This window comes from Pseudonocardia xishanensis (assembly GCF_039541715.1).
Classification (GTDB): Bacteria; Actinomycetota; Actinomycetes; order Mycobacteriales; family Pseudonocardiaceae; genus Pseudonocardia; species Pseudonocardia xishanensis.
The window spans coordinates 1-55131 of record NZ_BAABGT010000117.1; the positions used below are offsets into that span (position 1 = coordinate 1).

A 55131-nucleotide genomic window follows, 5' to 3' on the forward strand; every position below is an offset into this window, starting at 1 on the left:
GCACGACGAACCAGGCCGCGAAGCCCGCCCCGCCGAACGCGCCCGCGGCCTTGCCGGTCCTGCCGGCCTCCTGCTTGAGCTCGGCCTTCGCCAGCGCGAGCTCCTGGCGCATGAGGATCGAGAGGTCGCGGGTGACGTTGCCGACCAGGTCGCCGACCGACTCGGACTCGGTCGTGACCCTGTTCCCCGTCGTGGTGGCCGCGGCGTGCCGGGCCTCGTCGACGGGACGATGGCGCGGGGCGGTCATCGCGGGTCGCCGGGGTGCTGCGGTCCGCGGCGCTCCAGCTCGTCCACGTACTCGCCCACGGTGGTCGCACCGGGGCGCGGGGCGTGGGTCGGGACCCGGGGCTCGATCCACTCCGTGCCGGGCTCGACCGGCGCGGAGCCGTACGGCGTCGCGGTCGGCTCGGTGTACGGCACCGGGGTGACCGGCGGCTGCACGGGGGCGGCCTGCACCGGCGGGTACGGGTGGGGCGTGGGGGTGGCATCGGCGGGACCGCCGGGACCGGGGCCGGGGGCGCCGGTGTCGCGGTTCGCGTCGATCGCGCCACGGGTGAGCCGTCCGACCAGCAGGCCCGCCGCGGCCGCGCCGAGCAGCAAGGCACCGGGGCGGCGGCGGGCGAACCCGCGGAACTCGTCGACCAGGTCGCCGGGCTCGCGCTCGATGAGCCAGTGCGAGGCGCCCTCGAGTCGCTCGGCCGCCTGCGCCGCGAGGTCGGAGGCGACCCCGGAACGCTCGCCCGCGCCCGCCATCCCGCGCAGCTCGGAGGCGAGGGCCCGGAGGCTCTCGCCCGCCTTCCGCTGTCCGGTGCGGGCCTGCTCGGTGGCCTGGTCGCGGGCCTGCGCGAACAGGTCCTTCGCCTGGCGGCGGGCCTCGTGACCCACCTCGGCGGCCTGGTCGACGGCGGTACCGGCGACCTGCCTGCCCGCGTCCGCGGCCGAGCGGCCGACGGTGCCCGCCTCGTCCTGCGCGACCCGGGGGAGGGAGGGCTCGGTGGGGAGGACCGGCCGGGACCCACCCGTGGGCTGGGTCATCGGCGGCGCTCCGTGGAGGGTGTCGGAATGGTTGTCATGCACAGTGAAGCGATACCCGTGTCCGCGGTGCCGAACCATTTCGCGACTTCTCCCCGGAATTGCGTCCGAATGGCCGAAGATCGCGAGAAAATGTGTCGAGAAAGGTGCGGGCGACAGGTGTGAGCCCCGGCCGGTCGGTGAACCCCAGGTCAGCGGGCCGGCGTCATCCCGGATGGCGGCGGTGGCTGCGCTCTTCGATCTCGACCGAGTACGCGACGGGATGGTTCTGCCCGCGTTCGGTGAAATAGTCGTTGATGGCCTGGGCCACCACGTCGTGCTCGTGCCCGGACAATGACAGCTCCCCGCGTAGCGCGGCCTCGAGCTCGGCCTGCGACAGCGTGCCGCCGAGTGTCAGGGAGGCGATCCACAGCTGCGCGAGGTCGAGCTCGCTCAACGCGAAGCCGGCCCGCAGCGAGATGCCCGGGGGAGTGGGACCGGACTCGGTGGGGGGATCCGACTCGTCGCTCACGCCGGGACATAGCCCGTCCGGCGGCATCGAAACCCGAAGGCGACCGACGACACGGCCGCGGGCGGGACGGGCGGGCTCAGCGCGGGCCCCCGTCCTCGTCGAGCTCGGCGGTGACGACCTCGATGAGCGAGGGGCCGTCCGAGGCCAGCGCGGCCTTGAGCGCCACCACGAAGTCGGCCCCCGCGGCGACCGAGCGGGCAGGCACCCCGTAGCCCCGGGCGAGCGCGGTGAAGTCGATGCCCGGCACGTCCATGCCCGGCGTCTCCCCGGTGCCGAGCAGCGCGCCGAACCGGCGCAGCGCGCCGTAGGTGCCGTTCTTCAGCACGATGACCACGACCGGGACGCGGTGGCGCGCCGCGGTCCACAGCGCGGCGATGCCGTAGTTCGCCGAGCCGTCCCCGATCAGCCCGATGACCTGACGGTCGGGGCGGCCGAGCTGGGCGCCGACCGCGGCCGGCAGCCCGAAGCCGAGCCCGCCCGAGGCGGGCAACAGGTAGCTGGTGGGTTCGCGCAGGTCCATCTGCGCCCAGAAGGACGCCGCGGTCGAGGTGGACTCGACGACGTAGAGCGCATCGTCCGGGGCGTGCTCGCGGAGCAGGGCGAACAGCTCGTCCGGGTGCACCGCGCCGGGCAGGGTCCGCGGCTCGGGGAAGGGCGGCAGCGGCGGCGGCTCCGGGCGGTCGGCGACCGCGATGGCGTGGGCGAGGTGGGCCAGGGTGGAGGCGACGTCGGCGACGACCGCGTCGCCGACGGGGGCCCGGGCCGCCTCCTTCGGGTCCTCGGTGATCTGGACGAGCCGGGTGCCCTCGGGCAGGAACCGGCCGGGGACGTACTCGTGGTAGCGGAACACCGGCGCCCCGACGACCAGCACCAGATCGTGACCCTCGACGGCCTCGGCGATCTCCCGGACGGCGGCGGGCAGCACCCCGCGGAAGGCGGGGTGTCGGGTGGGGAACGGCAGCCGCGAGGCGGACGGCGCGATCCACACCGGCGCCCGCAGCGCCTCGGCCAGCCGCACGGCGTCGTGGCCTGCCCCGGCCGCGTCGACCTGGGGGCCGAGTACCAGCAGCGGGGCGTGCGCCTCGTCGAGCAGGGCGACGAGCTCGTCTCGCTGTCCCTCGGTCAGTGCGCCGCCCGACGTCACCGTCCGGCCCGCGAGGTGCGCGGACTCCGGATCGGCCTCGGCGGCCCAGTCGTCGTAGGGCACCGAGACGTACACCGGGCCACGAGCGGGCAGCAGCGCGGTGTGGATCGCCTGGTCGATCGTGCGCGGCACGTCCGTGGCGCAGGCGGGCTCGGCGCTCCACTTGACCAGCGGCCGGGGCAGCGTCGCGGCGTCGACGTTGGCCAGCATGACCTCCTGGCCGATCGTCGAGCGGACCTGCTGGCCCGCGGTGAGCACCAGCGGGCTGTGCGAGTAGACGGCGTTGGTGAGCCCGCCCATCGCGTTGCCGGTGCCGGACGCGGCGTGCAGGTTGACGAGCGCGGGACCGCCGGTGGCCAACGCGTACCCGTCCGCCATCGACACCACCGCGCCCTCGTGCAGGCCCAGGACGTAGGTGAAGTCCTCCGGCAGGTGCGCCAGGAAGGGGAGCTCGTTCGAGCCGGGGTTGCCGAAGACGGTGGTCAACCCCCTGGCCCGCAGGATCCGGAACGTCGTCTCCGCGACCGTGGCCATGGTGCCCGCCCTCCCGTCACCGCCGTGGTGACGGGCCCACGGTACGAACCCGGGGCCCGACCCACCACCGCTCAGCCGTCGGCGAGGGTGTCCGCGGCCTCGGCGCCGCGCTCGCCCATCGGCTGCTCCGTGCCGCGGGTGGTGTCGCGGGCGGTCTGGCGCTCGCTCTCGGCGTTGATCTCGGCGCCGAGCAGGACGATGTAGCTGGTCAGGTACAGCCACAGCATCAGCACGATGACCCCGGCCAACGCGCCGTAGGTCTTGTTGTAGCTGCCGAAGTTGGTGACGTAGAAGCTGAACGCGACGCTGCCGAGCACCCACAGCACGGTGGCGACGATCGCGCCGGTGCCCGCCCAGCGGAACCGCGGCGCGTCCCGGTCCGGGGCGACCCGGTAGACCACGGCCAGCGCGACGACGACCAGCGCCACCAGCAGTGCCCACCGCACGACCTGCGCGACCACCAGGCCGATGCCGCCGAGCCCCAGGGCGTCGAACAGCACGGGGACGACGGCCACCAGCGCCACGGCGAGCAGCAGGAACACGACCGCGCCGAGGGTGAGGGCGAGCGCGGTGCCGCGCAGCTTCACGAAGCCGCGGGACTCCTTCTCGTCGTAGGCGAGGTTGGTCGCCTTGATCAGGTTCATCGTGCCGCCGGAGGCGCTCCACAGGGCGGCGAGCACGGAGACGACCAGGCCGACGCCCAGCGCGCGGTCGCTGCTCGAGGTCACCGCGGCGAGCTGGTCGGTGATGATCGGGCGGGCGGTCTCGGGCAGCGCCGCGGTGAGACCGGCCACCTGCGCCGCGACCTGGGCGGGGTCGGCGACCAGGCCGTACAGCGTCAGGGCGGCGATCATCGCCGGGAACAGGGCGAGGAACGCGGCGAACGCCACGCCCCCCGCCAGGATCGGGACGTTGTCGTCCCTGGCCTCGGCCCAGGCGCGCTTGACGACCTGCGACCAGCCCCTGGCGGGGATCGCGGTGGGGGTGCCTGCGTCCCGGCCGGGTGGCCGCTCGGCCTGGGACGGGGTCTCACGGAGGTCGGTCATCCCGTCGGATGCCCGCCCACGGGCCGGGGAACCCTGTCCGGGCCCCCGGATCCCGGTGGGCTCAGCGACGGACCGCCCGGACCACCAACACGGTGACCAGCGCGCCGATCACCGCCCCGACGGCGAACAGGGGGCGGCGGTCCTCCCCGGATCGCGCCCTCGCCACGACCCCGGCCGCGGTGTCCCGGACCGTGACGACGGCGTTCTGCGCGGCGTGCTTCGCCCGGTCCGCGGTGTCCTGCGCGGCGTGCTTGGCCCGCCCCGTCACGTCGGCCCGCTCGGCCAGCGCCGCGGCGGTCTCGCCGAGGGCCGCGCGCTCCTCGGCGATCGCGGTGCGGATCTCCTCCGGGGTGCGGTCGCTCATCGCTTCATCTCCGCCCGGACGGTGTCGACGTCCCGCTTCGTGCTCGCGATGGCCTCGTTGGGCATCGGCGGAGCGCCCGCGGTGATCTGCTTCCTGCCCGCCAGCGCCAGGACGGCGCCGACGACGACCAGCACGCCCCCGACGATCAGCGCCGCCGCCCACACCGGCAGCACCAGCGCGAGCGCGGCGATCGCGGCGGCGATGAACGCCAGCCCGCCGCCCAGCAGCACGATCGTGCCCGCCCCGGCGAGACCGGCGCCGACGCCGAGGGCCTTGCCCTTCGCCGTCATCTCCACCTTGGCCAGCTCGACCTCGTCCGTGACGAGGGTCCGCACCTGCTCGGTCAGCTGGCGCACGAGCTGGGCGGTGGAGGCCTCCCGGGCGGGGGGTCCCGATCCGTTCGTCATCGACATCGCGGGCCTCTCAGGAGTCGTCGTGCAGGGGGCCGTCGGCGTGCAGCGCCTCGCGGACGCGGTCGGCGCGCTCCTCGAGCTCCTCGTCGTCGAGGGGGTGCGGGGTCTTGGCGTGCTCGCGGTGGTCCGGGTGGGCGAGCTCGCCGGGGTCGAGGACGTCGTCGAGGTTCGGCTCGTGCTTCGGTTCGGTCATGGGCGGGGCGTACCCGACTTCCGGCCGTCCACTCCCCGTCCGGGGAGTCGGCGGCGCCAGGATGGGTATGCCCGCGGTGTGGCCCTCACCCGCCGAGTTCCGAAACGATCCGCCGCCCACCGTCCCGATCCCGTGGTCACCCTGCTCGACGAGCTGGCCGACCGCGGCATCAACTACGACGAGGCCGACGCCCCGCCGCACGCGACGGAGGGCTGGCACCAGGACCGGCAGACCGTCCACCTCGGCGACGAGCCGCCGGGGGAGCCCCTGGCCGGTGGGCTGATGGAGAAGGCGGGCGCGCTCGTCAACAGCTACGAGTTCAGCGACCCGCGGATCCTGCGGGCGGCCTACCGCGCCCCCGGCGACCTGCTCGGCCGGGACATGGTGCTGGAGGGGCGGTTCCTCGTCCTGCGGTTCCTGATGGGGGTGCGCATCACCCACCGGCACGACGAGCTCGGCGAGGGCGCGCACGGCCCGGAACGCCGGATCGGGTGGGCCTACCAGACCCTGCTGGGCCACATCGAGCAGGGACGGCTGACCTACGAGGTGGCGAAGGAGCTGGAGACCGGGCGCGTCGAGTTCCGGATCATCGCCCACTCGCGGCGGGCACCCATCGCGAACCCGATCCTGCACGCGGGGTTCCGGGTCTTCGCGCGGCGCACCCAGCTGCGCTTCTACTGCAACGCCCTGCACAAGCTGCAGCGGATCGTGCAGGACCCGCCCCCGCCGCCGCAGCCGGGCCCGGACGGCGTCGTCCACGCCCCGACCGGCGCTCCGGCCGGGCGGTTCGAGGCGTGGACCCTGCGGATCGTCGACGCGGGGGCGGGTGCGCCCACTCGTTAGACGGGTTCGGCCAGGCCGTCCAGGAGGTCTCGGGCGGCTTGGGTCGTGGAGTGCCGCGGGACCCAGCCCAGCAGGTCGTGGGCCCGGGCGCCGTCCGCGACGGGCTTGCCCATCATCATCGCGAACCAGCCGGGGGTCATCCTCGACAGTCTCGCGGCGTGCAGCAGCCGCACCAGCGCCCCGACCACCCGCGCGGGCAGCGGCACCGCCCGCGCCCCGACGACGGCGGCGATGCCCCGTACGTCGAGCGCGTCCGCCGTGACGTTGTAGGCCCCCGGGGCCCGCCGCTGCACGGCCCGCCAGGTCGCGTCGGCGATGTCGTCGGAGTGCACGAGCTGGACGAACAGCCCGCGGGGCAGCGGGACAAGCGGCACCGCGCCGCGGCGCAGCGCCCGCACGACCGGACCGGGCAGCCTCCCCAGGAACTCCGCGGTGATCGCCTGCGCCGCCTCGCGCTGCACGATCAGCCCGGCGCGCAGCCGGGTGACCACGGTGTCGGGGTGCGCGGCCTCGAACTCGTCGAGCAGGACCTCGGCCCGCACCTTCTGTGCGCTGTACTCGGAGCCGTCGATGCCCGGGCGGGCACCGTCCTCGGCCACCGGGACCCCGCCGGGGGACTCGGCGTAGACCGCGACCGACGACATGAACACGACGTGCGGGACGCCGGTGGCCGCCACGGCGTCGAGCACCGCCCGCGTGCCGTCGAGGTTGACCCGGGCCGAGCCCTCGGCGTCGTCCTCGGGCTGGATCAGCCACGCGAGGTGCACGACGGCGTCGGCGCCTGCGAAGGTCGCGCGCAGCCGCTCCGGTGCCTCCGGGGCGGCCAGGTCGACGGAGGTCCAGTCGGCGGAGTCGAAGGGCGGCACGGGATCCGGGAGATGGCGGCAGACCCCGACGACGTCGTGGGTCCCCGCCTCGGCGATGCGGCGCAGCAGGGCCACACCGACGTTGCCGGTCGCCCCGGTGACCACCACGCGGGGTCGGGTGGTCGGCATCAGCGGAGCTTCGGCAGGATCTGCTCGCCCCAGGCGCGGAAGAAGCCCTCGTGGTCCGCGCCGACCTGCTGGACGTCCACCTCGTCCACACCGGCGTCGAGGTAGCTGCGCACCCGCTCGAGGTGGGCCTCGGGATCGTCGCCGCCGCCGTTCTCCCGGAAGGTGCGGACGAGCTCGGCGTCCGGCTGGACGGTGCAGCAGCCGTCGCCGATCCGTCCGGCCAACGCGGTGGCCTGCGGGCCGAAGCCGGAGACGTGGATCGGGACGGGTCGCTCCGGAAGCGTGGAGATGCGCGCCTCCTGGACCTCGTAGAACTCGCCGTGGTGGCTGATCTGCTCGCCGCGGTGGAGCAGCCGGATCAGGTCCACCGCCTCCTCCAGCATCGCGAGCCGCTGCCCGACCGAGGGCCAGGCGTCGCCCAGCACGTGCTCGTTGAGCGCTTCGCCGCTGCCCACCCCGAGCACGAACCGAACGGATGGAAGTGGTCGGAGATCCAGAGCCGGTCGAACCCCGCGCGCTCCGCCGCCTTCGCCTGGGCGACGAGCTCGCGGGGTCCGTACTGCTCGCAGGACGGGAAGTACCCGATGTCGGCCATATCGGGGCGCTACCCGCGGGGCCGCGCCCGAACCCCCGGACGCGGTTGTTGTCACATGCCCGGGGGCCCACACGCTCAGGACAGGTGGTGCGGCTCCGGGAAGGACTTCGCGTCCGCCCCGACGGCGTCCTGGTCGCCGCCGGTGTCGCCCTGCGGCGAGCCGAGCGGGAGCAGCCGCACGATCACGGACTTCGACGCGGGCTGGTTGCTGCCCACCGCGGTCGAGTCGAGGGGGACCAGCGGGTTCGTCTCCGGGTAGTAGGCCGCCGCGGTGCCGCGCGGGGTGTCGTAGGCGACGATCCGGAAGTCGCGGGCGCAGCGGACGTGCTCGTCGTCCTCCCAGCGGGTCACGATGTCGACGTGGTCGCCGTCGTCGTAGCCGAGGGCGGCGATGTCCTCGCGGTGCACGAACACGACCCGGCGGCCGCCCTCGACGCCCCGGTAGCGGTCCGACAGACCGTAGATCGTGGTGTTGAACTGGTCGTGGCTGCGGAGGGTCTGCAGCAGCAGGTGACCCTCGGGGACGTGCAGCACCTCGATGGGGGAGACCACCATCTCGGCGCGCCCGGACTCGGTCTCGAAGGTCCGCGAGTCCCGCGGCGCGTGCGGCAGCACGAAGCCACCCGGGCGCCGGGCGTTGACCTCGTAGCTCTCGCAGCCCGGCACGACCCGGGAGATGTGGTCGCGGATGCGTCGGTAGTCCGCGCGCATGGCGGCCCAGTCGATGCCGTGTCGGCCGCCGAGGGTGGCCTCCGCGATCGACGTGATGATCGAGACCTCGGAGCGCAGGTGCGGGCTCGCGGGCGGCAGCGGGCCGCGGGAGGCGTGCACCGAGCACGTGGAGTCCTCGACGGTGATGAACTGCGGCCCGGACTCCTGCACGTCGGACTCGGTGCGCCCGAGCGTCGGCAGGATGAGCCGGGTCTCGCCCCCGATGAGGTGCGAGCGGTTCAGCTTCGTCGAGATGTGCACGGTCAGCCGGGTCCTGCGCATCGCCTCGGTGGTGATGTCGGTGTCCGGCGCGGCCTGCAGGAAGTTCCCGCCGAGCCCCACGAACACCTTGACCTTGCCGTCCCGCATCGCCCGGATGCTGTCGACCGTGTCGAGGCCGTTCTCCCGCGGCGGGTCGAAGCCGAACTCCTTCTGCAGCGAGTCGAGGAAGCTCTGCGGCGCGCGCTCCCAGATGCCCATGGTGCGGTCGCCCTGGACGTTCGAGTGGCCGCGGACCGGGAAGAGCCCGGCACCCGGCCTGCCGATGTTGCCCTGGGCGAGCGCGACGTTGACGACCTCCTTGATCGTCGCGACGCCGTTGCGGTGCTGGGTCAGCCCCATCGCCCAGCAGAACACCGTCGCCGCGGAGTCCCGCAGCATCGCCGCGGCCTCGGTGATCAGCGCGCGGGACAGCCCGGTGGACTCCTCGACCGTCGCCCAGTCGATCTTCTCGACGTGCGTGCGCCAGGCCTCGAAGCCGGTCGTGTACCGCTCCAGGAAGGCGTGGTCGAGCGCGTCCCACTCGACGAGCAGCGACCCGATGGCCTGGAACAGCGCCAGGTCGCCGTTGATCTTGATCGGCAGGTGCAGGTCGGAGAGGTCGGTCCCGTGCCCGATCACGCCCTTCGGCGTCTGCGGGTTCTTGAACCGGGTCAGCCCGGCCTCGCGCAGCGGGTTGATCGTGAGGATCCTCGCGCCCGCCTTCTTGGCGTGCTCGAGCTGGGTGAGCATCCGGGGATGGTTCGTCCCCGGGTTCTGCCCGGCGATCACGATCAGCTTCGCGCCCAGGAGGTCCGGCAGCGTGACGCTGGCCTTCCCGATCCCGATCGACTCCTGCAGTGCGATGGACGTCGACTCGTGGCACATGTTCGAGCAGTCCGGCAGGTTGTTCGTGCCGAACGCGCGGGCGAAGAGCTGGTAGGCGAACGCGACCTCGTTCGACGCGCGGCCCGACGTGTAGAACGTGGCCTCGTCCGGGGAGTCCAGGCCCCGCAGCTCGGTGGCGATGGTGCGGAAGGCGTCGTCCCAGTCGATCGGCTCGTAGTGGGAGGAGCCGGGGCGCAGCACCATCGGATGGGTGATCCGGCCCTGTTGGCCCAGCCAGTACTCGGAGTGCCCGTCGAGCTCGGCGACGCTGTGCCGGGCGAAGAAGTCGGGGCCCGCCCGGTCCTTCGTCGCCTCCTCGGCCACGGCCTTGGCGCCGTTCTCGCAGAACTCCGCGACCGAGCGGTGCCCCGGATCGGGGTCCGGCCAGGCGCAGCTCATGCAGTCGAAGCCCTCGGCCTTGTTGAGCTGGAGCAACGTGCGGGCGGTGCGCTCGGGGCCCATCCGCTCGAGGGCACGCTTCATCGAGACCGCGACGGCCGTGGTGCCCGCCGCGTGGTCCTCCTGCGGGCGGACCTCGAGATCGGCCTCGGAGAAGTCCGTGCGCTGCCGCTTGTTCATGCGGTGCGGGTGCCCGGAAGGGCCGGGATCAATCCTCCAGTCGCCGGGTGTGCACGGACAGCCCGCCCCTGCGTCGCCCGTCGGAGAGGTCGACGGCCCGCAGGCAGGCGTGGGTCCACATCACCAGCTGGATCTCCTTGGCCAGCAGCAGCCGGTTGTAGAGCACGTGGGAGAACCGGTCGCCGGGGCGGGCCCAGGACTCGATGACGAACAGCATGTCGTCGCCGTCGGTCTCGGCGCGGAACTCGATCTGGCCCGCCTCGAGGTGTCCGCGCAGGGTCGCCAGCCGGAAGCCCCGCGGGCCGGTGGCGATCACCCGCACCGGTCCGTTCCACGGGCCGGGCAGCCGGATCAGGAACTCGTCACCCAGGCTCATCGAGCCCCCGTCGCCGCGGGTGCGGCGGAACACCGCCATGCCCGACGGGGCCCAGCGGTTCGGGTCCACGGCCAGCCGCGTCATCAGCTCCTCGGGGGAGCAGCCACCCGCGATGCGCACGGAGTAGCGGCGGTGCAGCAGCGGGCCGTAGCCGTCCGCGGCCTCCTGGACCCGGTCGTCGAGCTGGTCCGGCGGGGTGGGGTCGGGCAGGTCGGAGGGGTCGCCCGCCTCCTCGTGGCGGTAGACGGCGGTGGTCCGCCAGAGGTACTGCCAGGACACCACCGCGATGCCGACCGGCCAGCGGACGACCGCGGTGACGTCACGGTTCTCGCTCGACGGGAGGGGCGGGAGAAGGTGCACGGGCATGGATACCCGCCGGACCGGGAACCTACCGGGGTGACCATCGGAACTCTCCTCCACCGCGTCGGCCTGCGCGCGATCCACCTGCAGGCCACCTCCATGGGGTGCATCGGGCTCTGCATGACGCTCTGGGTGCGGGCGAAGACGGTGAGCCAGGAGGAACGGGGCAACGCCGAGCGGCGGGCGCTGTTCGTCGGGCTGTGGCCGTCGTCGATCTGGCTGATCGGCGAGTCGGTGCGGCAGGCCGAGAAGCGCCGCCGGTTCGGGTGAGCCGGTTCGGTCGGGCGGCTGCGGGGTACCGCCCCGCCATGACGTTCCTCTCCGGACTCGCCCGCGGCACCGCCGCGGGTGCCGCGGGCACCACCGCGCTCAACCTGGTCAGCGGGGCCGACGCCGCGATCCGCGCGCGGCGGTCCAGCGCCGTCCCGCAGCGGCTGGTCGGCGAGCTGGCCGACCGCGCGCACGTCCGGATCCCCGGCAACCCGATCGCCCGCTCCCGCAGGCTCGACGCGCTGGGCCCGCTGGCGGGCTCGCTCACCGGGCTCGCCGTCGGGGCGGTCGCGGGCGGGCTGCGCGCGGCCGGGGTCCGGCTGCCCGGCGTGGTCGGCGGTCCGTTGCTCGGCGCGGCAGCGATGCTCGCGACGGACGGCCCCGCGGCCTTCGCGGGGATCACCGACCCGCGCACCTGGTCCACCCGGGACTGGGTCGCGGACGCCGTGCCGCACCTCGCCTACGGGATCACCACCCACCAGACCCTCGCCGCGCTCGACCGCGGTGAGGGCGCGCCGCCCCCGCCCGCGTCCGTGCTGGCGCGCGCGGTGGCGCTCGGCGCCGCGACCGGGGACCGCAGCACCGTCGGGATGACCGCGCTGGCCCTGCGCACGCCGCGGTCGCAGGGCGGCCCGCCGTCCTCCGCGGCCGCGTCGGTCGCGGCGGTGACGGCGAGCGCGGGCGAGGTGGTCGTGGACAAGCTCCCCGTCGTGCCGAGCCGGACCGGGGCCCCCGGGCTGGCGCCCCGGCTGGGCCTGGGCGCCCTGGTGGGGGCCACGGTGGCGCGCCGCGCGGACGCCGACCCGACGCTGCCCGCTCTAGTCGGGGTGCTGGCCGCCCTCGGATCCGCGCTGGTCGGGGTGCGGTGGCGTTCCTGGGCCGCGGAGCGCGCGGGCTCCGACCTGCCCGGCGCCCTCGCCGAGGACGCCGTCGCCCTGGGTCTGGCCTGGTGGGGCTCCCGGCCGACGCGCCCGTAGGCTCCGGCGGCCGGAATCGGTCAGCGACGAGGAGATCCTGTGGTGGCGGAGCGGCGGAGTGTCGGGGTCGAGGAGGAGTTCCTGCTCGTCGACCCGGGCGACGGGGCGGCGCGGGCGATCGCGGCCACGGTCCTGCGACTGGACGGGGCGTCCGCGCGCACGGAACCGCAGGACGGGTCCGGGCTGGAGGCGGAGCTGCACGCCGAGCAGCTCGAGACCGGGACCGAGCCCTGCGTGGACCTCGACGAGCTCGCCGCCGAGCTCGGCCGCACGCGCGCGCACGCGGCCGAGGCCGCGGACGCGGTGGGCGCGGCCGTGGCGGCCCTCGGCACCTACCCGCTCGCCATCGACGCGACCGCCTTCCCGAAGGACCGGAACCTGCGCGTGCTGGAGCGGTTCGCCCTCACCGGCCGGGAACAGCTGACCTGCGGCTGCCACGTCCACGTCGGGGTGGCGGACGACGAGGAGGCCGTCGCGGCGCTGGACCGGATCCGGCCGTGGCTGCCCCCGCTGCTCGCGTTGTCGGTGAACTCGCCGTTCTGGGCGGGGGAGGACTCGGGCTACGCGAGCTTCCGCAGCCAGGTGTGGTCGCGCTGGCCCTCGGCGGGCCCGTACGGGCTCTTCGGTTCCGCCGCGGGGTACCGCAGGGTGACCGCGGCGATGCTCGCCACCGAGACCCTGGTGGACGACGGCATGCTCTACTTCGACGCCCGCGTCTCGCAGCGCCACCCGACCCTGGAGTTCCGGATCGCGGACGTCTGCCACGACCGTGCGGACGCGGTGCTCGTCGCGGCACTGGCCCGCGGGCTGGTGGACACCGCGGTGCGCGAGTGGCGGGCGGGTCGGGGGCCGGACCCGGTGCGGGTCGAGGAGCTGCGGCTGCACACCTGGCGGGCCGCGCGCTCCGGGTCGTCGGGCGAGCTGGTCGACCCGACCACCGGTCGTCCGGCGCCCGCCGCGGCGGTGGTGGAGCGGCTCGTCGAGCACGTGGGGGCGGCGCTGGAGGAGTCCGGCGACCTGGCCCGGGTGCGGGAGCTGCTGGGGGCGGTGTCCGCCCGGGGGACCGGGGCGGACCGCCAGCGGTCGGTGTTCGCGGAGACGGGGGACCTCCGCGCGGTGATCAAGGACGCGACCGTCGGACGGTGAGCGGGGCCGGTCGACGCACCGGCCCCGCACCTGGTTAGAACCAGACTTTCCGGCCCCCGACGGGACGGCCGACCCGGCCGAGCACGAGGAGCACGAGACCGACGATGAGCAGGATCCCACCGATGTAGTACAGCAGCGAGATGCCTGCCAGGTAGCCGATCAGCAGCAGGATCAGACCAAGGATGATCATGGAGAGCGAAGTCCTTCCGTTGGGTGGTGAGCGGACCGTAGGAGCTGCGGGGCCGGGGCGCTCGCTGGAGCGGGGAGATCGTCCGTCCCGACGCCGCCGAATGCCGCCGACCGTCTCAGCGGGGCGGCGTCCGGAGCAGCGTGAAGCCCCCGCCGGCGGACCGGAGGGACTTCCCGCGGAGCGGGTCAGCGGAGCTGCGCGGCGTCCTTCGCGACGACCTCGGCGCGCTCGCGGACGGCGTTCAGCACGCCGGCGCGGTTGCGGTGGCGCTGCTCGTAGGCCTCGACCGCACGCAGGTCGGAGGGTTCGGTGAGCCTGCGGACCGCGGTGGTGGCGTCGGCCACCGAGAGGCCGTCGTAGTCGCGGACGGGCAGCTCGGTGGAGCTGAGCGAGCCGGTCTCACGGCGCACGGTGCGCGTCGCGGTCGCGGTGTCGGTCGCGCCCTCGCTGCGGGAGACGGCCTCGGCGCGGCGGGTGGCCGCGTCGAACCCGGAGGTGACGCCGGTGGCGACCACGTCGCGGCTCTCGGAGGCGACCCGGCCGAGCCGGTCGCCGGTGCGGCCGACGCGCTGCTGCACGCCACGACCCGCGCGGGAGACCTCGTGGGCCACCCGGTTGACGCCGTCGACGGTGAGCTTGACCGGCAGCTGCGCGGCCTTGGTGACGCCGGCCGCGACGGTCTGCAGCGGGGTGGGCTTGAGCGCGGTCGGACCGCCCACGGCCTCCTCGGCGAGCACGGTCTCGAGCCACTCGATGGTCTCGGTGTGCGCGGCGACCAGGCGCTCGGCCAGGCGGTGCACCGAGGTCGGGCCGGAGCGGGTCAGCGCGAGCAGGTAGCGGGCGCGGTCGGCCATCTGGTGCTCCAGGGCCAGGTCGCCGAGGAGGGCCTCGTCGATCGGCTGCGCCTGCTCGGCCTTGCTCTTGGCCAGCGTGATCGCCCAGCCGACGACCGGCGCGACGACGTCCGGCACGGCGTCGAGGTCGCGCAGCGCCTGTGCGATGGCCTCGGAACGGGTCTCGGCCTTGCGGGCGTTGCCCTCCAGCTCGGCGCGCACGGTGGCGGTGCGGGCCTGGGCGGTGCGGGTGCGGGCCAGCGCGATCTCGCTGCGGGTCAGGTGCTCCAGGGCGCGGAGCTGGGCGACGGCGGCGGTGGTGGTGCTCATACAGGGGTCCTCCCGGACGAAGACGTGATCGGCGTCGGGACCTCGGTCTCGGGTCTCCCGACCGCCACTGTCCGGAGGGTGCCCGGTGACGACGCGGCTACACGCCGGTGTGAGCGCACGCACCTCTCACCCCAGCAGGCTGCTCTCCCCACGCTCCCAGCTGCCCAGCAGGTGGTCGGCGAGGCGTTCCCCCAGGTGGAGGCTCGCCCGGATGCCGAACACGACGTCCGCGGCCAGCTCCGGCTCGGCGGCCAGCAGCGGGGCGAGCACCCCGCGCCGGACGACCTGCTCGTGCACCGCGTCGGCCTCGATGTGCTCGTCGTAGAACCGGATCGCCGCCTCGCCGCAGCCCATCCGCCGCATGCCGCGGACCAGCCGCTCCGAGCCCGGGGAGGAGGTCAGCTCGACCATCGCGAACTGCCCGACCGACGCCCCGCGCAGCTCGCGGTGCAGCCCGCACAGCGACATCAGGTTCACCTCGGCCAGGGTCTGCCCGGGAACCCGGTCGAGGTGGGCGCCGTAGGTGTCGTCGAGGTCCAGCTCGCGCATCATCTCGGCGAACAGGGTCGCGTGCATGTGCTCGGGGCGGCCGCCGCCGTACTCGTCGTGCTCGACGGTGACCAGCCCGGCCTTGGCCGCCCCGCTCAGCCGCGGGATCACCCAGGCCTGCGGGTCCGCCTCCTTGAGGTGGTAGATCGAGCGGTGCGTGACGTACTCGCGCAGCTGCCACAGCTCACCGGCCCGCTTGAGGTGGTGGGAGACCCCGCGGACCTGCGGGCCGACCGGCTCGACGAGCAGGGCCGCGACCTCGGCGTCGACGTCGTCGCCCGCGGGGACGTCGGCCCGCAGCCCGGCGAGGAAGGTGCGCTCGAGCTCGCGGCGCAGCGTGAGCAGCGCCGGGTCCCACTCCAGGTCGGGAGCGACGCCGTCGAAGCCGCGGTAGTGCAGCTCGTAGCAGCAGTGCAGGGCGAGGTGGAGGTCGTCGCCGTAGGGATCGGCGGGCTCGACGGTCCGGACCGGGCCGCCGCGCAACGCGTCGACGACGGCCTCGGACAGCGGGCCGCGCGGGGCGGGCAGGGCGGGGGCGCGGGTGGCGGTCATCATCGGTCGTCCTCCTCTGCGGGTTCGCGGACCCTGGTGCGGTGGCTGGTGTCGCAGATCGGCCACCGCCTGCTCCGCCTGCACAGGCACAGGGCGGTGACGGGCCGGTCGGAGCGGACCCGGCCGCCGTCGGGCAGCTCGATCTCGACGGGGCCGCTCACCAGGGCGGGGCCCTCGTCGGTCAGGACCACGTGGGTCGGGTCGGACAGGCGGTGGTCAGACACGGCGGGCCTCCACGACGACGAGCTCCTCCAGCCGATCGCCGGGCTCGATGAGACCGCGGCGCTCCAGCAGGGTGGCACGCGACCGCATGACGGGGCCGAACGGGATGTGTGCCCGCTCCACGACCTCCGCGGCCAGCCCCGCCGCGGCGAACCGGTCGACGGTCTCCTCCGGCCCGCACACCGCGGAGTGCACGAGCAGGACCCGGCCGTCCGGGGTGAGGTGGTCGGCGGCGTCCGCGCAGATCCGGTCGAGCACGGCGCGGCCGTCCGGCCCGGCGTCCCAGCAGCGGCCCGCGGTGTGGCGGGGGAGCACGCTGGTCTCGGACGGGACGTACGGCGGGTTGGCCACGATGAGCCCGAACCGCCTGCCCCGGACCGGGCCGAACAGGTCGCCGCGGTGGATCCGCACCTCGGCGCCGTGCAGCCGGCAGTTCAGCCGGGTGGCCAGCACCGAGCGGCGGGACAGGTCCACGCCGGTGACCGAGGCCGCCCCGGCCCGCCACGCGGCGAGCGTCAGGGCGCCGGAGCCGGTGCCGAGGTCGAGCACGGCGCGGTCGGCGGCGCGCCTGCCGACCTGGTCGGCGAGGACGGCGGTGTCGGACTGGGCCCGGTACACCCCGGGCGGGCAGAAGAGGATCACGTCTGAGCTCCGGTGGTCAGGTGGTCATGGGTGGGGTCGAACTCGACGGCGCCCGCCGCGGCGAGCTCCTGCAGCCAGCCGGTCATCGGCCAGGTGCCCCAGCGCCGGTGGAACAGCCGCGCGTTGGCGACGATCTCCGCGACCCGGGCGGGATCGTGGCGGGTGGGCGGATGGTGCTGGTGGAAGGCGTGCGCGCCGCCGACCCAGGCCATGGCGAGCCCGCGGTCGCGGGCGGTCAGGGCGAAGTCGGTGTCCTCCGCGCCGTAGCCGCGGTACTCCTCGCAGAACCCGCCCGAGCGGTGCCAGGCCTCGCCGGTGACCGCGAAGGACAGCGACCAGAACAGCTCCCGGCGGTCCTCGGGCACGAGCGCGCCGTCGGGCGGGTCGGGTCGGGCCGGGTGCGGGTCCGGGACCAGGTCGGTGGAGCCCGGCGGCAGGTACGTGACGGGTCCACAGAGGAGCGTCGGGCCGCAGCGCGCGGCGGCGTCGGCGTACCGCTCGACCAGGGTCGGGCCGGGGATGCAGTCGACGTCGAGGAAGACCAGCAGCTCCGCGCCCTCGGCCAGGGCGATGTCGGCGCCGGCGTTGCGGGCCCTGGCCAGCGGCAGGGCGCCGTCGGCCTGCAGCGTCACGGTGGAGCCCGGCTGCGGCCCCATCCCGACGACGACGTGGGTCACCGCGGTCCCCCGGGCGAGGGCCTGCTGCTGCCGGGCGAGGTGCTCCTCGCGTCCGGCCACGATGGTCACGACGGCGGTCCTCATCGGCTCGCCCCGCCGTGTCCCGCGAGTGCGGGCGACCCGTGGCCCGGGCCGACGAGCAGGTCGGGCTCGGGCTGGGCGAGGGCGTCCAGCTCGGCGGCCGCGCGCCGGGCGCCGTCGCCTGCGGACCAGCCCGCCCAGCCCGCGCCGCCGAGCCGCTCGGCGCGCGCCAGCAGGGCGGGCCACTCCGCGCCCTCCGGCCAGGTCGGGGCGACGGCCGCGAGCCCGGCCCGGTCCAGCACCTGCGCGGTGGCGCGCTGCTCGTGGTGCGGGCGGTCCTGCGGCACCACCACGGCGGGCCTGCGCGCGGCGGCGACCTCGGCGAGCGCGTTCTGCCCGGCGTGGGTGACGACGACCGCGGCCCGCTCCAGGGCGGGCCAGACGTCCTCCACCCAGCCGAGGCGGTGCAGGTTCGGCGGGTCCGCGGGGTCGGGCGCTGAGCCCGCGAGCTCCCAGACCCGGTCCGGGGTGGCGGCCGCGGCGGCGCGGACCCGGGCGTCGGTCACGTCCAGCCCACCCCCACCCCACAGCACCAGGACCCGGCGCGGATCGGGCTCGGCCGGGGTGCGGCCGTCGAACCGGGACAGCGCGCCGAGCTGCACGGTCTTGGCGAGCCAGTGCGCGGGCCAGCCGACCCGCTCGTCCGGCCAGGGCGCGAGCAGCCGGGCGGCGAGGTCGTAGGCGAGCCGGTGCGGGCGGTCGGTGCGGTCGCCGGGCTGGGCCAGGATCGCGACCGGCACGCCGTGCAGCCGGGCGAGCAGACAGACCTCGACGGACACGTCGGCGACGAGGAGCCGCACGTCGTCGCGGGCGAGCACGGCGCCGATCGCGGCCGTCCGGTCGCGCAGGCCGGTGTCGTGCAGCGGGGCCCAGTGCAGGGTCCCGCCCGCGGTGGCGTCGACGGGCTCGGTGCCCGCGTCGTCGCGCGGGAGCACGACCCACTCGCCGGGCCAGCCCGCGGGCATCGGTCTGCTGGACAGGCCGATCACCGGGGTGTCCAGCGCGCGGGCGATCGCCGCGGCGCGGTGGACGTGGCCGCTGCCCTGGTGGTGGACGTAGTAGGCGATCACGCGCACATCCGCTCGTAGAGGGCCTCGTAGCCGTCCGTCATCGCCTCGATCGAGCAGTGCGTCTCGGCGCGGCGGCGGGCGGCGGCGCGGTCGAGGGCGGCGGCACGCGGGATGGCGTCGGCGAGCGCGGCGATGTCGCCCGGCGCGACGAGCACCCCGCACTCCGGGGTGAGGATCTCCGGCAGTGCGCCGCGGGCGAAGCCGGCGACGGGGGTCCCGCAGGCCAGGGCCTCGGCGACGACCAGCCCGTACGGCTCGTCCCAGCAGGGCGAGACGACGGCGACCGAGGCGGTGCCGAGCACGGCCGCGAGGCAGCGGTGGTCGAGGTGGCCCTCGTAGGTGACGTCGCCGCCGAGCAGCGGGGCGACCTCGTCGGCGAAGAAGCGGCGGTCCGGGGTCGGCCCGACCAGGCGCAGGCCGGTGCCCGCCACCCGCGCCGCGCGGATGGCCTCGACCGGGCCCTTCTCGCGCACGATCCGTCCGGACCAGACGGGCCTGCCGCCGCCCGGTCCCGCGGTCCAGGCCGTGACGTCGACGCCGTTGGGCACCACGGTCGCATCCGCCCCGAGCGGTCGCCACTGATCGGCCGTGAACCCGCTGACCGCCGCGAACCGCAGTCGGGAGGGGTCGCCGGTGCGCACCGCGGACTCGAGCCACGGGGTCGGCGGGGTGTGCAGGGTGGTCAGCACCGGCGCGGGCAGGCTGGGTGCCATCGCCAGCGGCAGATAGTGCAGCGAGTTGTTGTGCACCAGGTCGAAGCCCTGGTCACGACCCCCGTTCCGGCTCAGGTCCAGCAACAGCGTCAGGTACGCGTGGTGCTCGGCGAGGAACCAGTCCGCGGGCATGCCGACGTCGCTGCGGGCCGCCGCGGAGATCGGCGGCAGCGCGGGCATCGGCCGGACGCCGAGCGACTCGTCCGAACCGGGCGCGCCGAACACGACCACGTCGTGGCCGCGCCCGCGCAGGCGGTGGGCCAGCTGGAACGTGTGGGCCTCGAGACCGCCGGGAAACGGCTCGCGGATCGGGTAGCGCGCGGACGCCACGAGGGCGATGCGGCGGGATCTCGGCCGGTTCGCGGTCCTGGTTGTGGTGTCCCCCGTCACGGTCGCACGGAGAGGTCGTGCCTGGTCATGGATGCGGGTCTCCTTCGGCGGTGGGGCAGACCGAGGAGACGCGGGGTGTCGGGTCGGCTGCCGGGCGGGTGATCGACCGAGCTGCTGCTGAACCCGACGCGCCAATCATCTTCCGTGCTACCCGGTCTCCGCGACTCGAATCCTGCACGCCGAGGATGCGGAGGGCGTCGCCGTGGCGGGTGAGCCCTGCCGCGAGCCATTCCGGGTGGTCGGCGTACCACCGCAGGTGCGCGGCGCGCAGCGTCCGGTGGGAGACGGGCTCGCCGTGCACCTCCCAGTCCGGGCGGGGCTCCGCGTCGAGCCCCCACGCGGCGACGACGGCGGCGTCGAGCGGGGCCCGGATCCCGCCCAGCAGCTCCCGGCCGGGATCGGCGGCGTCGGCCGGGGCGCCGACCGCGGCCTGCAGCCTCCGGGCCAGCGCGACCAGCACCGGGTTGCCGGGGTGGTTGAGGGTGTGCGCGGCCACGGCGCCGAGCCCGGTGAGCAGATCGGAGACGCCGACGTCCGCGTCCCGGGCCTCGCGCCGGGCGAGCTCGGCGATCCCGCGCTCACCCACCTCGCGCAGCGCCGCGGGCCCGGGCTCGTGGTCGACGGCCAGCCCCGCGGCCTCCGCCAGGACCCGCAGGTCGTGGTACGGCACCACGGGCGGGACGACGGCCGGGTCCCGCGGGTGCCGCACGATCGCCGACCAGGGGTGCAGCGCCGGGTGCCGGATCACCGGCCACCGCACGACCCGCGCCCGCGGCGCCCGCGTGGCCAGCTCGCCGGTGCCCAGCGGCAGTCCCCGGTAGTCGTCCCGGACGGGCTGGGAGAACAGGAACGCCGTCCGCGTCAGCAGGGTGTCCAGGTGGGGGAGATCACTGCGTTCCAGCTCGTGGACGGGCGGGATCCGCACCGGACGGGCGGGGAACGTCGCCGATCCGCCCAGCAGCACGCGCAGCGACTCGGCCTGGCAGTTGCCGTGGACCAGGGCGAGCGGGCCGGGCGGCAGGGGCAGGAGTCCGTAGAACTCCCCGAAGTGGAGCCTGCGGGCGCGGTCGGGCGTGTCGGGCATGACGCCATCGTGCGGGCTGGGCGGGCGGCCCGCCTGCGAGGGGACCCGTGTTTCGGGCCGGTGGGGGGTGGGCATCTGCTGCGGTGCGCGTCGCCTCCGTCCCCGCCGGTCATCCGTACGTCCAGGGGATCGCCCGCCCGGAGGGGCCCGATCCCGTCGTCCGGCTGCCCGATCCGCCCGTCCCCGGGGCGCGGCCCGAGCAGTGGTGGCCGCCGCCGATGCTCGAGCCCGCGTGGGTCCGCGCCCACGCCGCCGAGTTCGACGTGTTCCACCTCCACTTCGGCTTCGACGACCGCAGCCCCGCCGAGCTCCGCGCCCTGGTCGCCGCGCTCGCCGGGGTCGGGCGCCCACTCGTGCTGACCCTGCACGACCTGCGCAACCCGCACCACGTCGATCCGGCGCCGCACACCGCGGCCCTGGACGTCCTGGTCCCGGCCGCCGCCGAGCTGATCACCCTGACCTCCGGCGCCGCCGACGAGGTCTCGCGACGCTGGGGTCGGCGGCCCGTGGTGATCGCGCATCCCGCGGTGGTGCCGCCGTGGCGCGCCCGGGTCGCCCGGCCGGAGCGGGTGGGCTTCACCGTGGGGGTGCACGCCAAGAGCGTGCGGACCAACAGCGACCCGGTCGGGGTCGCGCGAGCCCTCGTCGAGGCGGTCCGCGGGCTGCCCGGAGCCCGGGTCCGCGTCGACGTGCACGACGACGGGCGCGGCCGGGCCGCGGCCGCCGCGCTGGGGCCCGAGGTGGACCTGCGGAGTCACCCGCCCTTCTCCGACGAGGAGCTCTGGGACTACCTGCAGGAGCTCGACCTGTCGGTGCTGCCCTACCGCTGGGGGACGCATTCGGGCTGGTTGGAGACCTGCCACGACCTTGGGACGGCGGTGCTGGCGCCTGCGGTCGGGCACTACGCCGACCAGGCCCCCTGCCTGACCCACCGGCTCGCCGCCGAGGGCCCCGACCCGGTCTCGCTGACCGCCGCGGTGCGGTGGGCGTACCGGGAGCGGCCCCGCTGGAGGGCCGACCCGGAGGACCGGGAGCGGCAGCGCTGGGCGATCGCCGCGGCGCACGAGGAGGTCTATGCCCGGGTGGCGGGGGACGCCGCGGCCGGCGCACACCGTGCCGTGCCCGCCGTCGCGCGGCGGGAGGCGGCCGGATGAGGGTGCACATCGAGGCTCCCGGCCCCGCCGGGCACGGGGTGCGGAGGCACTCGGAGCGGGTCGGGGAGTTGGTCGCGGAGGTGGCCGAGGCCGCCCGAGCGGGGGTCGACGTCGGGGCCGCGGGATGGCGTGGTGTCGCCGCCGGCGGCGTCGGGTCGCGGGCTGCCCCCGGAGGGGGGTCCGCGGTCGTGGATCTCACCCACGCCCAGTTCACCGACGCCCTGTGGGGGCCGGATGTGGCGAGTGCCGCGGAGGCGTTCGTCCGGCGGGCCGCGGAGCTGCCGCGGCCGCTGGTCGTGACCCTGCACGACGTCCCCGGCGCGGACCCGGACCCGGCGCGGGACGCCCGGCGGACGGCCGGGTACCGGCGGGTCGTCGAGGCCGCCGACCTGGTCGTCGTCTCGGCGCGACACGAGGCGGCCAAGGCCCGGGCGTTCGGCGCGGACCCGCTGGTCATCCCGCTGCCACCGCCCGCCGTCGGGGAGCCCGGCCCGCCGCCCGCGTGGGCGGGGGGACCGAGTGTGGTGGTGCTCGGGTTCGTCTATCCCGGCAAGGGGCACGCCGAGGCGATCGCCGCCGCGGCGGGACATCCCGCGCGACCGCGGGTGGTCGCCGCCGGGGCCGTCAGCCCGGGGCACGAGCCACTGTGGACGGAGCTGTGCGCCCGGGCCGCCGCCGCGGGCGTCGAGCTGGTGTCCACCGGCCCGCTCGGCGACGCCGACCTGGTCGCCGCCGCCCGCGCGGCGACGGTGCCGCTCGCCGCGAACCGCGGGGTCAGCGCGAGCGGGTCGCTGCTGTTCTGGCTCGCCTGCGGCCGGGTGCCGCTCGCGGCGCGGGGGGAGTACGCGGCGGAGGTCGCCACCGACCACCCGGGGCACATCCGGCTGTACGAGCCCACCGCTCTCGGCGCCGAGCTCGCCGCGGCCCTCGCCGACCCGTCGCGCACCCACGCGACACCCCCGACCTGGCCGGACGTCGGCGCCCTCCACCGTCGGGCCTACGCCCTGGCCATGGCGCCGCCCGGAGACGCCACGCCGCAGGCCCCGGATGCGGTGTGCGTCCCCCCGCGACCCGTCGCGAGCCGCCGGTGCTGACCGACCATCCGGTCCCGGGCAACCGCTGGGACCTCCTCGCGGGAGTGCCCGTACCGGAGCCCCGGGTCAGCGTGGTGGTCTGCCACTACGAGCAGCCCGCACAGCTCGCCCGGACCCTCGCCGCACTCGGCCGCCAGACCCTGCGCCCGAACGAGATCGTGGTCGCGGACGACGGCTCCCGCCACCCACCGGAACCGGGCCCGGGTGTGCGGGTCGTCACGCAGCCCGACCACGGGTTCCGCGCCGCCGCCGCGCGGAACCTCGGCGCCCGGCACACCACCGGCGAGGTGCTGGTGTTCCTCGACGCGGACACCGTCCCCGAGCCCGGGTTCCTCGCCGCGCTGACCCGCACCGTCGCGCGCTGTCCGGACGCCCTCGCCGTCGGGCGACGGCGGCACGCCGACCTCGGGGGCCTCCCGCTCGACGCCGACCCGGCCACCGCGCCCCGCCTGCCCGAACCGGCCTGGCTGACCGAGGGCTACCGCGCCTCCCGCGACCTCCTCGACGCCGACGGTCGCTCCTTCCGCTACGTGATCAGCGCGCTGACGGCCCTGCGCCGCAGCCTGTTCGACGAGCTCGGCGGCTTCGACGAGCGCTTCGTCGGCTACGGCGGCGAGGACTGGGACCTGGGCTACCGCGCCTGGAACGCCGGCGCCGTCCTGGTCCACGAACGCGACGCCGTCGGCTGGCACGACGGCCCGGACTGGGCGGGCCGCGCGGAGGACCGGGCTCGCAAGGACCAGGAGTCGATGCGGCTCGCCGCGCTGGTCCCGGAGCCGTCGACCCGCGGCGCGGCCCTCCCGGCCCTGGTCCCGGACGTCCTGGTCGACCTCCCCGCGGGCCTCGGCGTCGAAGCCACCGTCCGCCTCGTGCACTCCCTGCTCGCCCAGACCCACCGCGACCTGCGGGTCCGGCTCCCCGCCGACTCGAGCGGGACGGACGACCTCCGCGAGCTCTACGCCGGGACCGTCCGGTGCGAGCCGTGGGGTGCCGATCAGCTGCGTCGGGCCCGCGCCCGGCTGACCGTGTGCCTGCCACTCCCACCCGACGCCGTCGCCCGCCTGCTCCACCTCGCGACCACCCACGACCTCGGAGCCGTCGAGGCCGTGGCCCCGGACGGCGAGGTGATGGCCGTGCTCACCACGACGCGGGCCCTCGGCCGGGGCCGCAGACGTGGACTGGACGAGGACCCCGCGTTCGGCCGCGCCGCCCTCCGCCTCGACCCGCTCGCCCCGCGCGCGGACCTCGCGGGGTTCTTCGCCGCCGCGGCGGGCCGAGGGACACGCGAGGAGTGACCCGCACCCCGGGCCGGTTTGAGCGGGGTCCTCGCGGCTACCCGCTCCCATGACCGCCGACACGAGTGCCGAGAGCGTCGCGAAGATCGCGTCGCTGACCAGCGACATCACGATCGCCATGCTGACCACCGTCGACCCGGAGGGACACCTCACGGCCCGGCCGATGGCCCAGCAGGAGACCGAGTTCGACGGGGACCTGTGGTTCTTCGTGGAGAAGGACTCGCGGACCGCCCGCAACCTGGAGCGCGCCCCCGAGGCCGGGGTCTCGCTGAGCTCCGGGTCCACCTGGGTGTCGCTGTCCGGCACGGCGTCGCTGGTCGACGACCGGGCGAAGGCGCGGCAGCTGTGGAACTCGCGCGTCGAGGCCTGGATGCCGGGCGGGGTCGACGACCCCAACCTCGGCCTCATCCACTTCCACGCCGAGGCGGGCGAGTACTGGGACACCCCCGGCGGCACGGTCGCCTCGGTGTTCGGCTTCGCCAAGTCCAAGGTCACCGGCGAGCGCTACGACGGCGGCGAGAACGAGACCGTCGACCTGCGCGGCCCGAGTGGCGCGACCACCGGCTCGAATGTACGTTCGATCCATGACTGATCGAGCGACGCAGGACGAGGCCGGGACCGCCGCCGCCAAGGACCCCGACACCTGGACCACCGGGGACGAGCCCATCACCGGTGCTCAGCGTTCCTACCTGGAGACGCTGAGCACCGAGGCGGGTGAGGAGATCCCCGAGGACATCGCCGAGCTGACCAAGGCCGAGGCGTCCAAGCGGATCGACGAGCTGCAGGACGCCGCGGGCCGCGGCTGACGACCTACCCGCGCTCGACGTGGGCGCGGACGGCGGTGCCGTCCGCGCTGGTCCAGCCCTTGCTCGCGGCGTAGGCGATCATCTTCTCGAAGTCGGCGGGCCAGTCCGGGCCCACCCGGCCCTCGGCCAGCCTGCGGACCGTCTCCAGCGGGATCATCAGGTGCTCGCCGCCGGGGAGCACCTCGCCCAGCTCGTGCCGGGCCACGCTCGCGGCGAGGTCCTCCGGCGGGAGATCGGCGGGGACCACGGCGGAGAAGCCCTGCACGTCGGCGGGATCGACCAGCTCGACGTCGGCGGCGGTGATGCGGAAGTACATCGCGCGAGACTAGTTCAGCGCAGCGAGTCCGGGGTGGCCGCCCGGATACCGGACTGGGCCAGCTCCACGCCCCGGCGTGCCCCGGCCTCCGCTCCGCGTCGGACCCCCGCCGCCGCCTTGCGCAACGGCCGCGGCGCCGGCTCCGGCCAGGGTCCGACGGGCACGAGCACCCGCTCCTCGGGGGCGAACCCGGCCGGGTAGCCGGGTGTGCGCCAGGTGCCCGCCGGGGCGTCCGGCGGGAGCCAGAAGGGGTGCCAGGCGCCGATCGCCAGGTCGAGGTCCTCCAGCGAGGGCCGCAGCACGTCCGTGAGCGGCGTGCGCAGGTGCTCCGCCCACAGCTGCACCCGCAGGTCCCGGACCTGGTCCCCGGTCGTCACGAGCACGCTGGTCAGCTCGGTGTCGGTGCCGACCATGGAGCGGCTGTAGAAGTTCGCCGAGCCCATGGCGGCGAAGCGGTCGTCGACGAGCATGAGCTTGGTGTGCACCGTCAGGCCCTCGATGCGGTGCATCATCACGTTTCCGCGGTCGGCGGGATCGAGCAGGTCGATCACGCCGCGCTGGATGTTGCCGGTGACCCGGCGGCGGAACTTGTTGACCCCGCCGTCCGCCGGGTCCTTCCGTCCCGAGCAGACCAGGATCACCTTCACCCCGCGGGCCGCGGCGTCCCGGAGCAGGCCGTAGAGCTGGAACCGGCGGCGGCCGCCGGGGGTCTCGTAGAAGTACTGGTCCTCGAGGTAGATGTAGCGCTCGGCGCTGCGGATCGCGGTGCCCAGCGCGTGGAAGACCTCGTGGACGCCGTGGCGCGGCAGGGTGGTCCAGTGCCTGCGGTACAGGCCCAGGATCTGGTCGATCTTCCACGGCCGGAACGAGCGCAGGACCTGCACGGCGGTGCCGGGAGCCGGGTACGGCGGCGTCGGCGGGGCGGGGGCGAGGTCGCGGTCGAAGGGCTCCGGGTTCATCACCTCCCACGTGGCGGGCGGGAACCAGATGTGGCGCCGGGGCAGCGAGGCGGCCTCGATCCAGCGCCCGCGGAAGGTCTCCCACACCCGGGCCGCGGCGGGTCCGCGGAGCCGGGCCGCGCCGTCGTGCCAGCCCCAGCGCTCGTCGCCGAGGGAGAGCCGGTCGTGGGGTTCGGCGTCGAAGCGGTTCGACGCCAGGTCGAGCCCGCCGACGAACGCGGTCAGCTCCCCTCCGACGTGCGCCACGACCATCTTCTGGTGGTGGCAGCCGATGCCCGCGCCGGACCAGTCCAGGAGCACACAGCCGCGCAGGGCCGGGCGGGTGCGGAAGTCCCGCGCGGCGAAGGCGTTCGCCCGGAACGGCCCGATCTTCACGCCGGGTACCGAACCGCTGAACACCGCCGCACTGAGCAGGACCCGCACCGTCACCCCGGCGGCGGCCCTCTCGGCCAGCAGGTCGGCCAGCGGCCGGTACCCGGGCTCGCCGGGGGAGCGGCCCGCCAGGTCCATCTCGGCGTCCATCTGCAGCCCGGTCAGCAGCAGGTGGTCCCCGGGCCCGGCCCGCTCGACGAGGCGCAGGACCTGCGCGAAGTACTCCTCGCCGTCGATCACCGGGACCCACTCGCTGTTCTCGGCGAAGGTGGGGCTCCGCGGCGTCCCGGGTACCAGGTACCGCCGGGTCAGCTCGTCCAACTCGTCCACTCGGGGCAATCCCTGCTCTCGTACCTGCCTACGACCGTATCGAGCGAGATCGCCGGGCGCCTGCGTGACCCCCGGCCGCGGACGAGTGCAGACTGCGCGGGTGAACCACCCCTCGGCCGCGCGGTCGACGCAGGGCGCGTTGGTGCTCGGCGCGCTCGGCATCGTGTTCGGCGACATCGGCACGAGCCCGCTCTACGCCGCACAGACCGTCTTCGCGATCGACGACCACGCCGTCCAGCCCACCGTGGACGACGTCTACGGCGTCGTCTCGCTGATCTTCTGGTCGATCACCGTGGTGGTCACCGTGAAGTACGTGACGCTGGTGCTGCGCGCCGACAACGACGGCGAGGGCGGGATCATGGCGCTCGCCGCCCTCGTCCGGTCGGTGTCGGCGTCCGTCGCCAGGCGGGCCGCGGTCGCGCTGGCCCTCGGGGTGCTCGGGGCGTCGCTGTTCTACGGGGACTCGCTGATCACCCCGGCCATCTCGGTGCTCTCCGCCGTGGAGGGGCTGGAGGTCGTGGACCCCGGGCCGGCCGACCTGGTGCTGCCGATCGGCGTCGCGATCCTGGCGCTGCTGTTCGTTGTCCAGCGCTTCGGCACCGGGAGCGTCGGCAGGCTGTTCGGGCCGGTCATGGTCCTGTGGTTCCTGGTCCTGGCCGCGCTGGGGATCCCGCACATCGTGGGTCATCCCGGCGTGCTGCTCGGGCTCTCGCCCACCTACGTGGTGTCGTTCGTCGTCGACCACCCGTACACGGCGTTCCTGGCGATGGGCGCGGTCGTCCTGGTGATCACCGGGGCCGAGGCGCTGTACGCCGACATGGGCCACTTCGGGCGCAGGCCGATCCGGGTCGCCTGGTTCGCGCTGGTGTTCCCGGCGCTGATCCTGAACTACCTGGGCCAGGCGGCGCTGATCCTGGACGACCCGCGGACCGTCGACAACCCGTTCTACCTGCTCGCGCCCGGGTGGGCGCAGCTGCCGCTGGTGGTGCTCGCCACGCTGGCCACGGTGATCGCCTCGCAGGCGGTGATCTCGGGGGCGTTCTCGGTGTCGAAGCAGGCCGTCCGGCTCGGGTACCTGCCCCGGCTGACCGTGCGGCACACCTCGGAGCGGGAGAGCGGGCAGATCTACGTGCCTGCGGTGAACTGGCTGCTCTTCGCCGGGGTGGTGGTGCTGATCCTGGTGTTCCGGTCCTCCGACCGGCTCGCCACGGCCTACGGGCTCGCGGTCACCGGCACGCTGCTGCTCACCACGACGTTGCTGCTGGTCTACGCGGCCACCGCATGGCACTGGCCGCGGTGGCGGATCGTGCTGGTGGCGGTGGTGTTCGGCGGGCTGGAGCTGCTGTTCCTCGCCGCGAACCTGACCAAGATCGTGCACGGCGGATGGCTGCCGCTGCTGGTGGCGGCGATCGTCGTCACGCTGATGACGACCTGGCAGCGCGGCCGCCGGATCGTCACCGCGCGGCGGGCCGCGATCGAGGGCTCGCTCGCGGACCTCGTGGAGCGGCTGCGCGAGGAACGGCCGGAGCGCGTGCCCGGGACCGCGGTGTTCGCGCACCCGACGGGGGACACGGCGCCGCTCGCGCTGCGGGCGAACGTCGAGTTCAACCACGTCCTGCACGAGCGGGTGGTGATCGTGTCCGTGGAGTCGGAGGGCGTCCCCCACGTGCCGCCCGCCGAGCGGACGACGGTCGACCGGCTCGGCGACGGGCTCCTCCACGTCACCGCCCGGTTCGGCTTCCAGGACCCGCAGGACGTCCCGGAGGTGCTGCGGGAGGCGGAGGGCCTCGACGTCGATCCCGCCGAGGCGCTCTACTTCCTCTCCCGGATGGCGTTGGAGCGCGGGCCGCGCGGCGGGATGTGGACGTGGCGGAAGCGGCTGTTCATCGGCATGGCCCACAACGGGGCGAACCCGGCGGCCTACTTCCACCTGCCCGTCGACCGGACGGTGGTCATGGGCTCCCGGGTGGAGCTCTGACTACTGTGGCCGGGTGCCCCGGCTGACCCTGCTCCCGCGGGTCGCCTTCGACGACGTCGACGTCGCGGGGGAGCGGCCCGCCGCGCTGTTGGCGGCGCTCGCCGCCGATCCCGCCGCGGGCCGCTCCGCGGGCCGGTTGGTCGCGGAGCTCTGGCCGGACGCCCCGCCCGCCGACCCGGCGAAGGCGCTGCAGGTCGTCGTGTCGCGGGTGCGGAGCAGGCTCGGGGCGCAGGTCGTCGAGACGACCGCGACGGGGTACCGGCTGGCGCTCGCCCCGTCCGAGGTGGACGCGACCGCGCTCGCCGCGCACGCCAGGGAGGCGCGGTCCGCGCCCGACCCGGCGCAGGCGCTCGCCGCGGCGGACGCGGGCCTGGCGCTGTGGCCGGGTGCGCGGGCCGAGTCGGCGGGTGCGGACGAGCCGGAGCCCGCGGGAGGACCGCGCGCGCGGCGGACGGGTGTGGCGGACGGGCCGCTCGCGGTCCTGCGGGCGGACGCTCTCCGCATCCTCGCCGAGCTGCGGCGACACCGGGCCGTCGCGCTGTCGCGGCTCGGCCGGGCGGCGGTGGCGCTCCCGGCGCTGGAGGAGCTGCGCGGGGAGAAGGACGAGGAGCTGCTGCTGGAGCTGCTGCGCAGCGAGGCGGCGGTCCGCGGCCCGGCCGCGGCGCTGGCCCGCTACGACGCCTACCGCCGGGAGCTCGCCGAGGAGCTCGGCACCGACCCGGGGGCCGCGCTGCGCGCCCAGCAGGCCGTCCTGCTGGCGGAGTCCGCCCCGGTCCGCCGCCGGGGGCTGGTGTCGGAGCCGAACCCGTTGCGCGGGCGGGAGGCGGACGTCGAGCGGGTGCTGGCGCTGCTGCGCTCCTCCCGGGTGGTGACGGTGCTGGGACCGGGTGGGCTCGGCAAGACCCGGCTGGCGCACGCGGTCGCGGCGCGCGCCGACCAGCGGACGGTGCAGGTGGTCTCGCTGGCGGGGGTCCGGACCGGCGCGGACGTGGCCGCCGCCGTCGTCGAGGCGGTCGCCGCAGGCTCGATGAGCGGGGCCGCCCCCGACCCGGCGGGCGCGGTGGCCGAGGCGCTCGGCGCCGGGCTGCTGGTCCTGGACAACTGCGAGCACGTGCTCGACGCCGCCGCCGACCTGGTGCACGCGGTGATCGCGCGGACCCGCGAGCTGCGGGTGCTGGCCACCAGCCGGGCGCCGCTCGACCTGTCCGCGGAGGCGGTCTACCCGCTGCCGCAGCTCGACCCGGCGGTCACCGTCGCGCTGTTCTGTGAGCGCGCCCGGGCCGCGCGCCCGGACGTCTCGCTGCCCGAGGACGAGGTCGCGACGCTGTGCGCCCGGCTGGACGGGCTGCCGTTGGCCGTCGAGCTGGCGGCGGCCCGGGTCCGGACGCTGTCGGTGCCGGACATCCTCCGCCGCCTCGACGACCGGTTCGCGCTGCTCCGGGGCACCGGCCGGGACCGCCCGGCCCGGCACCGCACGCTGGAGGCGGTGGTCGAGTGGAGCTGGAACCTGCTCACCGACGAGGCACGGGCCACCCTGCGGCTGCTGGCCGGGCTGCCGGGCGGGTTCACCGCGGGCACCGCCGAGGACCTGCTCGGCGCCGACCCGCTCGACCTGCTGGAGGCCCTGGTCGACCAGTCCCTGCTCCGCCCGCCGGACGCCGGGGGCCGGTTCCGGATGCTGGAGACGGTCCGCGAGTTCGCCGCCGCCCGCCGGGTCCCGGCCGACCGCGTCGACGAGCGGGTGCTGGGCTGGGGCAGGCGCACGGGAACCGCGCTGCACGCCGCGCCCTTCGGGCCGGATCCGCGGCCTCCGCTCGACCGGATCCGGGCCGAGCAGGACAACCTGCTGCACGTGCTGCGGCTGGCCCGCGCGCACGAGGACCGGGCCACGCTCGCCGCGGTCACCGCGACCCTCGGTGCACTGTGGACGTTGGAGTCCGGGACCCGGCGGCTGCTCGCCGTCGGGGCGGAGACGCTGCCCGCGCTGTCCCGGTACCGGCCGACCGACGCGGCGGGGCTCGCGGCGCTGCGGCAGTCCGTGGCCCAGTACGCGTCCCTCGCGGTGCTGGTCAGCCCGGTCGCCGCGACCCGCCCGCTCGTGGTGCTGCGCTCGCTGCGGCCCGCGGACGGTGAGGCGGCGACCGGTGGGGCCGCCGCGATCGCGGCGCTGGCCGAGGTGCTGCTCGCCCTCCCTGACGTCGGCCGGATCGCCGAGCTGAGCCGAGACCCCCGCCCGCTGGTCGCGGCGCTGGCGCTCGGGGTCGTCGGGTACGTGCGGGAGTTCCGGGGTGACCTGGCGGGCGCCCACGCGGCCGCGGTGGAGATGGCGGCCCGGGCGCCCGGGCGGGCCCCGTGGCTGGCGCTGCTCGTGCGCGGCAGGCTCGCCGAGCTGAGCCTGCAGCGGGAGCGGCACGCCGAGGCGCTGGACCACCTGCGAGCGGCGGGGGCGGCGCTGGCCGAGCTCGGCGTCGTCGGGGATCCGGTGGGGGTGCGGCTGGGGCAGGTGGTCGCCCATCTCGGCCTCGGCGACGCCGCGGCCGCCGAGCGGGTCCTCGCGACCGTCCCGCCCGGGGACTCCCTCGACTCGGTCGCGTTCGCCCTCGCCGTGCGGGCCGAGCTGGCCCTGACCCGCGGCGACGTCGACACCGGCCTCGCCCGGTGGCGGGAGGCGAGCCGGATGCTCGACGTGGACGACGCGACCTCGGAGTGGCTGCGGCCCTTCGCCTGGACCCTGCGGGCCACCGCGGTGGTGGCGCACCTGCGCGCCGGGCGGCTCGCGGCGGTCGCCGACCTGGCCGACGCCCTGCCCGCCGGGCTGGATGCGCTGGTCGCCGCCGGGGCCCCGGACCCGCAGTGCGGGGCGCTGCTGCTCGCGATCGGGCTGGTGGAGCTGGAGCGGGGTCGCACGGTGCGCGGGGCCTGGCTGGTCGCCGTCGCGGAGCGGTTCCACTACCAGCGCGACTTCCAGCCGACGATGGCAGGCGCCGCGATCCGCGCCCGGGTCACCGACGCGGCCGGGCCCGCGTACGCCGAGGCGACGGCGGAGTACGCGGGCCTGGACCGGGACGACCTGCGCGCGGAGGCGCGGGCTCTCGCCGCCGCCTATCGCGACCTGGTGTAGAGCCGCCTCGACCGCAGGTAGCCGACAGCGATCACCAGCACACACCAGCCGAGGGCCGACGCGGCGTCGAGCCCGCCCGGGGTCGTGCCGGTCAGGAACGCCCGGAGGGTCTCCATGATCGGCGTGAACGGCTGGTACTCGGCGAACCACCGCAGCACGGTCGGCATCGACTCGGTCGGGACGAACCCGCTGCCGAGGAAGGGCAGCAGCATCAGGACCATCGGGGCGTTGCTGGCGGTCTCCACCGACTTGGCGCCGAGCCCCAGGGCCATGGACAGCCAGGTCACGGCCAGGACGACCAGCAGGAGCAGCCCGATCGCGCCGAGCCAGCCGAGCGGCCCGGCGTCGGGTCGGTAACCCAGCGCCAGCGCGACGCCGAGCACCACCAGCAGCGCGGCGCCGTTCTGGATCACGGCGCCGAACGCGTGCCCGGTCAGCACGGACGGCTGGTGGATCGCCATCGTCCGGAAACGGGCGATGATCCCCTCGGTCATGTCCATGGCCACCCCGATCGCGGTGCCCTGCCCGCTGGAGGCGACCGTGAGCAGCAGGAACCCGGGCACCACGTAGGCGAGGTAGTCGGCCCGCCCGCCGCCCGGGACCAGCCCGGCGCCCAGCGTCCCGCCGAGGACGTAGACGAACAGCAGCAGGAACACGACCGGGATGCCGACCAGCATGATCGTGAGAGACGGGTAGCGGATCAGCCTGCGGACGCCGCGGCCCAGCATGGTGCGCGTGTCGGCGAGGACCGCGGGTCCGGCGGATGCGGCGGCGGTGGGAGTCGTGGTGGTCATGCCGGGATCTCCTGTCCGGTCAGCGCGAGGAACACGTCGTCGAGGTCGGGGGTGTGCAGGGTCAGGTCGGCGATCGGGAGACCGGCGCGGTCGGCCCGGTCCAGCACGGCCCGCAGCGCGGTGACGTCGCCGCCGCCGGGCACGTCGAGGGTCAGGTTCTCGGGGTCGGCGTGCGGGGTCGGGAAGACCGTGGCCGCGCGGGCGAGCTCCTCCGCCGTGGCGAACCGCAGCCGGACGTGCCCGCCCGGCACCCGGCGCTTGAGCTCGTCCGCGGTGCCCTCGGCGACGATCCGGCCGCCGTCGAGCACGCCGATCCGGTCGGCCAGCTGATCGGCCTCCTCCAGGTACTGCGTGGTCAGCAGGATGGTGACGCCGCGGGCGACGAGCTCGCGGACGATCGCCCACAGCGCCCGGCGGCTGCGCGGGTCCAGGCCGGTCGTGGGCTCGTCGAGGAAGATCACCTGCGGGTCGCCGACCAGCGTCATCGCCAGGTCGAGACGGCGCCGCATGCCGCCGGAGTAGGTGCTCGCGGGCCGGTCGGCGGCGTCGGTGAGATCGAGCCGGGCCAGCAGCGCCGCGCACCGCGCGGCGCCCTCGGCCCGGTCCAGGTGGTGCAGCGCGGCCATCAGCCGCATGTTCTCGGTGCCGGTGAGCAGGCCGTCCACCGCCGACACCTGCCCGGTCACGCCGATGGCCGCGCGGACCTCCCCGGCCTCGCCGACGACGTCGTGGCCCAGTACCCGCACGGTGCCCGCGTCCGGGCGCAGCAGCGTGGCGAGGATCGAGACGATCGTCGTCTTGCCCGCCCCGTTCGGCCCGAGCAGGGCGTAGACGGTGCCGCGGGGCACCGCCAGGTCGATCCCGGCGAGCACCTCGTGCTCGCCGTAGCTGCGGCGCAGCCCGGTCACCGCGATCGCGGTCCCACGTCCCATCTCGATCCCTCCCGCGCGGCGCTCGCCGCGACGGGGAGAAGCGTCGGCCCGGCCGGTTTCACGGCGCCTTCACCGCGGTGCGGCCCGGTTTCACGGGGGTCCCGTGGGATGCTCCGGACCGGGCGCCGACGTCCGGGGACGTCGGCCCGGACCCCGCTCGCGTCGGATGCCGGGCGGTCCCGCCCGCGAGCGCCGCAGACCGAGGGGAGCCTGGACAGTGACCGCAGCACCCCGGATCGCCGAGACCGCGCTCGGGCCCGTCGAGTACGCCGTGGTCGGCACGGGAGGGCCACGCCACGGACCTCGCCGAGTTCGCGGCGATCGCCACCCTGGAGCTGGAGCGGGTCACCGCACCGACGCTCGTCGTGCAGGGGTCGGCGGACCGCGACGTACCGCCCGCCGAGAACACCTTCGCGGCCGCGACCGTCCCGGGCGCGGAGCTGCTCACCCTCGATGCGGGCACCCACCTGGCGCTCTACACCCACCGGGACGCCGCCGCGGCGCAGGCCCGGCTCAGGCGCGGCGCGCGCCGCCGCTGATCGCCCCGCTGCGTGTGGTCGAGGGGCAGCCCACCCACCCGGAAGCGGTCGGCCACCCGGTGGTGTCGTGCGCTGAGTCGCGGGCCGGAGCCGAGACGATCAGACCGACCCGCGCCGAGGCGGTGGCGGTGGGGCGTCGGTTGGGGTTGATGTAGTTCCGGGTAGCCCCCGACCATGACCACACTCGATGCGCGGGAACTGCTCGGCCAGGACGTCCTCGGGATCGGGGGCGAGGCCCTCGGGACCGTCGACTCGGTGCTGGCCGAGGACACCTCCGGCACCCCGGAGTGGGTGGTGCTCACCCGCGGCGGGGCCCGGACGGCCCCGTTGCCCCTGGTGGACGCGCGGCTCGACGGCGGGGCGCTGCACGTCCCGCACACCCTGGAGGCACTCCGCAGCGCCCCGCAGGGGCCGGGGGAGTCGTTGACCCCCGCGTCTCGCTCCGAGCTGTTGGAGCACTACGGGGTCGGGGGAGTGGCGGACCCGAAAGTGCACCCGCAGGGCCGCAACGGTCCCGTCGAGGAGGACCGGCCCAAGCGGGACGAGGTCGCGGCTGCGGCCGACGGGGGCGTCGCCACGGACGGGGGCGTGCCCGGTGTGCGTGCCGAACGGTGAGACAACGCTGAGAACGGGGTACCCGGTGCCATGACCATGATCGGAGCCACCGGATGACCAGCCGCCCGGACGACCCGCACGACCTCGAGGGCACCGTCGACCGCCTGGAGGAGAAGGTCCTCGGCCACACGGTCGACCAGACCCGCGACGAGGACGACGGTCTCGAGGCCTCCGACGCCCAGACCGTCGAGCCCGGGGACGGCGGCGACCCCGACACCGGTGCCGGCGCCGAGCCCGCATGAGCCACGCGCACCGAGAGGAGAACCGATGACCGAGGTGACCGCGAAGTCCGGTCTGCTGTCGAAGACGACGCTTCACGCCGAGGACACCGGCGGCCCCGGTCGTCCGGTCGTGCTGATCCACGGCTGGCCGCTGTCCGGCGAGTCCTGAGTCGACCAGGTCGCGGACCTGCAGGCCGCAGGCCTGCGGGTGATCCGCTACGACCGCCGCGGCTTCGGCCGCAGCGACGCCCCCGGGAAGGGCTTCGACTACGACACCCTGTCGGACGACCTGGCGGCCGTGATCGACGAGCTGGACCTGCACGACGTGTCGCTCGTCGGCTTCTCGATGGGCGGCGGCGAGGTCGCGCGCTACGTCTCCCGGCACGGCCAGGACCGGCTGCACAGCGTGGTGTTCGCGGCCGCGGTGCCGCCGTACATGGCGCAGCAGGACGACAACCCGGACGGCCCGCTCACCCCGGAGCTGGCCGAGCAGTTCGCAGTCCGAGCTGGTGCTGGTCCCCGGCGGACCGCACGGGCTCAACGTGAGCCACGCGGCGGAGTTCAACCGGGCGCTGGTGCAGTTCCTGGCGAAGTGAGGTCGCGGCCCTCCCGCACCGGCGGGAGGGCCGCTGCGCTCAGTGTCGGAGCCCGGCCTGCTTGAGCAGCGGCATGACGTTGTCGCCGAAGTACCTGAGCTCCTCGTTGTAGTCGATGAGGCCGAAGATCATGCCCTCCATGCCGGCCTCGTTGAGCTTGCCGAGTTCCTCGGTGACCTGCTCGGGGGTTCCGACGATGGGGTAGCCGCCCCACCCGGCGATGAACCGTTCCTGCATCGCCTTGACGGCGTGGTCGAACGACTGCGACGCGCCGGATCCGGCGATCTTGATGACGTTGCCCGCGGCGCCCCAGTCGCCCTCCTCGACGACCTGCTGGAAGGCCCGCTTGGCCTCGTCCTCGGTGTCGCGGCAGACCACGAGTCCGTAGGTCATGGCGTGGATGGTGCGCTGGTACTCCTCGCGCGCCTTGGCCTTGAGCGCGGTGGTGTAGGCCTTGATGTTGTCGAGGGTGTCGAGCGAGGCGAAGTTGAAGTCGACGTTGCGGGCGGAGAACTCGATGCCCGACGGGCTGTTGCCCGCGTTGATCAGTGCGGGCCGCGGTCCCTGGTGGGGCTTGGGGTAGGCCTCGAGCAGCTCGGCGTCGAAGTACTTCGAGTGGATGGCGAAGGTGCCCTGCTCGGTCCAGAGCCGGTTGACGAAGTCGAGCCATTCCTGGCCGTAGGCGTAGCGCTCGTCGTGTTCGCGTTGCTCGGAGCCGAACATCTCCATCTCCGGGGGCACCCAGCCCATGACCATGTTCAGGGCGAACCGGCCGCCGGAGATGCGGTCGACGGTGGTCGCCTGCTTGGCCGCGACGATCGGGTGCATGGTCGGCAGGTGGCTGGTCGCGGCGACCGCGATCCGCTCGGTCGCCTCGGCGATCCCGGCGGCCCAGGTGTAGGTCTCGAAGCAGTTGCCGTTGAAGTTCGTGGACCCGCCGAAGCCCTTCCAGCGGGCGACGGGGACCAGGACGTCGAACCCGAGGCGGTCGGCGCGCTGGGCGATCTCCTTGGTGTGCTCCCAGGTGATCTCGAAGCTCGACGGGGCGTGGCTCATGATCAGCCCGTAGCTGGTGTTGGTGCCGAACAGGCCCAGCTTCATCTTCTGGTCGCCGAACAGCGGGTTGGTCGTGGTGCGGTCCGCGGCGGGTGTGGTCTCGGCGGCGGGGCGGGGGTCGGTGGGGGCGAGGCCGAGCCGCTCGTTGGCGGTGACGGTCATGATCGACTCCTGTGTCGAGGGCGCACGACAGTGCCGTTCGTGCGGTAGGTCCGCACAAAGGTGCCGTTCGTGCGCAGGGAAGAGGCGGGCTGAGGGGTCTAGCCGAGCTGGAAGGGGTCGCGGGTGCCACCGGTGAGTTCCACGAACACGGACTTGTTCTCGGTGTACTCGTTGACCGCGTCGACGCCGTTCTCCCGGCCGATCCCGGACGCGCCGAAGCCGCCGAAGGGCATGTTCGGGGCGATCACGCGATAGGCGTTGATCCAGATCGTGCCCGCGCGCAGCTTGTCGGCGACCCGGTGGGCGCGGTGCACGTCCTTCGTCCACACCGCCCCGGCCAGGCCGTAGGGGGTGTCGTTGGCCAGTTTGAGGGCCTCGTCCTCGTCGGTGAAGGTGTAAGCGGCCAGGACCGGGCCGAACACCTCCTCGCGGACGATGGTGTTCTCCGGGGTCACGTTCGTGACGACCGTCGGCTTGACGAACAACCCGCCCCGCTCGGCGTCCGGCTCCCCACCGCAGGCGAACGTCGCACCCTCCGCGGCCGCGCCGTGGAGGTAGCCGAGCACCTTCTCGTACTGCGGCTGGTTCGCCACCGGCCCCATCTCGGTGTCGGCCTCGGTGGGGTCGCCGAGCACGATGGAGTTCGCCCGCGCCACGACCTTCTCGATCAGGGCGTCGTGGACGTCGGCGTGCACGATCAGCCGCGACCCGGCCATGCAGGTCTGCCCGGTGGCGGCGAAGACCCCGGCGACCAGGCCGTTCGCGGCGGCGTCGAGGTCGGCGTCGGGGAAGACGATCTGGGGGGACTTGCCGCCCAGCTCCAGGGTGACCCGGTTGTAGTTGGCCACCGCGGCCTGGGCGACCTTCGCCCCCGTCGCGGACGAGCCGGTGAAGGCGACCTTGTCCACCCCCGGGTGTGAGGCCAGGGCTTCGCCGGTGGAGCGGTCCCAGCCGGTGACGACGTTGAGCACCCCGGCCGGCAGCCCGGCCTCGTGCAGGATCTCGGCGAAGGCCACCGTGGAGGCGGGGGCGTGCTCGCTCGGCTTGACCACCATCGTGCAGCCCGCCGCCAACGCCGGGGCGAGCTTGAACGTCAGCAGCAGCAGCGGCGAGTTCCAGGGCGTGATCGCCGCGACGACCCCGACCGGCTCCCGGGTGGTGTAGCCGAAGTAGTTCGGGTTCACCGGCGGGACGGTGCGGCCCTCGATCTTGTCGGCCAGCCCGGAGAAGTAGTAGTACCACTGGGGCAGGGCGTTGAGCTGGCCGCGCATCTCGCGCAGCAGCTTGCCGGAGTCGTTGACCTCGAGACGGGCCAGTCGTTCGGCGTTGGCGGCGATGGCGTCCCCGCACTTGCGCAGGATCGCGGCGCGCGCGAAGCCGGTCATCCGGCCCCACTCGCCCTCGAAGGCGGCGCGTGCCGACGCGACGGCCTCGTCGACGTCCTCGGGCCCACCGTCGGCCAGCCGCGCCCAGGGCTGTCCGGTGTAGGGGTTCAGGGAATCGAACGTCCGCCCGGACCGGGCGTCCACGGACTTGCCGCCGATGAAGAGCCGCAGCTCCTCCACCGCCGACGGACTGGGTGTCGTCATCGACCTCTCCTGTCGTGGATTCGGATCGCGGACGACGCTAGGCCGGTCGGCGACACCGTGGCTATCCCCGGACCGCAAGACCGACAGCCGTTGCGTGCGCCACGGCGCGTTGCACTCAGCGGATGGCGGGTGGCGCTCCACGGATGGTCCCGGCGGCGGACGGGAGGTTACTGTCGGCTCGGACGACACGAGGAGGTGCCGAGACGGTGACGGACGCCCCGCCGGTCCGCCTCGCGCGGTACCCGGTGCTCGATACCCGCAGCCTCGAGGAGGCGCGGGATGCGGTCACCCGCGTCTATCTCGACCACGAGCTCACGGCCCCCCAGGACCGGATGGCGATGACGCTCAACGCCACCTCGGACCGGATGTTCACGGTCGGGTACCTGACCTACCAGTCCGAGGCGCGGCTCGTCATGCCGCCGACCGAGGACAACTACCACGTCAACCTGACCCTGCGCGGGCGGACGGACGGCTCCCGGACCGACGGCGAGCGCCGGTCCACGCACGCCCGCGTGAGCGGGCTGGTGCTGCGGCCGGACCAGGAGAACACCGTCCGCTGGTCCGCGGACGCCGAGCAGCTCATCCTCAAGATCCCGCGCCGGAGCCTGGAGGACCACCTGTCCGACCAGCTGAACCGGCCCGTGCACGAGGTCCTCGACTTCGACTTCGGTCTGGACCTGACGACGGCGACGGGCTCGACGCTGCTGGCCTCGGTCGAGTTCTTCGCCCGCGAGCTGGACCGCCCCGGCGGCCTGGCGGACATGCCGGTGGCCCGCGAGCAGCTCGAGTCGTTCGTGATGACGCAGCTCCTGCACGCGGGCAGGCACCGGTTCCTCGACGAGCTGACCGCACCGGTCGAGCCGGTGCGCCGTGGCCGGTTGGCGCCGGTGATCGACTACCTGGAGCAGCACGCGGACGAGCCGCTCTCCCCGCCGGAGCTGGCGCGGGTGGGCTGCATGAGCGTGCGCACACTGCACGCGACCTTCCAGCAGGAGCTCGGCGAGTCCCCGATGGCGTACCTGCGGCGGATCCGGCTGGACCGCGTGCGGGCCGAGCTGCTGCGCAGCGACGCGGCCACCGGCCGGGTCACCGACGTCGCGTCCCGCTGGGGGTTCCTGCACCAGAGCCGGTTCGCCCAACAGTACCGGGAGCGGTTCGGCGAGCTGCCCAGCGAGACCCTCCGGGCATGACGGCGCCCCCGCCTGCCGGCGGGGGCGGGTCCGGGATCCGGGTCAGGCCTGGGCGGCCGCGCGGGTCTCGGTGCCTGCGTCCGCGGTGCGCAGGGTGCCGTCCGCGGTCTCCAGGTGGGCGCGCACGAACCACTGGTACTGCTCGAGCTCGGCGGCCTGGGCGATGAGCATGTCCTGCGTGACCGGGTCGGTCTCCTCGGTCTGCTCGATGCCCTTGCGGTGGTCGCCGATCACGCCGGCGTAGACCAGGTCGAGCGCGCCGAGGTGCTTGATGGCGTCCTCGCGGCCGACCGAGTAGTCGTCCCAGGTGCGGGCGGCCACGAGCGAGCCCGGGGTGCCGTTCGGCGAGCCGCCGAGGGTCGCGATCCGCTCCGCCGTGGTGTCGACCATGGCGCGCACGCCCTCGACCTGCGGGTCCAGCATGGTGTGGACCGCGATGAAGTTCGGCCCGACCACGTTCCAGTGGATGTGCTTGAGCGTCAGCGCCAGGTCGTTCAGGGCGTGCAGCCGACCCTGCAGCAGCGCCACGACATCCGTCGCGTCGTCGATGGACATGCCGGGCACGGTGTATCGGATCGTCATCTCGTCCTCACTGTCGTCGTCTGAAGTCTCCGGATGATGCGGTCGGAGAACCGCTGACAGGGGCCGGATACCCACCCGGTTCGCGCTCAATCCGATCTGCCGGATCCGTGTGATCGTCCCGACGACGGGTACCCCCTGTCGTCCGCCCGGGCCCAGACCAGCGCCCGTGCGACCCCTGAGGAGTCCCCCGGAGGCCCGCGCGTGTCGTTGTCGTCCACCCCGTTCCACCCCGATCCCCTGCTGCCGCCCGCGGAGCTCGACCTGCCCGCCGCGGGCTCGGGACGAACCGCGGACCGCTGGACCCGGCTCGCCTCGTGGGGGCGCGCGGACCTGCCGCGGGCCCGGCTCGCCGAGGGCCACGTCGATGCGCTGGGCATCCTGCGCGAGGCGGGGGCCTCGCCGATCCCCGGCGCGGTCTACGGCGTCTGGGCGGCTCGGTCCGGAGGCACCGGCGCGGTGCTCGACGGCGGGCGGCTGACCGGGCGCGTCCGGTTCTGCTCGGGATCGCAGCTCCTCGACCGGGCGCTGGTGGTCGCCGCCTCGCCGGAGGGCAGCCGGATCGTCGACGTCGACGTGACCGGCCCCGGGGTCACGCCCCGGCCGGGCGCGTGGCGGGCGGCCGCGATGCGGGCCAGTGACACCGAGGACGTCGAGTTCGACGTGGCGGTGTCCGAGGTCATCGGCGATCCGGACTTCTACACGGCCCGGCCCGGGTTCTGGTGGGGCGGCGGAGGGGTTGCGGCGGTGTGGCTGGGCGGGGCGCAGGGGATCGTCGACGCCCTACACGCCGAGCTGCGCACGCCCGATGCCCACCAGCTCGCGCACCTCGGCGCCCTACACGCCTCGCTGGCCGCCGCCGACGCCCTGCTGGAGCGCACCGCCGCCCTGATCGACGCCGATCCGACGGAGGCACACCGGACCGCGGTGTGGACACTGCGGGCCGCCGTGGAGCGGACGTGCCGGGAGACGCTGGACCTGGTCCCGCGGACCGCCGGGGTGGCCGTGCTGTCGGCCGGCCTGGCGGACCGGCTCGCCGACCTGGGGATGTACGTGCGCCAGCACCACGGCGAGCGCGACCTCGCCGCCCTCGGGGACGCGGTGCGGGCGGATCGGGACGCCCGATGACGGAGCCGATGACCGAGCCGATGACGGAGCCGATGACCGAGCCGACGACCGCCCCCGGAGCCCCCGCACCGGTCACCGATCCCGTGCCGGTCACGCCGCCCGGCCGCTGGGCGGCGGAGCTGGATCGCCGTGCCCCGGCCGCGATGGAGGTGCCCGCCGGCCGGGTCGTGGTCGTCGCCGCCCATCCGGACGACGAGACCCTCGGCGCAGCGGGATACCTGCGGGCCGTGCACGCCGCCGGGGGCTCGGTGTCGTTGGTCGTGGCCACGGACGGGGAGGCGGCCTTCCCGGCGTCGGGGCCCGACGCGCAGGCCGCGTTGGCGACGGCGCGACGCGCCGAGCTGGACGCCGCGCTGACGGCGCTCGGCCTGCCCGCCGCCTCCGTGACCTGGCTCGGGCTCCCGGACTCCGGGCTCGCCGAGCACGAGGACGCGCTGGTCGAAGCCCTGCGGGAGCCACTGCGGGAGGCCGATCTCGTCCTGGCGCCGTGGGTCGAGGACCCCCATCCCGACCACGCGGCGGCGGGCCGGGCGGCGGACCGCGCCGCGCCGGTGCGCACCCACCGCTTCGGCTACCCGATCTGGATGTGGCCCTGGCTCTCCCCGGACGACCCGGTCGTCCCCTGGTCGACCGCCACCGGCTTCGCGCTCGACGACGCGGCCCGGCAGGCGAAGGCCGACGCGATCGCCCGGTTCACGACCCAACTGGCCCCCGCCCCCGACGGCGGGCCGCCGATCCTGCCGCCCGAGGTCCTGGAGCACTTCGCAGGCGACCTCGAGCTGTTCTTCCGGGTGCCGTCGGAGCGCAGCGCGCCCGCGGACCGGTTCGCCGAGCTCTACGCCGCCGACCCGGACCCCTGGCAGACCCGCGACAGCTGGTACGAGCAGCGCAAACGCGCGGTCGTCGCGGCGTGCCTGCCGCGCGCCCACTACCGGCACATCGCGGAGCCCGGCTGCGGGACGGGTCAGCTGACGAAGGTCCTGGCGGCTCGAGCGGACCGCCTCAGCGCGTCGGACTACACGGAGGCGGCGGTCGAGGCGACCCGCGCCGCGCTTCATGACGCTCGGGGTCCCCGAGCGTCGGCTGCTGGTGACGCTCGGGGTCCCCAAGCGCCACTGTGCGACGCTCGGGGACCCCGAGCGCCGGCCGATGGTGACGCTCGGGGTCCCCAAGCGCCACTGAGCGACGCTCGGGGTCCCCGAGCGCCGGCTGCTGGTGACGCTCGTGGTCCCCGAGCGTCGGGGGTCGCCGTGGTGCGAGCCGCACTGCCGGAGGCCGCGTCGTTGCCCCACGGCGTGGATCTCGTGATGCTCAGCGAGGTCCTCTACTACCTCGCGCCCGAGGCGATCGACGCCGTCACCGAGCGGGTCGTGGAGGTCCTCGAACCGGACGGGGACCTCGTGCTGGTGCATTGGCGGGGCTGGCCCGCCGAGGCCCCGCAGGATGCGGAGGCCACGCACGCCCGCGTGCTCGCCGATCCCCGCTTCCGCACACTGGTCGAGCACCGCGACGAGGAGTTCCTGCTCCACGTCCTGCGCCTGCGGTGAGCGCGGTGATCGAGGCGGTCGGGGTCCTGGTCCCGGCCCGGGACGAGGCGGCCGGGATCGCCCGCTGCCTGCGCGCGGTGCGGGTCGCGCTCGCGGAGGCGGGCCTGCCGTCGAGGGTCTGCGTCGTGGCCGACCGGTGCCGGGACGAGACGGCGGAGATCGCGGCCGGGTACGCGGACGTCGTCGTGAACGAGACCCCGCTGGCCATGGGCGAGCTGCGCAACCTGGGGGTGGCCCGGCTGCCCGCACGGGGGTGGGTGCTCAGCACGGACGCCGACACCGTCGTCCCGCCGAACTGGGTGGTGGACCACCTGCGGCACGCCCGGGCCGGGGCGGACGCCGTCGCCGGGATGGCCGATCTGGACGACCCGACCGCGCTGGGTGCCGAGACCCTCGGCCGCTACAGCAGGCTGCTCGCCGTCGGGACGCACGCGTACGCGGCGAACCTCGGTGTGCGGGCCGACATGCTGCACCGGGTCGGGGGGTTCCCCGCCGTCGCGTCGGCGGAGGAGCACGCCCTGCTGGCCCGGCTCCGGGCCGCGGGCGGGCGCGTGGTGCACGCGACGGATGTCCGTGTGCGCACCAGCGCCCGGACCCGCGGCCGGGCTCAGGGGGGTCTGGCCGATCTGTTGCGGGGGCTCGGCGCCTAGTACCAGACCTTGCGACCACCGACCGCGCGGCCGGTGCGGCCCAGGACCAGCAGCACGAGGCCGATGACCAGCAGGATGCCGCCGATGTAGTAGAGCAGGGACAGGCCGGTCAGGAAGCCGACCACGAGCAGGATGAGTCCGAGGATGATCACGAGAGGCTCCGCTTCGTCGAGGAGGAGATGCTCCCGGGGGTACCCCCGATCCGCCTGGGCCAACCGCCGAGGGGGGGTTCACCCGGCTGCGGGTGGGTACGCCCCCCTCATGTCACGTCCCCACACCACCACCGACGCCGGCGTCCCGGTCGAGAGCGACGAGCACTCGCTGACCGTCGGACCCGGCGGACCGATCCTGCTGCAGGACAGCTACCTCATCGAGCAGATGGCGCAGTTCAACCGCGAGCGGATCCCGGAGCGGCAGCCGCACGCCAAGGGCAGCGGCGCCTTCGGCTCGTTCGAGGTCACGAACGACGTCAGCGCGTTCACCAAGGCCGCCCTCTTCCAGCCCGGCGCGAAGACCGACCTCGGCGTGCGGTTCTCCACCGTGGCCGGGGAGCGCGGCAGCCCCGACACGTGGCGCGACCCGCGCGGCTTCGCGGCGAAGTTCTACACACCCGAGGGCAACTACGACATGGTCGGCAACAACACGCCGGTCTTCTTCATCAAGGACCCGATGAAGTTCCAGCACTTCATCCGCTCCCAGAAGCGTCGCGCGGACAACAACCTGCGCGACCACGACATGCAGTGGGACTTCTGGACGCTCTCCCCGGAGTCCGCGCACCAGGTCACCTGGCTGATGGGCGACCGCGGCATCCCGCGCACCTGGCGGCACATGAACGGCTACACCAGCCACACCTACATGTGGATCAACGCGGCCGGTGAGCAGTTCTGGGTGAAGTACCACTTCAAGACCGACCAGGGCGTGGAGTTCTTCACCCAGGACGAGGCCGACCAGATGGCCTCGGCGGACACGGACTACCACACCCGGGACCTCTTCGAGCACATCCGGGACGGCGAGTACCCGTCCTGGACGCTGAAGGTCCAGGTCATGCCCTACGAGGACGCGAAGGACTACCGCTTCAACCCCTTCGACCTGACGAAGGTGTGGCCGCACGCGGACTACCCGCTCATCGACGTGGGCCGGATGACGCTGGACCGCAACCCCACGGACAACCACACCGAGATCGAGCAGCTGGCGTTCCAGCCGAACAACCTGGTCCCCGGCATCGGCCCGTCACCGGACCGGATGCTGCTGGCCCGGCTGTTCTCCTACGCCGACGCGCACCGCTACCGCCTCGGCGGCAACTACCAGCAGATCCCGGTCAACGCGCCGGTCCGCCCCGTGCACTCGTACTCCAAGGACGGGGCGATGCGGATGCAGAAGGTGGCGGACCCGGTCTACGCGCCGAACTCCTACGGCGGCCCGGCCGCGGACACCACGCAGCACGTCCCGACCTGGCAGGCGGACGGCGACATCATGCGGTCCGCCTACGTCGACCACGCCGAGGACGACGACTGGGGCCAGGCGGGCACCCTCGTCCGGGAGGTCTACGACGACGCGGCCCGCGGGCGTCTGGTGGACAACGTCGTCGGGCACCTGCTCAACGGGGTGTCCGAGCCGATCCTGGAGCGGGCGTTCACGTACTGGAAGAACATCGACAAGGGGGTCGGCGACCTGATCGAGCAGGGCGTGCGGGAGAAGGCCACGGAGAAGGACCCGAAGTCCGAGGATCAGGGAAACCCCGCCCGCAGCGCGATGCAGGCGAAGGCCTAGTGCCCCGATAGTGTCGCCCGCATGAGCGAGGACCAGGACCTGACCGACCTGTTCGCCAGGCAGGCCCTGGCCGAGGGTTCCGGCGGCGACGGAAGGCCGGACCTGCGGGAGGTGGCCCGCGCCCATCGGGCGCTGGCCGCCACCCGCGTCCCCGGCGAGCCGCTGGTCCGGGTCGAGGGCCGGGCGGCGGAGATCGTCACCGACGACATGCCCTTCCTGGTGGGGTCGTTGCTGGCCTCGGTCGAGCGGGCGGGCGGCGCCGTGTCCCGGCTGCTGCACCCGATCGTCGTGGTCCGCCGGGACGCGGTCGGCGCGCTGCAGGAGGTGCTCCCGCGGGCCGATCCCGCGAACCCGCCCGCCGGGACGCTGGCCGAGTCCTGGATCCGGCTCGAGGTGGCGGGCGTCACCGACCCGGTGGCGCTGGCGGACGCGCTGCGCGCCACCCTCCACGACGTGCGCGAGGTCGTCGAGGACGGCGACCGCATGGAGCACCGGATCCGCACGCTGGCGGACGAGGTGCTCGCCGAGGAGCTCGTTCCCGCGGGGGTGCGCACCGACCGCGGCTCGGAGCGGCACGAGGTCTCGCAGTTCCTGCGCTGGTTGGCCGAGGGGCACTACACGTTCCTCGGCTACCGGCACTACACGCTGCAGGACGGGGTGCTGGCGCCCGAGCTGGCCTCCGGCCTCGGAGTGCTGCGCGGGGACGCGCTGGGCGGGGACGCGATCGTCCCGGACTCCGCAGGCGACGAGCTGCTCGTGCTCACCCGGGCGAGCGTGCGCAGCCGGGTGCTGCGCGGCGTGCACCCGTACGTCGTCGGCCTGCGGACCTTCGACCACGACGGCAACCCCACCGGGGAGCACCGGTTCCTCGGGATGCTGACCGTCCCGGCGCTGTTCGAGAGCGTGCTGGACATCCCCGTGGTCGCGCGCCGGGTGCGCGAGGCGATCCACCGCGCGGGCTTCCCGCTGGAGTCGTTCTCCGGTCAGCAGATGCTGGAGATCCTCTCCGGGCTGCCGCGCGAGGAGCTGTTCGGGGCGAGCGCGCAGTACCTGCACGACATCGCCGTCGGCGTGCTGGGCCTGGCGGGGCGCCGCGCGGTGCGGGTGTTCCTGCGCCCGGACGCCCACCAGCGCTTCGTGTCCTGCCTGGTCTACCTGCCCCGCGACCGCTACACCACGACCAGCAGGCTGGCCATGGCGGCGGTGCTGCGCGAGCAGCTGCACGGCATCACCGTGGACTACACCGCGCGCGTCACCGAGGCCGTGTACGCGCTGGTGCACTTCACCGTGCAGACCGAGTCGGGCACGCTGCCGGACCTCGCCGCGCTGACCGACGCCCTCACCGAGGCGGCCCGGACCTGGGACGACCGGCTCGTCGACCGGCTCGGCCCCGAGGCCACGACCGTGCCCGGGCTGCTCGCGGGCATCCCGGACTCCTACAAGGCCGGCGTCACGCCGGGGCGGGCCGTCGAGGACCTGCGGCGGATCCTGGCGCTGCCGGAGGGCGGGTTCGACGTCCGGCTCTACCCGTCCGGCGACGACCGTCGCCTCACGCTGTACCTGGACCAGCCCGTCACACTCACCCGGATCCTGCCGATCCTGCAGCACCTCGGGGTCGAGGTCGTCGACGAGCACCCCTCGGAGTTCACCCGGCCGGACGGGCGCCGCTGCTGGCTGTACGACTTCGGCCTGCACATCGACGGCGAGTCCGCGCACGACGACGAGGCGCAGCTCGAGGCGGCCTTCTGCGCCGCCTTCCGGGCCACGTGGGCGGGAGACGCCGAGGCGGACCGGTTCTCCGCCCTCGTCCTGCGGGCGGGGCTGCACTGGCGCGAGGCCGCCGTCCTCCGCGCCTACGCCCGCTACGCCCGCCAGGTCGGCAGCACGTACGGCGTCAACTACATGGCGGACACGCTGCTCACCCAGCCGTCCGTGGCGCGCGGGCTCGTGCGGCTGTTCCGGGCCCGCTTCGACCCCGCCGAGCCGAACCGCGACAAGCTCGCCGACGAGGCGCTGACCGAGGTCACCGCCCTCATCGACGAGGTCGCCGGGCTGGACGCGGACCGCATCCTGCGCGGCTTCCTCGCGATGATCACCGCGACGCTGCGCACCAACTGGTTCCGCGAGCGGTCCTTCGTCTCGTACAAGATCGACCCGGCGGCCGTGCCGGACATGCCCGCACCGCGGCCGCGCTACGAGATCTTCGTGTACTCGCCGCGGGTCGAGGGCGTGCACCTGCGCTTCGGCCCGGTCGCCCGCGGCGGCCTGCGCTGGTCGGACCGCCCGCAGGACTTCCGCACCGAGATCCTCGGGCTGGTCAAGGCGCAGGCGGTGAAGAACGCCGTCATCGTCCCGGTCGGCGCGAAGGGCGGCTTCGTCGTGCGTGCCGCGCGGCCGGACCCGGCCGAGGTCGAGGCCTGCTACCGGATCTTCATCTCCGGCCTGCTGGACGTCACCGACAACCTGGTGGGTGGGGAGACGGTCCCGCCGCCGTCGGTCGTCCGACACGACGGGGACGACTCCTACCTGGTCGTGGCCGCGGACAAGGGCACCGCGAAGTTCTCCGACGTGGCCAACGAGGTCGCCGCGAGCTACGACTTCTGGCTCGGAGACGCGTTCGCCTCCGGCGGCTCGGTCGGCTACGACCACAAGGCCATGGGCATCACGGCCAAGGGGGCGTGGGAGAGCGTCAAGCGGCACTTCGCCGAGCTCGGGTGCGACACCCAGGCCGAGGACTTCACCGTCGTCGGGATCGGGGACATGTCCGGGGACGTGTTCGGCAACGGGATGCTGCTCTCCGAGCACATCCGGCTGGTCGCCGCGTTCGACCACCGGCACGTGTTCGTGGACCCGAACCCCGTTGCGGCGGAGGGGTTCCGCGAGCGCGAGCGGCTGTTCGCGCTGCCCCGCTCCTCGTGGGAGGACTACGACCGGTCGCTGATCTCGGCCGGCGGCGGGGTGTGGCCGCGCACCGCGAAGTCCGTGCCGGTGGGGCCGGAGATGCGGGCGGCGCTCGGGCTGGCGGAGCACGTCGTCAAGCTGAGCCCGCCGGAGCTGATCCACGCGATCCTGCTCGCCCCGGCCGACCTGCTGTGGAACGGCGGCATCGGCACCTACGTCAAGGCCTCGACCGAGGGCCACGCGGCGGCGGGGGACAAGGCCAACGACGCCATCCGCGTCGACGGGCGGCAGCTGCGCGTCAAGGTCGTCGGCGAGGGCGGCAACCTCGGGCTGACCCAGCGCGGGCGCATCGAGTTCGCCCGTGCGGGCGGGCGGATCAACACCGACGCCATCGACAACTCCGCGGGCGTGGACTGCTCGGACCACGAGGTCAACATCAAGATCCTGCTGGACCGGCTCGTGGCGGACGGCGCGCTGGACCGTTCCGCGCGCAACGCGGTGCTCGTCGAGATGACCGACGAGGTGTCCGCGCTCGTGCTCAAGGACAACACCGACCAGAACGCGGTGCTCGGCGCCTCCCGCGCGCACGCGGCGGAGATGGCGAACGTGCACGCCCGGCTCGTCACGGACCTGGAGGCCCGCACGGGGCTGGTCCGGGAGCTGGAGGTGCTGCCCTCCGAGGCCGGCTTCGCCGAGCTGGAGGAGGCGGGGCAGGGGCTGACGGGGCCCGAGCTGGCCACGCTGATCGCGCACGTCAAGCTCGACCTCACCCACCGGCTGCTGGACACCGACCTGCCCGACGCCGCCGCCTTCACCCACCGGCTGCCCGAGTACTTCCCGCACCCGCTGCGCGAGCGGTTCGGGGCGGCGATCCCGAAGCACCCGCTGCGCCGCGAGATCCTCGGCACCAAGCTGGTCAACGAGATGGTCGACGGGGCCGGGATCACCTACGCGTTCCGGCTGGCGGAGGAGACCGCGGCGGGGCCGTCGGACGTGGTGCGAGCCTACGCCGTCGTCACGCAGGTGTACGGGCTGCCCGGGCGGTGGCGGGAGGTCCGGGAGACCGGCATGCCGGTCGCCGTGGCGGACCGGATGATCCTGGAGTCGCGGCGGCTGCTGGACCGGGCCTCGCGCTGGTTCCTCACCACCCGGCCGCAGCCGCTGGCCGTCGGCGCCGAGGTGGCGCGGTTCGGCGAGCAGGTCCGCGCCATGCGGGACCGGCTGCCCGAGCTGCTGGCCGGGCGCGAGGCCGAGGCCGTGCGGGCGCACGCGGCGGCGCTCGTCGCGGAGGGCGTGTCGGAGCGGCTGGCCGCCCGCGCCGCCACCCAGATCCCCGCGTACTCCCTGCTGGACGTCGTCGACCTCGTCGAGCTGTCCGAGCGGGACGGCGAGCCGCGGGAGCCCGACGAGGTCGCGCGCACGTACTTCGCGCTCGGCGACCACCTCGGCGTCGACGTGGCGCAGCACTCGGTGAACGCCCTGCCGCGCGGGGACCGCTGGCACCAGCTGGCCCGGCTCGCCCTGCGAGACGACCTCTACGGCTCGCTGCGCGCGATCACCCTCGACGCGCTGCGGGTCGCCGATCCCGGAACCCCGGTCGAGGAGACGATCGCGCAGTGGGAGCGGGCGAACGCGTCCCGGCTGGTGCGGGCCCGCACGGCGCTGCAGGAGATCGCCGGGGCCGGGCGGCAGCTCGACCTGGCCACGCTCTCGGTCATCTCGCGGCAGCTGCGCAGCCTGGCCCGATGAGTTCCGGCGCTCGCCGCCGTCTGCCCTGACATGACGACCTTCCTGCTGATCCCCGGTGCCGGCGGCGAGCCCTGGTTCTGGCACCGGGTCGAGGCCGAGCTGACCGCGCGCGGACACCGACCGGTGACCGTCGACCTCCCCGGGGACGACGAGTCCCTCGGCTGGGCGGACTACGTCGCCCTGGCGGTGAAGGCGCTGGGGGCCGCGACCGAGCCCGTGGTGGTGGCGCAGTCCATGGGGGCCTACACCGGGGCGCTGGTGGCGGCCGAGATCCCCGTGCGGCACCTCGTCCTGGTCAACCCGATGATCCCGGCGCCGGGCGAGACGGCGGGGGAGTGGTGGGAGGCCGTCGGACAGGAGGAGGCGCGGCGCGAGGCCGGGCTGGAGGGTTTCGACATGGCACGGGACTTCCTGCACGACATCCCCGAGTACCTGCACGCGGAGCTGATGGCGGGCGGGCGGCCGCAGTCGGACAAGTCCTTCGCCGACCCCTACCCGCTGCGTGCCTGGCCCGCGGTACCCACGACGGTGCTCGCGGCGCGGGAGGACCGGCTGTTCCCCCTCGCACTGCAGCGCCGGGTGGCGCGGGGCCGGCTGGGGCTGCCGGTGGTCGAGCTGCCCGGTGGGCACCTCAACGCGCTGTCCTACCCGGCGGAGCTGGTCGACGCGCTGGTGGCGGTCGGCTGACCCGTCCGGGGCGGGTCGCGGGGCCGTCTGACACGCTGTGCGGCGTGGCTCGCTACGTCGCACAGGTCCCACTGCGGTGGACCGACCAGGACATCTACCACCACGTCAACCACGCCCGGGCCATCACGCTGCTCGAGGAGGCGCGGGTGGACCTGGTGTTCACGGCGTCGGGGCTCGGGTCCTTCGCGGAGGGCACGCTGGTCGCGGGCCTGACCGTGGACTACAAGCGCCAGGTGGCCTACCGCCCGGGCACCGTGCGGGTGGAGATGACGGTGCGGGAGCTGCGGGCCGCATCGTTCACCATCGACTACGCCCTGCACGAGGGCCCCGCGGCGGAGGACCCGGTGGCGATCACGGCGTCGACGCGGATGGCGGTCGTCGATCTCACGACGGGCCGCCCCCGGCGACTGAGCGCGGCCGAGCGGGAGTACCTGGCCCGGTGGACCCCGGAGGCTCCGGCTCCCGCGGCCGCATCCTCGGTCGGGTCGTCGGTCGGGTCGTCGGTCGGGTCGGAGGCCGTCTCGTGACGCTCCGGTTCGCCGACCCGTCGGCGCGGGCGGATCTCGGCGCGTTCACGGCACGGTTGGTGCGGTTGGACGCGATGGCGGCGGTCCGGCTGCGAGCGGGCCGAGGCCGCGTGACGGCCTGGGCCCCCACCCCCTTCGAGACCCTCGCGACCCGCTCGGTCGAGGGAACCCTCGATCCCGCGGAGCTCACCGTCCTGGGATCGGTGCTGCTCACCGCGCTGGAGGTGGAGCGCTCCCCGGAGGTCGACCTCGGCGCCGGCGGCGCCCCCTGGCTCACCGACCTCCCCCCGGACGACGGCTGGGTCCGACTCGAGGACATCCCCGCCGCCGAGCTCGAGGCCCTGACCGACCGCGGGCTCACCCTCGCCCGCGAGCACGGCGGTCCGCTCGGCCCACCCGCCTCCCTCCTTGACCAGCCCGTCCTCACGGTCTCGGGGGCGGTCCCCGGCACGGTGACGGTCCCCATGCGCGTGCTGTTCGCGTTGTCGGGCATGGGTTTCCTCGGCGGCGCGGACACCGGCGCGGGCTCCGCGGACACCCCGGTGGTGCGCGTCTCGGCCACCGGCTCCTGGCTCCGCCTGGACGCCCGCTTCGGCGCCGTGGTCCGCAGGCGCGTCATGGCCCTCCCCCTCCTCACCTGACCTTCCCGCTCCGCGAGTCCCACGTTTCCGCCACGCGAGTCGGACGTGGGGGCCCGAGGTGTCAGCGGGAGTACGCCCGACGGAAGGCGGCGGCGCCGGCTCGCGCTCGCCTGCGGGGATCGCGGGGCTCGTCGTCGTCGAACAGGGCTCGGTCGAGGGCCGGGCCGAGGACGAGGAAGGCGAAGTGCTCCGCCGCGGTCTCGGCGTCGTCGATCCGCAGACCGGGGTGTCGGGGCAGGTGCGCCGCGAGGGTGCGCAGGACGAGCCCGGGCGCCCGGTCGTAGTACTCCCGCGCCAGCTCCGGGAACCGCCGCGACTCGCCGATCAGCAGCCGCCGCAGGGGGATCACCCGGTCGCTGAGCACCGATCCGACGAGCCGCTCGGCCACGCCCTCCAGGTCGTCGACGGCGAGGTCGTGGGCCAGCGCCGCCGAGAACCGCTCCGCGATCGCGATGGCCGCGTCGACGACCGCCCGGAACAGCGTCTCCTTGTCGCCGTAGATGTTGTAGACCGTCCGCTTCGACACCCCGGCCTCGGCGGCGATCTCGTCGACGTTCGTCCCGACGTATCCGTGCCGGACGAACCCGGTGTGCGCGGCGGCCAGGATGATCGCGCGGGAGCGTGTCACGCGGGGGTCCTCGCCGGTCGTCGACACCCGCGCAGTTTGACACTGACCAGTGCAGTACTGCACTCTTCCGAACACTTCTACACCGTTGAGTGCATGATTTCGGAGGCGTCCATGGCTCGGGAGGGGTTCGACACCGGGGCCGCGGTCACGCGCTCCCTGCTCGGCTGGGGTGTGGTCGCGGGGCCGTTCTACCTGGTCTTCGGCCTGATCCTGGCGTCGACCCGAACCGGGTTCGATCTCACCCGCCACCCGCTGAGCGCCCTGCTGCTCGGCGACCACGGCCTGCTGCAGGCCCTGAACCTGGTCCTCACCGGGATCATGGTGGGTGCGGCGGCGCTCGGGTTCGTCCGCGCCGTCGCGGGGCGACGCGGCACCGCCGGTGGGGTGTTGCTCGGGGTGTACGCGCTCTGCCTGGTGCTCAGCGCGGTCTTCCCGCCGGATCCGACGAACGGCTTCCCGCCCGGTGCCGCGGCGCAGGCGACGAGCAGCGGGTTGCTGCACCTGGTGTTCGGCGCGATCGGGTTCCTGACCCTGGGTGCGGCGGCGCTCATCCTCGCGGGTGAGCTGCCCGGTGCGGTGTTCTCCCGGGCGGCGGGCGTCGTCGTGATCGTCGGGTTCCTGGGTGGGGCGGCGCTGTCGCCCGGCGGCGCGGGGATCGCGCTGCTCTGGGTGGCGGTGGTCGTCGGTTGGGTCTGGCTCGCCGTCGCCTCGGTGCGGGCCTACCGGATCGTCCCGCACCCGGAGCTGCACCGTCGGGCCTCGGCCTGAGCGACCCATCCCGCTGCACGGTCGGGCACAGGCCCGGCGCGGGCGTCCGACTCGGGGGTCGGGAAGTGGGGGACTCGCGGGGTCCTGGTGTCCGACTCGGGGGTCGGGAGTGGGGGGCTCGCGGGGTGTGGGTGTCGGACTCGGGGTCAGGCCAGCCAGGCGGCGGTGTCGGCGGGGAGCTCGCCGTTCTCCGTGAGGTCGGCGCTGGTCAGCAGGACGTCTCCCGGGGGGAGGGGGACGGGGCGGTCGCCGGTGTTGAGGGCGCAGACCAGGGTCGTGCCCACCCGGCGGAAGGCGAGGCAGTTCTCGGGGGCGCCGAACCACTCGATCTGCGCCCCGCGGAACGCCGGGTGCTCCTTGCGCAGCTCCAGGGCCCGGCGGTACAGGGAGAGCGTCGAGTCCGGGTCCTCCAGCTGCTCCGCCGCGGTCAGCGCGCCGTAGGACTCCGGCATCGGGAGCCACGGCGTGCCGGTGGTGAAGCCGTACCCCGGGCCCTCGCCCTCCCACGGGATCGGGACCCGGCAGCCGTCCCGGCCGCGGTCGGTGCCGCCGGAGAGCCGCCAGGTCGGGTCCTGCAGCGCCGAGTCCGGCAGGTCCACGTCCGGCAGGCCGAGCTCCTCGCCGTTGTAGAGGTACGCCGTGCCGGGCAGGGCGAGCGCGATCAACGCCATGGCGCGGGCGCGCTCCAGCGAGCCGTAGCGGGTGACGGGGTGCGGGACGTCGTGGTTCGCGATCGTCCAGACCGCGGGCGCCGACCCCGCGGCGGCGATGGTCCGGTCGATGGTGTCCCGGATCTCGTCGGCGGCGAAGGGGCAGTTCAGCAGGCCGAAGTGGAAGGCGAGGTGCAGCTCGTCCGGGCGGACGTAGGCGGACCAGCGCGCGTCGTCTCGCACGATGACCTCGCCGACGGCCATCCGGCCCGGGTACCGGTCCAGCACGCCGCGGATGAGCCGGTGCACCTCGTGCACGCCGTCCTGGTCGAACCGCGGGTCCGGGGTGCCGTCCTCGACGACGGTCCAGCCGGGCTGGCGGCGGTCGTCCGGCAGGCCCTCCGGCTTGGCGAGCCCGTGCGCGACGTCGATCCGCACCCCGTCGACGCCCCGGTCGCACCAGAACCGCAGGGTCTTCTCCAGGTCCTCGCGCACCTCGGGATGGGCCCAGTTCAGGTCCGGCTGGCCGGGGGCGAACAGGTGCAGGTAGTACTCGTCCTCCGGCGCCACCCGGGACCAGGCCGGACCGCCGAAGACGCTCTGCCAGTTGTTCGGCTCCGACTGGAAGTGATACCGGGACCGCTCGGGGCTCCCGGGCGCGGCCGAGACCGCCGCGCGGAACCACTCGTGCTGGTCGGAGGTGTGGTTGGGGACCAGGTCGATGATCACCCGGATGCCGTGGCGGCGGGCGTCCGCGAGGAGGCCGTCGAAGTCGTCCAGGCTGCCGAAGAGCGGGTCGATGTCGCGGGGGTCGCTGACGTCGTACCCGTGGTCCACGCCGGGCGAGGGGTAGACGGGGCTGAGCCAGAGCGCGTCCACCCCCAGGAGCTCGAGGTAGCCGAGCCGCGACCGGACGCCTGCGAGGTCGCCGACGCCGTCCCCGTCCGAGTCCGCGAAGCTGCGGACGTAGACCTGGTAGACGACGCCCGTCGCCCACCACTCGCCCCCGACGGTCGCGTCCGCGAGCGGCGTCTCCGCGTCGACGGTCGACTCCGCAAGCTCCGTCTCCCCGTCGCCGCGCACGGGTGTCCACTCTAGGTCAGAACGCGGAATTCACCATGCTCGCCGCCGCATACTCCAGGTACTGCCACAGCTGCGCGCGGTGCGCCTCGTCCAGGTCCGCCTCGTCGACGGCCACGCGCATGCAGCGCAGCCAGGC

58 protein-coding genes and 1 pseudogene (1 of these 59 only partly in view) are annotated in these 55131 nt (G+C 74.7%); 26 read left to right on the top strand and 33 right to left on the bottom strand.

Features of this window, described 5'->3' with window-relative positions; all coding sequences use genetic code 11:
- The 8 genes from ABD993_RS33240 to ABD993_RS33275 form a co-directional block, all read right to left on the bottom strand.
- The coding region (locus ABD993_RS33240) for a phage holin family protein (protein WP_345427078.1) at window positions 1-247 on the bottom strand (247 nt) is incomplete at its 3' end.
- Window positions 244-1035 (bottom strand): hypothetical protein, encoded by a 792-nt coding sequence (locus tag ABD993_RS33245; protein ID WP_345427080.1) that lies wholly within the window; start codon window positions 1033-1035, stop codon window positions 244-246. The genes ABD993_RS33240 and ABD993_RS33245, both read right to left, overlap by 4 nt.
- Before the next feature lie 202 nt (window positions 1036-1237).
- Window positions 1238-1543, bottom strand: a complete 306-nt coding sequence (locus tag ABD993_RS33250; protein ID WP_345427082.1) for a hypothetical protein — start codon at window positions 1541-1543, stop codon at window positions 1238-1240.
- 76 nt (window positions 1544-1619) lie between these two features.
- Window positions 1620-3221 (bottom strand): benzoylformate decarboxylase, encoded by a 1602-nt coding sequence (gene mdlC / locus ABD993_RS33255; RefSeq protein ID WP_345427084.1) that lies wholly within the window; start codon window positions 3219-3221, stop codon window positions 1620-1622.
- A 71-nt stretch (window positions 3222-3292) separates the two neighbouring features.
- Complete coding sequence (locus ABD993_RS33260) at window positions 3293-4267, bottom strand: YihY/virulence factor BrkB family protein (protein ID WP_345427086.1); 975 nt, start codon at window positions 4265-4267, stop codon at window positions 3293-3295.
- A gap of 61 nt (window positions 4268-4328) precedes the next feature.
- Window positions 4329-4631, bottom strand: a complete 303-nt coding sequence (locus ABD993_RS33265) for a DUF3618 domain-containing protein (RefSeq protein WP_345427088.1) — start codon at window positions 4629-4631, stop codon at window positions 4329-4331.
- On the bottom strand, window positions 4628-5038 hold the full coding sequence (locus ABD993_RS33270; RefSeq protein WP_345427090.1) for a phage holin family protein: 411 nt from the start codon (window positions 5036-5038) through the stop codon (window positions 4628-4630). Before ABD993_RS33270 ends, ABD993_RS33265 begins: the two co-directional genes overlap by 4 nt.
- A gap of 16 nt (window positions 5039-5054) precedes the next feature.
- Entirely contained in the window at window positions 5055-5237 is a 183-nt protein-coding gene (locus tag ABD993_RS33275; RefSeq protein ID WP_345427092.1) for a hypothetical protein, read from the bottom strand.
- Window positions 5238-5369: 132 nt separating this feature from the next.
- Here ABD993_RS33275 and ABD993_RS33280 point away from each other — a divergent pair, with 132 nt between their 5' ends.
- Window positions 5370-6080, top strand: a complete 711-nt coding sequence (locus ABD993_RS33280; RefSeq protein WP_345427094.1) for a DUF1990 family protein — start codon at window positions 5370-5372, stop codon at window positions 6078-6080.
- On the opposite strand, the gene ABD993_RS33285 is transcribed toward ABD993_RS33280, so the two are convergent.
- The 5 genes from ABD993_RS33285 to ABD993_RS33305 form a co-directional block, all read right to left on the bottom strand.
- The gene (locus ABD993_RS33285; protein WP_345427096.1) at window positions 6077-7075 is read right to left on the bottom strand and encodes an NAD-dependent epimerase/dehydratase family protein; all 999 of its coding nucleotides are present in this window, start codon (window positions 7073-7075) and stop codon (window positions 6077-6079) included. The genes ABD993_RS33280 and ABD993_RS33285 overlap by 4 nt on opposite strands.
- Entirely contained in the window at window positions 7075-7530 is a 456-nt protein-coding gene (locus ABD993_RS33290; protein WP_345427098.1) for an LLM class flavin-dependent oxidoreductase, read from the bottom strand. The genes ABD993_RS33285 and ABD993_RS33290 overlap by 1 nt, the downstream gene beginning before the upstream one ends.
- Window positions 7434-7670, bottom strand: a complete 237-nt coding sequence (locus ABD993_RS33295; RefSeq protein ID WP_345427100.1) for an LLM class flavin-dependent oxidoreductase — start codon at window positions 7668-7670, stop codon at window positions 7434-7436. The genes ABD993_RS33290 and ABD993_RS33295 overlap by 97 nt, the downstream gene beginning before the upstream one ends.
- Before the next feature lie 75 nt (window positions 7671-7745).
- A complete protein-coding gene (locus ABD993_RS33300; RefSeq protein WP_345427102.1) occupies window positions 7746-10106 on the bottom strand; it encodes an FdhF/YdeP family oxidoreductase in 2361 nt (786 codons plus the stop codon).
- Between the two features lie 28 nt (window positions 10107-10134).
- Window positions 10135-10848 (bottom strand): DUF1990 family protein, encoded by a 714-nt coding sequence (locus ABD993_RS33305; protein WP_345427104.1) that lies wholly within the window; start codon window positions 10846-10848, stop codon window positions 10135-10137.
- A gap of 30 nt (window positions 10849-10878) precedes the next feature.
- Here ABD993_RS33305 and ABD993_RS33310 point away from each other — a divergent pair, with 30 nt between their 5' ends.
- From ABD993_RS33310 to ABD993_RS33320, 3 genes are read left to right on the top strand one after another with little or no spacing between them, the layout of a single operon-like run.
- Window positions 10879-11112: a hypothetical protein gene (locus ABD993_RS33310; protein ID WP_345427106.1), complete on the top strand. Its 234-nt coding sequence runs from the start codon at window positions 10879-10881 to the stop codon at window positions 11110-11112.
- A gap of 38 nt (window positions 11113-11150) precedes the next feature.
- Window positions 11151-12089, top strand: coding sequence for a hypothetical protein (locus tag ABD993_RS33315; RefSeq protein ID WP_345427108.1), 939 nt, complete (start codon window positions 11151-11153; stop codon window positions 12087-12089).
- Window positions 12090-12131: 42 nt separating this feature from the next.
- A complete protein-coding gene (locus tag ABD993_RS33320) occupies window positions 12132-13235 on the top strand; it encodes a carboxylate-amine ligase (RefSeq protein WP_345427110.1) in 1104 nt (367 codons plus the stop codon).
- 34 nt (window positions 13236-13269) lie between these two features.
- Here the strand turns inward: ABD993_RS33320 and ABD993_RS33325 are convergent, their stop codons facing one another.
- From ABD993_RS33325 to ABD993_RS33365, 9 genes are all read right to left on the bottom strand, one after another.
- On the bottom strand, window positions 13270-13425 hold the full coding sequence (locus ABD993_RS33325) for a hypothetical protein (RefSeq protein WP_345427112.1): 156 nt from the start codon (window positions 13423-13425) through the stop codon (window positions 13270-13272).
- 185 nt (window positions 13426-13610) lie between these two features.
- Window positions 13611-14588 (bottom strand): ferritin-like domain-containing protein, encoded by a 978-nt coding sequence (locus ABD993_RS33330; protein WP_345427114.1) that lies wholly within the window; start codon window positions 14586-14588, stop codon window positions 13611-13613.
- A gap of 126 nt (window positions 14589-14714) precedes the next feature.
- Window positions 14715-15692 (bottom strand): iron-containing redox enzyme family protein, encoded by a 978-nt coding sequence (locus ABD993_RS33335; protein WP_345427115.1) that lies wholly within the window; start codon window positions 15690-15692, stop codon window positions 14715-14717.
- Window positions 15689-15913, bottom strand: a complete 225-nt coding sequence (locus ABD993_RS33340; RefSeq protein ID WP_345427117.1) for a CDGSH iron-sulfur domain-containing protein — start codon at window positions 15911-15913, stop codon at window positions 15689-15691. The genes ABD993_RS33335 and ABD993_RS33340 overlap by 4 nt, the downstream gene beginning before the upstream one ends.
- On the bottom strand, window positions 15906-16553 hold the full coding sequence (locus ABD993_RS33345) for a HemK2/MTQ2 family protein methyltransferase (protein ID WP_345427119.1): 648 nt from the start codon (window positions 16551-16553) through the stop codon (window positions 15906-15908). The genes ABD993_RS33340 and ABD993_RS33345 overlap by 8 nt, the downstream gene beginning before the upstream one ends.
- Window positions 16550-17299: a glycosyltransferase family 2 protein gene (locus tag ABD993_RS33350; protein ID WP_345427121.1), complete on the bottom strand. Its 750-nt coding sequence runs from the start codon at window positions 17297-17299 to the stop codon at window positions 16550-16552. The genes ABD993_RS33345 and ABD993_RS33350 overlap by 4 nt, the downstream gene beginning before the upstream one ends.
- Before the next feature lie 11 nt (window positions 17300-17310).
- Entirely contained in the window at window positions 17311-18381 is a 1071-nt protein-coding gene (locus ABD993_RS33355) for a glycosyltransferase (protein ID WP_345427123.1), read from the bottom strand.
- On the bottom strand, window positions 18378-19424 hold the full coding sequence (locus tag ABD993_RS33360) for a glycosyltransferase (protein ID WP_345427125.1): 1047 nt from the start codon (window positions 19422-19424) through the stop codon (window positions 18378-18380). Before ABD993_RS33360 ends, ABD993_RS33355 begins: the two co-directional genes overlap by 4 nt.
- 85 nt (window positions 19425-19509) lie before the next feature.
- Window positions 19510-20568: a WcbI family polysaccharide biosynthesis putative acetyltransferase gene (locus ABD993_RS33365; protein ID WP_345427127.1), complete on the bottom strand. Its 1059-nt coding sequence runs from the start codon at window positions 20566-20568 to the stop codon at window positions 19510-19512.
- A gap of 83 nt (window positions 20569-20651) precedes the next feature.
- On the opposite strand from ABD993_RS33365, the gene ABD993_RS33370 reads away from it, so the two are divergent.
- Genes ABD993_RS33370 through ABD993_RS33390 form a run of 5 tightly spaced genes read left to right on the top strand, consistent with a single transcriptional unit; the run spans window position 20652 to window position 24917 of the window.
- Window positions 20652-21722 carry a glycosyltransferase family protein gene (locus tag ABD993_RS33370; RefSeq protein WP_345427129.1) on the top strand — a complete coding sequence of 357 codons (1071 nt, stop codon included), beginning with the start codon at window positions 20652-20654 and terminating at the stop codon, window positions 21720-21722.
- On the top strand, window positions 21719-22816 hold the full coding sequence (locus ABD993_RS33375) for a glycosyltransferase family protein (RefSeq protein WP_345427131.1): 1098 nt from the start codon (window positions 21719-21721) through the stop codon (window positions 22814-22816). The genes ABD993_RS33370 and ABD993_RS33375 overlap by 4 nt, the downstream gene beginning before the upstream one ends.
- Window positions 22777-24111: a glycosyltransferase gene (locus tag ABD993_RS33380; protein WP_345427133.1), complete on the top strand. Its 1335-nt coding sequence runs from the start codon at window positions 22777-22779 to the stop codon at window positions 24109-24111. Before ABD993_RS33375 ends, ABD993_RS33380 begins: the two co-directional genes overlap by 40 nt.
- A 49-nt stretch (window positions 24112-24160) precedes the next feature.
- Window positions 24161-24703 (top strand): pyridoxamine 5'-phosphate oxidase family protein, encoded by a 543-nt coding sequence (locus tag ABD993_RS33385; RefSeq protein WP_345427135.1) that lies wholly within the window; start codon window positions 24161-24163, stop codon window positions 24701-24703.
- Window positions 24696-24917 (top strand): DUF3072 domain-containing protein, encoded by a 222-nt coding sequence (locus ABD993_RS33390; RefSeq protein ID WP_345427137.1) that lies wholly within the window; start codon window positions 24696-24698, stop codon window positions 24915-24917. The genes ABD993_RS33385 and ABD993_RS33390 overlap by 8 nt, the downstream gene beginning before the upstream one ends.
- Before the next feature lie 4 nt (window positions 24918-24921).
- Here ABD993_RS33390 and ABD993_RS33395 read toward each other — a convergent pair whose 3' ends face one another.
- Both ABD993_RS33395 and ABD993_RS33400 read right to left on the bottom strand, forming a co-directional pair.
- On the bottom strand, window positions 24922-25233 hold the full coding sequence (locus tag ABD993_RS33395; RefSeq protein ID WP_345427139.1) for a hypothetical protein: 312 nt from the start codon (window positions 25231-25233) through the stop codon (window positions 24922-24924).
- Between the two features lie 14 nt (window positions 25234-25247).
- Window positions 25248-26894, bottom strand: coding sequence for a phospholipase D-like domain-containing protein (locus ABD993_RS33400; protein ID WP_345427141.1), 1647 nt, complete (start codon window positions 26892-26894; stop codon window positions 25248-25250).
- Between the two features lie 100 nt (window positions 26895-26994).
- Between ABD993_RS33400 and ABD993_RS33405 the strand changes: the two genes are divergently transcribed.
- A complete protein-coding gene (locus tag ABD993_RS33405; protein ID WP_345427142.1) occupies window positions 26995-28872 on the top strand; it encodes a potassium transporter Kup in 1878 nt (625 codons plus the stop codon).
- A 13-nt stretch (window positions 28873-28885) separates the two neighbouring features.
- The gene (locus ABD993_RS33410) at window positions 28886-31993 is read left to right on the top strand and encodes an ATP-binding protein (protein ID WP_345427144.1); all 3108 of its coding nucleotides are present in this window, start codon (window positions 28886-28888) and stop codon (window positions 31991-31993) included.
- Here the strand turns inward: ABD993_RS33410 and ABD993_RS33415 are convergent.
- A complete protein-coding gene (locus tag ABD993_RS33415) occupies window positions 31975-32787 on the bottom strand; it encodes an ABC transporter permease (RefSeq protein WP_345427146.1) in 813 nt (270 codons plus the stop codon). The genes ABD993_RS33410 and ABD993_RS33415 overlap by 19 nt on opposite strands.
- Window positions 32784-33719 (bottom strand): ATP-binding cassette domain-containing protein, encoded by a 936-nt coding sequence (locus tag ABD993_RS33420; protein ID WP_345427152.1) that lies wholly within the window; start codon window positions 33717-33719, stop codon window positions 32784-32786. The genes ABD993_RS33415 and ABD993_RS33420 overlap by 4 nt, the downstream gene beginning before the upstream one ends.
- Window positions 33720-34084: 365 nt before the next feature.
- Between ABD993_RS33420 and ABD993_RS33425 the strand changes: the two genes are divergently transcribed.
- From ABD993_RS33425 to ABD993_RS33445, 5 genes and pseudogenes are all read left to right on the top strand, one after another.
- Window positions 34085-34258 (top strand): hypothetical protein, encoded by a 174-nt coding sequence (locus ABD993_RS33425; RefSeq protein ID WP_345427154.1) that lies wholly within the window; start codon window positions 34085-34087, stop codon window positions 34256-34258.
- Window positions 34259-34432: 174 nt separating this feature from the next.
- Window positions 34433-34873 (top strand): PRC-barrel domain-containing protein, encoded by a 441-nt coding sequence (locus tag ABD993_RS33430; RefSeq protein WP_345427156.1) that lies wholly within the window; start codon window positions 34433-34435, stop codon window positions 34871-34873.
- A gap of 53 nt (window positions 34874-34926) precedes the next feature.
- On the top strand, window positions 34927-35115 hold the full coding sequence (locus ABD993_RS33435) for a hypothetical protein (protein WP_345427157.1): 189 nt from the start codon (window positions 34927-34929) through the stop codon (window positions 35113-35115).
- 25 nt (window positions 35116-35140) lie between these two features.
- Window positions 35141-35263, top strand: coding sequence for an alpha/beta fold hydrolase (locus ABD993_RS33440; RefSeq protein WP_345427159.1), 123 nt, complete (start codon window positions 35141-35143; stop codon window positions 35261-35263).
- Between the two features lie 15 nt (window positions 35264-35278).
- Window positions 35279-35755 (top strand): annotated as a pseudogene (locus tag ABD993_RS33445) (alpha/beta fold hydrolase); the annotation flags it as partial.
- On the opposite strand, the gene ABD993_RS33450 reads toward ABD993_RS33445, so the two are convergent.
- Window positions 35730-36908: an LLM class flavin-dependent oxidoreductase gene (locus tag ABD993_RS33450; RefSeq protein WP_345427163.1), complete on the bottom strand. Its 1179-nt coding sequence runs from the start codon at window positions 36906-36908 to the stop codon at window positions 35730-35732. The pseudogene ABD993_RS33445 and the gene ABD993_RS33450 overlap by 26 nt on opposite strands.
- Before the next feature lie 98 nt (window positions 36909-37006).
- On the bottom strand, window positions 37007-38497 hold the full coding sequence (locus ABD993_RS33455) for an aldehyde dehydrogenase (protein WP_345427165.1): 1491 nt from the start codon (window positions 38495-38497) through the stop codon (window positions 37007-37009).
- A 206-nt stretch (window positions 38498-38703) separates the two neighbouring features.
- Here ABD993_RS33455 and ABD993_RS33460 point away from each other — a divergent pair, with 206 nt between their 5' ends.
- Window positions 38704-39687, top strand: coding sequence for an AraC family transcriptional regulator (locus tag ABD993_RS33460; RefSeq protein WP_345427167.1), 984 nt, complete (start codon window positions 38704-38706; stop codon window positions 39685-39687).
- Between the two features lie 42 nt (window positions 39688-39729).
- Here ABD993_RS33460 and ABD993_RS33465 read toward each other — a convergent pair whose 3' ends face one another.
- Window positions 39730-40269: a Dps family protein gene (locus ABD993_RS33465; protein WP_345427169.1), complete on the bottom strand. Its 540-nt coding sequence runs from the start codon at window positions 40267-40269 to the stop codon at window positions 39730-39732.
- 201 nt (window positions 40270-40470) lie between these two features.
- Here ABD993_RS33465 and ABD993_RS33470 point away from each other — a divergent pair, with 201 nt between their 5' ends.
- Genes ABD993_RS33470 through ABD993_RS33480 form a run of 3 tightly spaced genes read left to right on the top strand, consistent with a single transcriptional unit; the run spans window position 40471 to window position 43591 of the window.
- Window positions 40471-41394 carry an acyl-CoA dehydrogenase gene (locus tag ABD993_RS33470; protein WP_345427171.1) on the top strand — a complete coding sequence of 308 codons (924 nt, stop codon included), beginning with the start codon at window positions 40471-40473 and terminating at the stop codon, window positions 41392-41394.
- Complete coding sequence (locus tag ABD993_RS33475; RefSeq protein ID WP_345427172.1) at window positions 41391-42941, top strand: PIG-L family deacetylase; 1551 nt, start codon at window positions 41391-41393, stop codon at window positions 42939-42941. Before ABD993_RS33470 ends, ABD993_RS33475 begins: the two co-directional genes overlap by 4 nt.
- On the top strand, window positions 42938-43591 hold the full coding sequence (locus ABD993_RS33480) for a glycosyltransferase family 2 protein (protein WP_345427174.1): 654 nt from the start codon (window positions 42938-42940) through the stop codon (window positions 43589-43591). The genes ABD993_RS33475 and ABD993_RS33480 overlap by 4 nt, the downstream gene beginning before the upstream one ends.
- Here ABD993_RS33480 and ABD993_RS33485 read toward each other — a convergent pair.
- Complete coding sequence (locus ABD993_RS33485; RefSeq protein ID WP_345427176.1) at window positions 43588-43743, bottom strand: hypothetical protein; 156 nt, start codon at window positions 43741-43743, stop codon at window positions 43588-43590. The two genes, ABD993_RS33480 and ABD993_RS33485, sit on opposite strands and share 4 nt — an antisense overlap.
- 109 nt (window positions 43744-43852) lie before the next feature.
- Between ABD993_RS33485 and ABD993_RS33490 the strand changes: the two genes are divergently transcribed.
- Genes ABD993_RS33490 through ABD993_RS33510 form a run of 5 tightly spaced genes read left to right on the top strand, consistent with a single transcriptional unit; the run spans window position 43853 to window position 51866 of the window.
- Window positions 43853-45361, top strand: coding sequence for a catalase (locus tag ABD993_RS33490; RefSeq protein WP_345427178.1), 1509 nt, complete (start codon window positions 43853-43855; stop codon window positions 45359-45361).
- A gap of 21 nt (window positions 45362-45382) precedes the next feature.
- Window positions 45383-50011 carry an NAD-glutamate dehydrogenase gene (locus tag ABD993_RS33495; RefSeq protein ID WP_345427180.1) on the top strand — a complete coding sequence of 1543 codons (4629 nt, stop codon included), beginning with the start codon at window positions 45383-45385 and terminating at the stop codon, window positions 50009-50011.
- A gap of 30 nt (window positions 50012-50041) precedes the next feature.
- Entirely contained in the window at window positions 50042-50698 is a 657-nt protein-coding gene (locus ABD993_RS33500) for an alpha/beta fold hydrolase (protein WP_345427182.1), read from the top strand.
- Between the two features lie 44 nt (window positions 50699-50742).
- Window positions 50743-51225: an acyl-CoA thioesterase gene (locus tag ABD993_RS33505; RefSeq protein WP_345427184.1), complete on the top strand. Its 483-nt coding sequence runs from the start codon at window positions 50743-50745 to the stop codon at window positions 51223-51225.
- Entirely contained in the window at window positions 51222-51866 is a 645-nt protein-coding gene (locus ABD993_RS33510) for a DUF8185 domain-containing protein (RefSeq protein WP_345427186.1), read from the top strand. The genes ABD993_RS33505 and ABD993_RS33510 overlap by 4 nt, the downstream gene beginning before the upstream one ends.
- 61 nt (window positions 51867-51927) lie before the next feature.
- Here ABD993_RS33510 and ABD993_RS33515 read toward each other — a convergent pair whose 3' ends face one another.
- Window positions 51928-52494 carry a TetR/AcrR family transcriptional regulator gene (locus ABD993_RS33515; protein ID WP_345427188.1) on the bottom strand — a complete coding sequence of 189 codons (567 nt, stop codon included), beginning with the start codon at window positions 52492-52494 and terminating at the stop codon, window positions 51928-51930.
- Window positions 52495-52587: 93 nt separating this feature from the next.
- On the opposite strand from ABD993_RS33515, the gene ABD993_RS33520 reads away from it, so the two are divergent.
- The gene (locus ABD993_RS33520; RefSeq protein WP_345427190.1) at window positions 52588-53262 is read left to right on the top strand and encodes a DUF998 domain-containing protein; all 675 of its coding nucleotides are present in this window, start codon (window positions 52588-52590) and stop codon (window positions 53260-53262) included.
- Between the two features lie 146 nt (window positions 53263-53408).
- Here ABD993_RS33520 and ABD993_RS33525 read toward each other — a convergent pair whose 3' ends face one another.
- Both ABD993_RS33525 and ABD993_RS33530 read right to left on the bottom strand, forming a co-directional pair.
- Window positions 53409-54995 carry a glycoside hydrolase family 13 protein gene (locus ABD993_RS33525; protein WP_345427192.1) on the bottom strand — a complete coding sequence of 529 codons (1587 nt, stop codon included), beginning with the start codon at window positions 54993-54995 and terminating at the stop codon, window positions 53409-53411.
- Between the two features lie 16 nt (window positions 54996-55011).
- On the bottom strand, window positions 55012-55131 hold the final stretch of the coding sequence (locus ABD993_RS33530; RefSeq protein ID WP_345427194.1) for a globin. It continues 264 nt past the right edge of the window; 120 of the gene's 384 nt are visible here — the last part of the coding sequence; its start codon lies off the right edge, out of view; its stop codon occupies window positions 55012-55014.

Excerpts from the sequence above, each read along its gene's own strand:
- ABD993_RS33245 (WP_345427080.1), bottom strand. The coding sequence starts at position 1,035 with ATGACCCAGCCCACGGGTGGGTCCCGGCCGGTCCTCCCCACCGAGCCC.
- mdlC (WP_345427084.1), bottom strand. The coding sequence starts at position 3,221 with ATGGCCACGGTCGCGGAGACGACGTTCCGGATCCTGCGGGCCAGGGGG.
- ABD993_RS33260 (WP_345427086.1), bottom strand. The coding sequence starts at position 4,267 with ATGACCGACCTCCGTGAGACCCCGTCCCAGGCCGAGCGGCCACCCGGC.
- ABD993_RS33265 (WP_345427088.1), bottom strand. The coding sequence starts at position 4,631 with ATGAGCGACCGCACCCCGGAGGAGATCCGCACCGCGATCGCCGAGGAG.
- ABD993_RS33270 (WP_345427090.1), bottom strand. The coding sequence starts at position 5,038 with ATGACGAACGGATCGGGACCCCCCGCCCGGGAGGCCTCCACCGCCCAG.
- ABD993_RS33275 (WP_345427092.1), bottom strand. The coding sequence starts at position 5,237 with ATGACCGAACCGAAGCACGAGCCGAACCTCGACGACGTCCTCGACCCC.
- ABD993_RS33285 (WP_345427096.1), bottom strand. The coding sequence starts at position 7,075 with ATGCCGACCACCCGACCCCGCGTGGTGGTCACCGGGGCGACCGGCAAC.
- ABD993_RS33295 (WP_345427100.1), bottom strand. The coding sequence starts at position 7,670 with ATGGCCGACATCGGGTACTTCCCGTCCTGCGAGCAGTACGGACCCCGC.
- ABD993_RS33300 (WP_345427102.1), bottom strand. The coding sequence starts at position 10,106 with ATGAACAAGCGGCAGCGCACGGACTTCTCCGAGGCCGATCTCGAGGTC.
- ABD993_RS33305 (WP_345427104.1), bottom strand. The coding sequence starts at position 10,848 with ATGCCCGTGCACCTTCTCCCGCCCCTCCCGTCGAGCGAGAACCGTGAC.
- ABD993_RS33315 (WP_345427108.1), top strand. The coding sequence starts at position 11,151 with ATGACGTTCCTCTCCGGACTCGCCCGCGGCACCGCCGCGGGTGCCGCG.
- ABD993_RS33325 (WP_345427112.1), bottom strand. The coding sequence starts at position 13,425 with ATGATCATCCTTGGTCTGATCCTGCTGCTGATCGGCTACCTGGCAGGC.
- ABD993_RS33330 (WP_345427114.1), bottom strand. The coding sequence starts at position 14,588 with ATGAGCACCACCACCGCCGCCGTCGCCCAGCTCCGCGCCCTGGAGCAC.
- ABD993_RS33335 (WP_345427115.1), bottom strand. The coding sequence starts at position 15,692 with ATGATGACCGCCACCCGCGCCCCCGCCCTGCCCGCCCCGCGCGGCCCG.
- ABD993_RS33365 (WP_345427127.1), bottom strand. The coding sequence starts at position 20,568 with ATGCCCGACACGCCCGACCGCGCCCGCAGGCTCCACTTCGGGGAGTTC.
- ABD993_RS33375 (WP_345427131.1), top strand. The coding sequence starts at position 21,719 with ATGAGGGTGCACATCGAGGCTCCCGGCCCCGCCGGGCACGGGGTGCGG.
- ABD993_RS33385 (WP_345427135.1), top strand. The coding sequence starts at position 24,161 with ATGACCGCCGACACGAGTGCCGAGAGCGTCGCGAAGATCGCGTCGCTG.
- ABD993_RS33390 (WP_345427137.1), top strand. The coding sequence starts at position 24,696 with ATGACTGATCGAGCGACGCAGGACGAGGCCGGGACCGCCGCCGCCAAG.
- ABD993_RS33395 (WP_345427139.1), bottom strand. The coding sequence starts at position 25,233 with ATGTACTTCCGCATCACCGCCGCCGACGTCGAGCTGGTCGATCCCGCC.
- ABD993_RS33415 (WP_345427146.1), bottom strand. The coding sequence starts at position 32,787 with ATGACCACCACGACTCCCACCGCCGCCGCATCCGCCGGACCCGCGGTC.
- ABD993_RS33420 (WP_345427152.1), bottom strand. The coding sequence starts at position 33,719 with ATGGGACGTGGGACCGCGATCGCGGTGACCGGGCTGCGCCGCAGCTAC.
- ABD993_RS33430 (WP_345427156.1), top strand. The coding sequence starts at position 34,433 with ATGACCACACTCGATGCGCGGGAACTGCTCGGCCAGGACGTCCTCGGG.
- ABD993_RS33435 (WP_345427157.1), top strand. The coding sequence starts at position 34,927 with ATGACCAGCCGCCCGGACGACCCGCACGACCTCGAGGGCACCGTCGAC.
- ABD993_RS33440 (WP_345427159.1), top strand. The coding sequence starts at position 35,141 with ATGACCGAGGTGACCGCGAAGTCCGGTCTGCTGTCGAAGACGACGCTT.
- ABD993_RS33450 (WP_345427163.1), bottom strand. The coding sequence starts at position 36,908 with ATGACCGTCACCGCCAACGAGCGGCTCGGCCTCGCCCCCACCGACCCC.
- ABD993_RS33455 (WP_345427165.1), bottom strand. The coding sequence starts at position 38,497 with ATGACGACACCCAGTCCGTCGGCGGTGGAGGAGCTGCGGCTCTTCATC.
- ABD993_RS33465 (WP_345427169.1), bottom strand. The coding sequence starts at position 40,269 with ATGACGATCCGATACACCGTGCCCGGCATGTCCATCGACGACGCGACG.
- ABD993_RS33475 (WP_345427172.1), top strand. The coding sequence starts at position 41,391 with ATGACGGAGCCGATGACCGAGCCGATGACGGAGCCGATGACCGAGCCG.
- ABD993_RS33490 (WP_345427178.1), top strand. The coding sequence starts at position 43,853 with ATGTCACGTCCCCACACCACCACCGACGCCGGCGTCCCGGTCGAGAGC.
- ABD993_RS33495 (WP_345427180.1), top strand. The coding sequence starts at position 45,383 with ATGAGCGAGGACCAGGACCTGACCGACCTGTTCGCCAGGCAGGCCCTG.
- ABD993_RS33500 (WP_345427182.1), top strand. The coding sequence starts at position 50,042 with ATGACGACCTTCCTGCTGATCCCCGGTGCCGGCGGCGAGCCCTGGTTC.
- ABD993_RS33520 (WP_345427190.1), top strand. The coding sequence starts at position 52,588 with ATGATTTCGGAGGCGTCCATGGCTCGGGAGGGGTTCGACACCGGGGCC.